Genomic DNA, 57,671 nt, shown 5'->3' with positions numbered 1-57,671 from the left:
GAAAATCAGATTTTCTAAGATATTTTCTTTGGTTTGAAACTGCAATTGAACCGAAATTTCTTCGATGGTTGCGGGCTTTTTATTTAAAACTTTAATGATTTCCAAAGAAACATTTTTTCCGAAAATCGATTGCTTGTTTTTTTCGCAGACCGTACATTGTCCACAATTCTTAGCATTTTTTTCACCAAAATAGGAGAGAATCAATTTCATTTTGCAGTATTGATTGTCTTCAATAAAGAATTTCATTTCTTCCCATTTCTGGATTTTGTTTTTTTGAATATGTTCAAAAAGGTTCCAATAAATTCCACCATTTGATCTTTCGTCACGTGGTTTTAAAAATTTTACTGAAGCTAATGCACCATCAATATATTCCAGATAATTTTTCTGTTGAAGTTCTTTCAGTCTTTCTTTGATGAGATGAATGCTTACACCAATTTTATCGCTTACTTTTTGCTCGCTGAACATCACTTTATGAGTGGTAATTCCTGAAATACTTCTAAGCATTAATTCGATAAAATAAGCATCCTTTGCTGGAAGTTGGTCAATTTCATCTGGTTTAATGAGGAGTTCAAGCGAAGACAGACTTTTATTGCTGTTGTGAAAAATAATTTCTTGGGTATGAAGAAAATTCAGAACATTTTTAATTTTTGCCGTTGAAAGTTTTGTGAAACTCTGAATTCCTGATGTATTTAACTGAAAAACCTTCTCTGGGAGCTCAAATTCTGCCACCTGAAATTTAGAATAGAGATAACTTATGATTTTTAAAAACTCTGTTTTGCTTGGAATCTGATTTCTTAAAATTTGATCAAAATTTGAAATTTCCTGTTGATTCCAAAGCATAAAAGCATAACTTTTCTTTCCATCTCTTCCAGCACGACCGATTTCCTGATAATAGTTTTCAATCGATTGGGATGGAGAGAAGTGAATCACGAAACGTACATTGTCCTTATCGATTCCCATCCCAAAAGCATTCGTTGAAATCAATACATTTTGATCACTATTGTTCCAGAAATTCTGTCTTTCGTTTTTTTCTTTAGTTGATAATCCAGCATGATAATAATCAACATTTTCAATTTTTTTTCTGTGAAGAAATTCAGTTAATAATTCAGCATCTTTTCGGGTTCTTACATAGATTATTCCAGATTCTTTAGCGTATTTAAGAATATTAAAAACCTTTTGATATTTGTCTGAAACTTCTTCTGAAAATATTTTAATGTTGTCTCTTTTAAAACTTTTCTGAAATATCTGAGGATTTTTAAGTTCAAGTTTAGATTTTATTTCATCTAAAACTTTTGGCGTTGCTGTTGCTGTTAATGCAAGACATGGAATTTCAGGATTATTTTTTCTGAAATCTTTTATGTTCTGATAACTCGGCCTGAAATCTTGTCCCCATTCTGAAATACAATGTGCTTCATCCACTGCAATAAATGATAGCTGAATTTCCTCAATTTGCTGAAGAAACAATTTATTAGTGAGTCTTTCTGGTGAAACATATAATAATTTAGTTAAACCATCTTTACATCGATTGTAGATAACTTCTGCATCAAATTCATCCAATTCAGAACTTAGATATTCTGCTTCAATTCCTCTGAATTTTAATTGATTTACCTGATCTTTCATTAAAGCCAAAAGCGGCGAAATTACAAGACAGGTTCCTTCCTGCAACAAAGATGGAAGTTGATAGCATAATGATTTTCCTGCTCCTGTAGGAAGTAAAACTAAGGTGTCTTTTCGGTTAATTACAGAATCAATAATTTGTTCCTGTGAGTCTCTAAAATGATCATAACCCCAAAAATGTTTTAGGGTTTTACTTTTCAATTCGGTAAAATCTTGCGGAGAAATCATAAAGTAAATGTAATAAAAGTATTGAGACAAAAAAAGCCACGCAATGCGTGACTTTTAAATTTATAATAAGAAATTTTATTATTTAGCTTCGAAGTAAACCCTTCTGTTTGCTCTGTTTTTCCATTCAGGACATTTAGTAGCTGGATCACACTCAGGATATTTAAGGTCTTTTTCACCTCTACCTACAGCGTTTAATTTAGAAGAATCAACACCATTTTTAATCAAATAGTTTTTCACACTGTTTGCTCTTCTTTCAGATAACTTTTGGTTATATTCGTCAGAAGCTCTTGTATCCGTTGCTCCAATTACAGTATAAGTACCTTTTGAAGAGTTGATATAATTTACAGCATTGTTAAGAATTGGTGTGTTTGTAGATAAAATTCTGTCAGAATTTAAATCAAACTCAATTCCTTCCATATTAGTCGCAGTTTCTATTACAGGTCCACTTGGTCCAACTGGTTCAGTTGGTGTCAAAGGACAACCTTGGTTTTCAACCGGTCCTGGAACTGTTACACATTTATCGTAAAGATCGATTACTCCATCTAAATCTGTATCTAAAGCTACACCAGCACCGTCAACTCTTGCACCTGCAGGAGTATCAAGTTGTCTGTCCCAATCGTCACAAACTCCATCGTTATCAGCATCTCCTTTTTTACAAACTTCAATATCTTGGTTTTTGTTAGCCAAAACATCTAGCTTGTAATAGATTTCCTGCAATGGATCGTGCCACATTAGGTGAGATTCGTGTTTTCCTAATTTTAAAGATAAACCAACTGTAGCGTTGAAGAAGTTGTCAGAAATCTGATCTTCTCTTTTGTTGATGTCGCTGTATTGAGCACCACCTCCGTCAAATTCATCATCACCTGTGTAAACATACATTAGTCTTGTTTCAAGATCTAATCTTCTGTTTACTTTAAATTTAAGACCTGCTCCAGCCTGACCGAAGAAAGAACCAAATTTAAAAGGCTTAATTTCTGTCATTAATCTTTGTCCTGTAGCATCTTTTTGATATGCTCTGTATGCTAAAGTACCAATACCAGCATAACCATGTAATGCCCATCTGTAAGTTGATTTGTTATCAACTCTTCTCAATAAATTTGAGAAATTGATGTCTCCCAAAACTGAGATTGCATCATATTGTGTTCTTGCACCAACTTGCTGATAAGTTGCATTTGCAGGCGCTGAATCTTTAGTATTAAACCAACCTTGTCTTGTTTCTCCTCTGTCGTACTGTAAATTAATACCAAAAGCATGAGTAATTGCTTTATCAATACTTACAAAAGCTGAGTAACCGAATAGGTTTTTACCGTTACCATTTTTAATAGACGTTAAATCTCCTGCTTGTATCAATGGTACTCCGGCTCCAAATGAAATCGCCCAATCGTTAAATCTTTTAGATTTTTGTGTGAAGGGAGAGATATTGGCAGAGCCAGATGAAAATGTATTTGGGTATTCATCAGTAGAAACTACGGCTATCGAATCTTGTGCATAGCTCACTGTGGGTACAGCTAATGCTAAGGCAACAATTGCTAAACTTAATTTCATAATGTATTTTTTTATTTAGTTAATTAAATGATTATTTTTTTGCGAAAGCATTAGTTGGTTGGGCAACCATTATTATTTGGTGAACCAGGTACTGTAACACACTTATCGTATAAGTCGATTACACCATCAAGATCCATATCCAATGCTACACCAGCACCGTCAACTCTTGCACCTGCAGGAGTGTTAAGTTCTCTGTCCCAATCATCACAAACTCCATCGTTATCGTTATCTCCTTTTTCGCAGACAACCAATTCATTTGTTGTATTTTCTAATAGATTTGCTCTGTAATAGACTTCCTGTAAAGGATCATGCCAAGCTAAATGTGTTTGATGTTTTCCTAATTTAAATGATAAACCTAAATTAAATGTCATCATTGCATCTGAGTAAGAATCATTAATTAAGTTATAATTAATTCTATCTCCATTGGGATTTTCTAAAGCTCTACCTTCACCACCACCATCAAATTCTTCATCAAAACTGTTGATATACATCATTCTTGCTTCAATGTCGATAAGTTTAGAAACGTTATATTTCAAACCAACTCCAGCTTGCATGAAAAATGATTCAATACCAAGTTTTTGATCAATCATAATTGGGATTCTTGGAGGATTCGTGCTCCATCTGGAAGCATCATTATCTATAAGCTCAGTTTTATAGCCCATAAAGCCAGCACCAATATATCCGTGTAATGCCCATCTGTAATGCGAATAATTATCAACTCGTCTTAAAAGATTAGAAAGATTAATATCTCCTAATAATGAAACTTGTTGATATTCAGTCCAAGCATCAGCAACACCAGCTGCAGGATTATTTGGTAATTTTCCTTGCTGGTTTGTTTTACCCATTTGGTATTGTAAACTAAGACCAAATGTATGTGTGATTTGCTTATCAACACTTGCGTAAGCATTCCATCCCCAGTTTACTTTCTTATCATAAAAAGAAGTAAGATCTGCAAAAGCCATAACCGCAGGACCACCTCCTATAGAAATAGACCAATCGTTAAATTTTCGAGCTTTGTTGTCAAATTTTTGAATGTTTGCAGAACCAGAAGAAAACGTATTGGGATATTCGTTTGTAGAGTTTACCGAAATACTGTCTTGAGCATAAGTAGCAATAGGCAAAGCTGCCAATAATAATAAACCTAATTTCATACAATATGTTTTATTTGTTGTTTTTTTTAACTAAAATTTTTCAATAATATCCGAGAAAATTCCCTTTCAAAAAGATGTTTTTTATGAGGGATTTCTAACCTTTCTGATGTGAATTTCAACTCATCATACTTCACTATATCAATGTCGATTATTCTATCGGTGTAAACTTTTGAGATTGTAGAGTCAGTAAGTCGTCCCATTTCAATCTCTATTTTTTTCACGTAATCAAGCAGTTGTATAGGCGATTGGTGAGTAGATATTATTGTTGCAATATTACAAAAAATATTAGAACTGGCAAATTCTACGGGTTCGGATGTTAAATATTCACTTTTTTTTAATATAAAACAGGTCTCGCTTATTTTGTCTAAAGCGGTATCAATATTTTTTTTTTGATCACCAATATTACTTCCGAGTAACAAAACGACTGTATGTTGCGACATATAAGAAAAATGATTGTTTATGAAGAGTTTCTTTAAAAATGTATTGGCAAATATAGTCGCTATTGTACTATTATGCTTCGTGTTTTTCTTCTTTTTTATTATAATGATTGCCGTTGGTTCGATGGGTGGAGAAAAATCTGTTTCAGTGAAAAAGAATTCTGTTTTAACTATTAATCTGAATACTACTATCATCGATAGTCCTACAGAAGAGCAACAGAGTATTTTCAATATGAAAAATAAAAACAGCAATATTCTTATTTATGATGCTGTAGAAGCTATTCACAAAGCTAAAGAAGATGATAATATCAAAGGAATTAGTATTGAAGTAGATAATTTTAATGCTGGAACTACACAAATTGATGATTTAAGAAGTGCTATTGAAGATTTCAAAAAGAGCGGAAAATTTGTTTACGCTTATGGAAATTCAGTTTCGCAGGCTTCTTATTATTTAGGTTCTGTTGCAGATCAATATTATTTAAATCCATCTGGTGGAATTGAATTGAAAGGTTTGGCTACAGAAGTTACTTTCTTCAAAGATTTTGCTGAAAAATATGGGATCGGAATCGAAGTTATCCGTCACGGAAAATTCAAATCTGCTGTTGAACCGTTTTTAAGAAATGATATTTCTCCTGAAAACCAAGAGCAGCTGAGTACTTTATTAAATGATATTTGGGGAAATACTTCTTCGAAAATGGCAGCTTCAAGAAAAATGAAAGCTGAAGAATTTAAAACTGTGGTGGATAGTTTATACGGAATGATTCCTGATTTAAGCTTAAAATATAAATTGGCAGATAAATTAATTCAAAAAACGGAGTATGACCAGATTATCAGAGCAAAATTAAACCTAAAAGCTGATGATAAATTAAACAGAGTTTCTCTTCATAAATATATTGATTCTTTTATAAATAAAGAAAAATCTGGCGATAGAGTAGCTGTTTTATACGCTTCAGGTTCTATTAATAATGGAGACGAATACAATGAAATCTATTCTGAAAAGTATATTAAATATATCAAAGATCTTCAAGAAGATGACAAAGTGAAAGCGGTGGTTTTGAGAATTAATTCTCCGGGTGGAAGTGCAAATGCTTCTGATGAGATTTTATTCGAACTTCAACAGTTGAAAAAGAAGAAGCCTTTGGTTGTTTCGTTCGGTGATTACGCTGCTTCAGGTGGATATTATATTGCAATGGGAGCAGATAAAATTTATTCTGAACCTAATACTTTAACTGGCTCAATCGGAGTTTTTGGAGTAATGCCTTACTTTAAAGATATTGCCAATAAAAACGGAGTACGTTCTGATATTGTTGCAACCAATGCTAATTCAGCATATTATTCTTCATTGCACGGTCTTACGCCTTATGGAGTGAATTTAATGACAAGAAGTGTTGAGGGAACTTACAAAAGATTCGTCCATTTTGTAACGCAAAACAGAAAGAAAACTTTCGAACAAATTGATAGTGTTGGCGGAGGTAGAGTTTGGAGCGGTGTTCGTGCAAAAGAAATCGGATTGGTTGACGAATTGGGAACTTTAAATGATGCTGTGAAATTTGCAGCACAAAAAGCAAACTTAAAATCATACAACGTTGCTTCTTATCCTAAGAAAATGACCGCTTTTGAACAGATTTTTGAAGACTTAAATGAAGATGATATTTCTGCAAGAGTGATTAAAAATAAAATTGGTAAAGCCAACTATGAGATTTTAGAGCAGCTTACCGATGAAAAATTAAAGTTTGAGGTAAAAATGGAAATGCCTTACAAGATCAAGATTAACTAAATTATTATTGTTCATAAAAAATCCCGATTTGAAAATTTCAAATCGGGATTTTTATTTTGTAAATTTTTTATTTTTTAGTTACCATTCTGTAGATTGCAAGCAAAAGAACTGAACCTCCGATTGCAACAAGGAAACTTGAAAAATTAAATCCTGTAACATCTACTCCGAATATCATTGATCCAATCCATCCTCCAAGCATACTTCCTAAAATACCGATGATGATTGTTACAATCCAACCTCCAGGGTCATTTCCTGGATGTAATGCTTTTGCGATTGCCCCTGCGATAAGACCGAAAATGATCCATGTCAAAATTCCCATAGTTTAAATTTTTAATGTTAGTAATTTGATTTATTTTCAAAAAATAAGATGAATTATCTTTTCTTGAAAAATGAATCTACAAACTCTGTACCATTAAAAAGTTGAAGATCCTGCATCTTCTCTCCAACACCTATATATTTTACCGGAATTTGAAATTGATCTGAAATACCGATAACAACACCTCCTTTTGCAGTACCGTCTAATTTTGTTACCGCTAAAGCATTCACTTCCGTTGCTGCTGTAAATTGTTTCGCCTGTTCAAAAGCATTCTGACCTGTAGAACCATCCAAAACCAATAAAATCTCGTGTGGAGCATCAGGAATTACCTTTTGCATTACTCTTTTGATTTTAGAAAGTTCATTCATCAAATTAATCTTATTGTGAAGTCTTCCTGCAGTGTCAATAATTACAACATCTGCATCTTGAGCGACTGCACTTTGTACAGTGTCGAAAGCAACAGAAGCAGGATCAGAACCCATCTCTTGTTTTACGATGGGTACGCCAACTCTTTCGCTCCAAATAACCAATTGATCTACGGCTGCAGCTCTAAATGTATCTGCTGCACCCAAAACTACTTTTTTGCCTTCAGATTTAAACTGATGAGCCAATTTTCCGATTGTTGTAGTTTTTCCGACTCCATTTACACCGACAACCATAATTACATATGGTTTTTTTGAAGTATCAATATTTCCGCTCCCTGAATGAGGGTTTTCCAAAAGAAGTCCGGAAATTTCATCACGTAGAATCTGGTCTAATTCATTTACACCTACATATTTATCTCTTGCGACACGTTCCTCAATTCTCTCAATGATTTTGATGGTTGTAGAAGCGCCTACATCGGAAGCAATAAGTATTTCTTCTAAGTTATCCAGAACTTCGTCATCTACTTTGCTTTTGCCGACTACGGCTTTAGTCATTTTTTCAAAGAAACCCTGATTAGATTTTTCTAAACCTTTGTCTAAAGTTTCTTTTTCTTCTTTTTTAAAAATATTTTTAAACCAACTCATTTTTATGAAATATGGAAATTTTGTTTATTGTTGGAAGCTGGTTGTGGGAAGTTTGATGTTTACCATTGTATGTTTTCACTTGTTGGAACATCTGACATCCAGCTTCTAACATCCAGCTCTATCAAAAGCAAAGATAACAAAAAAACTACCCAAAAAATGAGTAGTTTTTATATTGTAAATAAAGTAACTGATTATTTTTTCAAATAAGCGTCTACTTCGTCTGCATTCATTACTTTTTCTTCGAAAACGTAAGCATCTGATTTAGATGACTTCACCATTTTCACAACTTTAGTCATTTTTTTTGACTGTCCGCTTTGTAGGGTTGCTACTACTTTCTTTGCCATGGTAAATTATATTTATAAATTACTTGATTTCTTTGTGAAGGGTAGATCTCTTAAGAACCGGATTGTATTTTTTCAATTCCAATCTTTCTGTAGTGTTCTTTTTATTTTTTGTAGAAATGTATCTAGACATTCCCGGCATACCACTTTCTTTGTGCTCTGTACATTCAAGAATTACTTGAACTCTATTTCCTTTTTTTGCCATGATTTAGTTCTTTTTAATCAATCCTTCTCTGATGCCTCTTTCGATAGCTTCTTCGATTCCAATCTTGTTAATGATTCTCAATCCATGAGCTGAAACTTTAAGCGTAACGTGCTTGTCTTGCTCTGGAAGGTAAAATTTCTTTTCCAATAAGTTAATTTCAAAACGACGCTTCGTTTTGTTATTAGCGTGGGAAACGTTGTTACCAACCATTGCACGCTTTCCTGTTATCTGGCAAATTCTTGACATATCTCGATGTTCTTATTTGTATAATATTTGAGGTTGCAAAATAACAAATAATTTTTTAGATAGACAAGTCTTTAGATAAATTTTCTAATAATTATTTGTCAGTTTTAATGAGTTACAAATTTAAGAACATTGTAAAATGTCTTTTATACTTGAGCAGATGATAAATGTCAGTCTCAATAAAACCTTTAAAATAATATTTGAGGCTATCTTTGTTTTTAATTAATCTAAATAAAAATAAAATGAAAAGATTATATGTTTTTGCCTTTTTTATTCCGATGATGTTTCAGTCGCAGACATTTTCTGAGGTTTCTACCAACATCAAAAATTTCTATTATGGCTCAAGTGCCATTGGAGATTTTAATAACGACGGTAAACCAGATGTTGTTTACAATGGCGCAATAGATAATGATGCAGACGGAAATGCCGATATTACATTTAATGAAATTTATTCCAACAATAACGGTATTTTTTCAGCGTATGGAAATCTGGGAACCGATGTTACGCATTTAGGAGATATTAAATTTATAGACTATAATAATGATGGTTTGCTCGATATCGTTTCCACAGGTTTGAGCTATAATAATGTTGTTAATTATAAGCATTATCGATTTCTGAATAACGGAACAGGGTTTTCAAAAGTGGAAGATACTGCAGGGAAAATCTACGGTTCAATTGAAGTTTTTGATTTAAATCACGATGGAAAACAAGATTATGCTATTAATGGTACACAATACGTTGATGGAACTGGTTTTGTCAATGATTTGAGTCTTTATCAAAACTCCGGAAATGGTTTTCAACTAAATCAGTCGTGGCTTCCGGGAACTCAGAATGGTAGTTTTAAGGTTTTAGATTTAAATAATGATAATCTTCTGGATGTTGTGGTTTTTGGTTATGATGAAAATACAAGTCCTGTTTTTAAAACTTACTTAAATTCAAGTAACGGACTTCAGTTATCTCAAACTCTTTTACCTTTAGCAAGTGGGAAAATGACTTATGCGGACTTTAATGGCGACGGTTTTCTTGATTTGGTCGCAATTGGTCAGGATGATAATTATGATGAATATCTTGGCATTTTTATGAACGATGGAACGGGGCAGTTTGCCGAAATTGAAATACCCAATGAAGGTCTTTCGGCCTCAAGTGTTGATGTTGGAGATCTTAATAACGATGGATACTATGATTTTATCGTCATTGGTGATGATGCAAATAATGACGGAGTTGTTAATGTATTTCTATACAATCCAACTTCCAATTCTTTTACAAAAGCAACCAATACTTCTTTGTATAATTTAGGCGGAACAGGAAATGTAAGACTTTTTGATTATGATGGAAACAATCATTTAGACGTTTTAATGACTGGTTTTGATTGGGCAGATCCGGATTTGAATTCATTTACCAAATTATATAAAAATACTTCCACATCAACGAATTTAAAACCAACCGCTCCGGCAAATTTAAATTTAACAAAAACCGGAAATACGTTCAATTTCACATGGAGTGGTGCGACAGACGATAAAACTTCTGTAAATGCATTACAATATGAAATTAAAGTGGGAACAACTCCGGGAGCGCAAGATGTCGCAAAATATATTGTGACGACACCTTCTTGGTTTTTAACACTTGATCCATCGATTCAAGATGTGTACTGGAGTGTGAGATCAATTGATGCATCAAAAGTTTATTCTGATCCGTCTGTTGAACATACATTAAGTGTAAATGATTTCTCTTCGAAAACGCAACTGTCAATATATCCAAACCCAGCTTCTGAAAAAGTTTTCATTAAAGGTGAAACGGCTTCCATAGTAGAAATGTACTCAATGGATGGAAAAAAGCTAAATGTACAACTCAACAGTGATCAGTCAATCAACGTTTCTGATCTTTCGAAAGGGATGTACATCCTGAAAATTAAGATTAAAGATAATTGGGTTAACAAAAAACTAATGATCAAATAAGTAGCAGTTTGAATTTGATTTTAAACTCGAATTAAACTGAGAGAATCAATTTGTATTGGTTATGGTCGGAAGAGAAATCTTTCGACTTTTTTGTTTTAAAGATAAAGAAATAATATGTCTGTAATATTTGAGCTCCGTAGGAGCGAAACTGAAAAAAATAAAAAAGCATCCAAATTTTGGATGCTTTTCATATATGTTAGAAAATATTAAGCTAAAATTCTCTTTACCGCCTCTTTCACAGCAGCAGCATCGATTTTATATTTCTTCATTAATTCTGCAGGGGTTGCAGATTCTCCGAAAGTATCATTTACCGCAACAAATTCCTGTCTTGTAGGTCTTCTTCTTGCCAACATTCCGGCAATAGATTCTCCTAAACCTCCTAAATAGTTGTGCTCTTCAGCAGTAACGATTTTACCGGTTTTTTCAACTGATTTTAAAATGATTTCTTCGTCTAAAGGTTTAATTGTGTGAATATTGATTACTTCACAAGAAATACCTTCTTTTTCAAGCTCATCTGCAGCAACTAAAGATTCCCAAACCAGGTGACCTGTTGCAACGATTGTTACATCAGTTCCTTCCTGCAAAAGAATTCCTTTTCCGATTTCGAAAGGCATATCTTCCGGAATAAAAACAGGAACAGTTGGTCTTCCGAATCTTAAATAAACAGGACCATGATGATCTGCAATTGCTAAAGTCGCAGCTTTTGTCTGGTTGTAATCACAAGGATTGATAACCGTCATTCCCGGAAGCATTTTCATCATCCCGATATCTTCCAAAACCTGATGTGTTGCACCGTCTTCTCCTAAAGTAAGACCTGCGTGAGAAGCACAGATTTTAACGTTTTTATCTGAATATGCGATGGACTGACGAATCTGGTCATACACTCTTGAAGTAGAAAAGTTAGCAAAAGTTCCCGTAAAAGGAATTTTTCCTGTGATGCTTAAACCTGCAGCAAGACCCATCATGTTTGCTTCTGCGATACCAACCTGGTAAAATCTTTCAGGAGCTTTTTCGATGAATTTTTCCATTTTCAAAGAACCGATAAGGTCTGCACAAAGTGCAACAACATTAGGGTTTTTATCAGCCAATTCGGCTAAACCAGCCCCAAAACCTGAACGTGTATCTTTTTTTTCTGTATATGTATATTTCATGAGAATTTAAATTTTGATAATTGATAAATGATATGTGATCAATGATATTGAATCTTATCATTTATCGATGATAATTTATCATTTATAATTAATAATCAGCTGGAGCTTCTAGGTATAATTGTTTGAAAGCCGTATCCAATTGCTCATCATTAGGAGCTTTACCGTGCCAAGCGTGAGTTCCCATCATGTAATCAACGCCATTACCCATAATTGTGTGAAGAATGATTGCAACGGGTTTCCCTTTTCCTGTTTCTGTTTTCGCCAATTCTAAAATTGCAATCACAGCTTCAAGATCGTTACCGTTTTTCTCTTCCAAAACTGTCCATCCGAAAGCTTCCAATTTTGCATGAAGATTTCCTAATGAAAGTACATTTTCTGTACTTCCGTCTATTTGCTGTCCGTTATAGTCAATGGTAGAGATGATGTTATCTACTTTTTTAGCTGAAGCATACATCAAAGCTTCCCAAACCTGACCTTCCTGCAATTCTCCGTCACCATGAAGTGTATAAACCAAAGATTGATCTCCGTCTAATTTTTTCCCTTGCGCAACACCTAAAGCAACAGAAAGTCCCTGTCCTAAAGATCCTGAAGCAATTCTAATTCCTTCCAAACCTTCATGAGTTGTAGGGTGACCTTGTAATCTTGAATCAAGCTTTCTGAAAGTTCTTAATTCGTCAACCGGAAAGAAGCCAAATCTAGCTAAAGTAGAATAGAAAACCGGCGAAATGTGACCGTTTGAAAGATAGAAATGATCCTCGTTTTTACCTTCCATAGTGAATGGTAATTTGTAGTTCATTACTTTTCCATAAAGTGCTGTGAAGTACTCTGTACAGCCTAAACTTCCACCTGGATGACCTGAATTTACAGCGTGAACCATTCTTAAAATGTCTCTTCTGATCTGTGTTGTAAGAGATTTCAGCTCTTCAATACTTTTACTCATTCTTTTTGATTTATTTGCACACAAATCTACAATTTTTTGTCGGCTTACGGAAATGCAAAAATCCGGACTTTGAATCCGGATTTTATTATGCTTCACTTTGAGAAAATTTAGATTCTTCAACAAAGTTTTTATTATGACAAATTTCGCAGCCCGACTTGAGCGGAGCTCTTTTTGTGAAACAAAAAAGCGAGAGCGGAAGGCGGAAAAAGCTGCCCAAATTATTCTAAACCACCTTCAAATAATTCTTATTCTTCACCAGCCACAATCCAATGAAAGTTAACAACCCATTCAGAATAATTAGTTCTACGCCAATTCTATAATCTGTATAATTGGTGACCAACATATTAATAATGTAAGTTAATACCGGCGCCAAAAGCGTCACAGCAAGAATTGAATATTTTGTTGAAATTTTAAATTTAGTAAAGATTCCGAAAGCGAAAAGTCCGAGAAGTGGTCCATAAGTATAACCAGCGATTTCCATTATTAAATAAACAATTGACTTATCATTCATTGCTTTGAAAACCATAATTAAAATAAAGAAAACTACGGTAAACGTCAAGTGAACTTTCATTCTCAAACGTTTTTTCTCTTTTTCGGTTTTGTTTTTATCTTCATTTAAATTCAGTAAATCTACACAATAAGAACTCGTAACCGCCGTTAAAGCTCCATCTGCAGAAGGGAAAAGTGCGGAAATCAAACCAATAATAAAAATCACCGAAATAATCATAGGGAAATGCCCTTGAAGTGACAAAGAAGGAAATAAATCGTCTCCCATTACATTGATAATCTTTCCTGTAGCATCTTTAAATCCGAAAACATTTGAAACAACTTCTTTACCTTCGACAATATTCGTAATTTGAGAATATCCTGCACCATTTTGAAGCGCAAAAAGGTAAAGCAATCCGCCTAAAAACAAGAAAGCAAGGTTTACGAAAAGCAACGTTCCTGCGAAAGTCAGCATATTTTTCTTTGAATTCTGAAGATTATCAACCGAGATATTTTTCTGCATCATTTCCTGATCTAATCCAGTCATTGCAATGGTAATGAAGATTCCACCTAAAATGGTTTTTAAGAAAAATGTTTTGGAATTGGGATCGAAATTAATGAAATGCGTATAGTTTTTCTGTTCTAAAATCGTGTAAGCTTCTCCGAAAGATAAATTTAAGTTGGATAAAATATAAACAATACACGCAATTAAACTGATAATCATAAAAGAAGTCTGTAGAGTATCGGTAATCACAATTGTTTTTACGCCACCTTCAAAAGTGTACAAAAGCACCATCAATAAAAGTACTAATGCAGTTACCCAAAACGGAACTCCCAAACCTTCAAGAAGGAAAATTTGTAAAACATTCACTACCAAATATAATCTTGCAGTTGCCCCAATTGCTCTTGAAACAATGAAAAATACAGAACCAATTTTGTGTGCTTCAACGTTGAATCTTTTCCCTAAATAAGTGTAAATAGAAGTAAGGTTCATCTTATAATAAAGTGGAAGTAGAATGGCGGCAACGATAAAATATCCGATAAAAAACCCGATAACCATCATATAATATTCGAAACCTCCGAAAATATATTCGCTTCCGGTCATTTTTCCGACTGTACCAGGAACTGAAATAAAGGTAACACCACTTAAGCTGGTTCCGATCATTCCGAAAGCAACAAGCCACCATTTACTTTTTTTGTTACCGATAAAAAACGATTGATTATCGGAATTTCGGCTTGTGATATAAGAAATCACCAAAAGTCCCACGAAATAAACAAAGACAAAGATTAAAAGTGTCGTTCCCGGATTCATGCTTGAAATTAATTTCAGCAAATATAGTTTTTTTTAAGAAGTGGGAGAGAAGTTGAGTTTTGGATGATGGAAGTTTTGGGTAGATAATAACTTACAAAAAATATAGGTAGGATTTAAAACAAAAAAATCCGTAAAGAAAAAGTAAAACCAACTGATATTCTTTCTTTACGAATTGAATTTAATTTGCCACGAATGCACGAATTTTTACTTAATAAAAAATATTAACAATACAATTAGTGCATTCGTGGCTATAGTCTGCGAAAATCTGTTTTTTCTGAGCGAGTTTCCTAACCTTCGCCTCAACCTACAAAACATCTCTCAAATCCTCATTTTTCTGAAAAGTTGCTTTTGCAAACGGACAAAGAGGGATTATTTTTTTGCCTTTTTCTCTTGCAAATTCTACGGCTTTAATTAGCATTTCTTTTCCTACTCCTTTCCCGTTGTAAGCTTCTTCCACTTCGGTGTGATCAATGATCAATCGATCTTCACCTGCCCAAGTATAAGTCATTAATCCGGCTTTGTTTCCATCGATTAAAGCTTCAAAGCTTCCGTGTTTTTCGTCGTTGTTTTGTTTTACTTCTATCATATTTATGAAAATTTGGTTTGAATTTGTATTTCGTTAAGTAATATTTTGTGCACCGGACAAGCATCTGCAATGGCGTGAAGTCTTTTCAATTGATCTTCGCTTAAATCCGTTCCTTCAAAACTAATGCTTCTTTTGAAAACTGCCAATTTTGTCAGCGGAAAATTTTCTAATTCGACTTCTACGTCGATCTTTTCAACGTTCCATTCTTTTCTATCGATGTACATTCTTAGAGTTGCTGCGGTACAGCTTGCCAAAGAAGTTGCGAGAATTTCAAATGGATTAAAACCTTTATTTTGTCCGCCTTTATCAATGGGTTCATCGGTAATTAAAGTATTTTCTCCTGCGACAACTTCAGTATAATATTTTGTTGTGCCTAAGCTTGCTTTTACGATAACTGACATTATTTTTCTGTATTAAATTTATAACTTAATGCTCCGGAAGGGCACAAGTCTATTTGATTTTTAAGTTCCGATGGTGTTGCATTTTCAGGTTTTAACCATGGTCTTGCTTTTGGGTTGTACACTTTCGGAAGTGTTTTTACGCAAACTGCAGAGTGAATGCATTTCTGAGGCTGCCAAATGACAGTAATCTCTCCGTTTATATATTCATGGGTATCCATATTTTTTTGATTATTAAATTCTTCTTTTTAGAAACCGGAAGAATTAGTTTTGAATTTGATTTTTGAAATTTCCAATCTTATCATTCAAATCTTTCAGCATTTCAGGATTGATAACACCGCTTTCCAAATCAAAATTTTCGTAAAATTTAGACAATGAAAAAGTTTCTTTTACATCTGCTGCAAATTGTGGAAAGAATGTTTTAGCTGTATTCATCACATTTCCGCCGCCATAACCTCCCGGAGAGGTCGACATCAGAAACATCGGCTTATTCTGAAAAACTTTTACATTAATTCTTGAAGCCCAATCGAAAACGTTTTTAAAAGCTGCAGAATAAGAACGGTTGTGCTCTGCCAAAGAACAGATAATGACATCACATTCTTCAATCTGCTTCAAAAAATTATGAGCTTCATCAGGAAAACCTTTCTTTTCTCTGTCAACCGAGAAAACGGGCATGTCAAAATCATTTAAATCGATTAAATTAATTTCATCTTCCTGAAAACTCTTCAGAACAAATTTTACCAATTCTCTGTTGATGGACGTGGAAGAGGTACTTCCTGCAAATGCTAATATTTTCATTTTTGAATTTTTTTAATGCTTGAATTATTTTTTCACTGAATCCTCCTTCACTTTTTCCAGATAATCTTTTTCCAAATCTTTTAGTTTTTTGAAATAATTTTCTTTATCCATAAATAACTTAGGATCGTAAGAAGCTCCTGCTTTTCTCTTCTTATGAAGGTCAAACTGACTAGCGTGAGAAGCTACCCAAAGATCAAAATTCAGTTTTTTTATTGCTGAAAAAGTATAAGCGTAATCTTTTTGAATATTTTGATAGGTTTTTACTTCAGAAAATTTTTTATCAATGATGATCGAAGGCAAATTGGCAATCAAAACTTTGTAATTTTTGTTTCCTTCTTTGGTTTCAAGCATAAAACTACAAGAACCTTTTGTATGACCGGGATGATGGAGCAGCGTTAAAACAGTGCTTCCCAATTTTATTTTGTCGTTATTTTTCAATAGAAAATCAGGTTTTACAGGCTGAAAAGTAATTCCGTATTTTCCCAATTCGTAATCAGATTTCCCTCCACTTTCTAATTCTGCGGCATCCTTTTCGTCAACATACAATTTAGCTCCGGTTTCTTTTTTAATTTCAGCCATTGCTCCCATATGATCGAAATGAGCCTGCGTTAAGGATAAAATCTTGATATCATCATAGTTAAAGCCCAATTTCTTGATATTGTTTTTAATGATCGGAAGAGAGTCTTTCAATCCTGTATTAATAAGAATGTTTCCTTTATTGGTAACAATTAAATAAGAAGCTAAATCGTAAGTTCCTACATAATAAAGATTTCCAACAATTTTGAATGGCTCATAACTTTGCGACCATTCTGCAGGATTATTTTTAGGCTCAGTAACAGTTTGAGCATTACTCAAAAAAGTTGCAGTTATTAATAATAAAAAAAAGATTCTTTTCATTGAAATAGGTTTTAAATACCGATAAAGTAAGCTTAAAAATTTATTTTCTGTTTAAAATAGCTCTCGGAAGTGGAACATATTCTTTTTCGTCTCCCGGAACTAAAGGAAAAGCTTCGTGATTTTGATCATTCCAGTCAACTTTTGCTTTGTCGATTAATTCTTTGTCTGAATTAACGAAATTCCAAAATATAAAACGTTCTTCATCGAAAGGCTCGCCTCCGAAAAGATAAACTGTACCATTTTCGCTCATCTCAAATTCACATAGTTCAGTATTTTTTGCAATCATTAATTGTTTTGAACCGTAAGAATTTCCGTCTGTAGAAACGGTTCCGTCTAAAACATACATCGCAGCTTCACCATAAAGGTCTTTCCCGATGCTTATTTTTTTAGCTTCCTTAGTTTTAATTTCGATAAAAAACAATTTGCTGTGAACGGGAACTGCAGATTTTCTTCCGAATGCTTCTCCTGCAATTAATTTATACTGAATTCCGTCTTCTTCCCAAACCGGAATCTGGTCTGCTTCGATGTGATGGAAAGTTGGTTCGGTTTGCTCCAAATGTTTTGGAAGTCCTACCCAAATCTGAAACCCGTGAAGTTTTTTATCGGTTGTTCTGAGATATTCAGGAGTTCTTTCAGAATGCACAACACCTTTTCCGGCAGTCATCCAGTTTACAGCTCCAGGTTTGATTTCAAGAGCACTTCCGATGCTGTCTCGGTGAAAAATTGATCCTTCCAAAAGATAAGTTAGCGTGGAAAGACCAATGTGAGGATGTGGCGGAACATCAAGATTCTGATAATCTTTCAATTCTGAAGGTCCCATATGATCGATAAAAACGAAAGGACCGACTGCTCTTTTTTCACGGAAAGGCAATAATCTTCCCACTAAAAAATTTCCTATATCTGCAGATTTTTCTTCTATGATAAGTCCGATATTTGACATAATGATTGCGATTTTAGTTTTGTTTGTATGAAGCTAATTTAATTAAAATTTCTACTATTTACTGTACTTTAATTAAAATTAAAGCTTATCGTAAGCTTCAAATCTTTGGTCTACAATACGTTTCCAATCCTGATTTTTTTTGATGAATGCAAAAACGTATGGGCAATAAGGAAGTAACTTTTTACCGCTTTCTTCAATATACATTAATGTTTTCTCTACAACCGCTGCAGCAGCTCCGGTTCCTGCCAATTCAGGTTCGGCCTCTGTATGAATTAAAGCAATTTGCTGACTTGTTTCTTTATAATCGATAAATGCGAAATGACCGTTAAATTCTATTTCAAATCTCTTTTTATCTTCATTTTTTACTAATGGAATGTTTTCAAATTCTGGTTTCATGATGTTTATATTTAAAGTTTGATTTTGTAAGTACTTAATATGATATTTTAAACGCAATGTTCGCTAAGATTTTAGAATTGTTTTGCATATTTTCTGTTCGCAAAGGCGTTTCACTCAGCTAAGGCTTATTGCTGTCATTTGCTGAACGAAGTGCCTTTGTGATCGGAAAATATTTTCAGTAAGAGTAATAAACCTTTGCGAACATTGCGTTAAAATTATTTGTTCTCAGATTAAATTTAATCTTCCAAATACCCGAATTTTCCGGTATTGAAATCTTCAAAAGCCTGCATGATTTCTTCTCTTGAATTCATTACAAATGGACCGTGCGGAAAAATTGGTTCATTTAAAGGTTCTCCGCTAAGAATCAAAATTACGGAATCTTCGGTTGCTTCAATTGTGAAGTTTTCTCCTTTATTTTCAAACAAAACAAAATGATTGGTCGGAGCTTTTTCTTCTCCATTGACCAAAATATTTCCTTCGATGACCAAAGCAGCGGTGTTGAAATTTGCAGGAAAATTAAATTCTGCTTTTCCGCCTGATTTTAATTTCGCATTCATCAGATTAACAGAACTGAAAGTCGAAGCAGAACCTTTTACACCTTGATATTCTCCGGCAATGATTTCTACAAATCCGTTTTCAGCTAAATCAATTTTCTGGATTTCCGAATTTTTTAACGCCTGATATTTTGGAGGACTCATCTTATCTTTTGCCGGAAGATTTACCCAAAGCTGAACCATTTGGAAAATTCCGCCCTGTTTTAACCATTCTTTTTCGTGATATTCTTTGTGAAGAACTCCTTTTGCTGCAGTCATCCATTGTACATCACCTTCACCGATAATTCCACCGCCTCCTGCACTGTCGTGATGCTCTACTTTTCCTTGATAAGCAATCGTCACTGTTTCAAAACCTCGATGCGGATGAACACCAACTCCTCGTGGAATTTCCGAACCGTTGAAATGAAATTTAGAATTATAATCGAACATAATAAAAGGATCCATTCTCTTCATACTTAAATGCGAAGAGCCCGGAATAAAATTATGCACCCTAAAACCGTCTCCCACAAAATGTGCAGGTTTTGGTGGAACTATGATTTCTACTTTTTTAGTTGTCATAATATTGTTTGTTTTAATTTTTAACAAATTTAGGACAGCCGGTTTTCTCTCACATTGATGTGTGGTAATTTAGGTTGGAGGGTTTTTGAGTCGGAGAGTTTGAGAGTTGTAGTGTATTAGTGTTTGAATTTTTTTACTCTCAAACTTCAGAACTACCAAGCGCTATTTCACTTATTCTTTCGAATTCATATTTCTGCCGTCCGAAACGTGAAGTCTTCTGAAAACTAATGAAGAAATAATAGTTAAAACTCCTACTGTGAGGAAAGTGTAGCGAAAAGCATTGTGAGTTTCATGTCGGATAAGCTCTGAATTGTTTTCGTAAATTTTTAAAACGATTAACCCAAATGCAATCCCAAAACCTATTGCAAGTTGTTGATTAACTGATAGAAGGGAATTTCCACTGCTGGTCTGGAAGTTTCGTAAATCTGCAATCGAAATTGTATTCATCGAGGTAAACTGAATTGAATTGAAAAATCCTAAAATTGCAATCACAGGAATAAACCAAAAAATAGAGGTGTGAATATCCGGAATAGCCAAACAACAAATCAAAGTTCCAATCACAATGGTGTTGAGCATTAAAGTTCGTTTGTAACCGTATTTATTGAGAATTTTTATGACATACGATTTTCCAAACATCGCCGTCAAAGCCATCGGTGCAATAATCCACCCTGAAATGACTGCAGATTGACCGTAAGCAATCTGAATCATTAAGGGGAGCAACAACGGTACAGAGCTAATTCCTAATCTTGTGGCAAGATTTCCTACAATTCCTACTCTGAAAGTTCTTACCTGAAATAGGCTTAAAGGGAAAATAGGATTTTCGCCTCTTTTAGCATGATGATAATAGTAATACAGGAATAAAAATCCCAGAATAAAAACTACTAAAACCGGCGTAATATTCTGCATATCTCCAAAAAGTTCAAGCGAAACGGAAAGCAGGAGAGAAGCTGCCGCAAAAATTAAGAAACCTTTTAAATCGAAATCAGTATCTCTCGAATTGTAATTAGGCATAAATTTCAAACCCAAAACAATTCCTAAAATTCCAATCGGAATATTAATAAGAAAAATCCAGTGCCACGAAAGATAATCAACCATATATCCGCCGACTAAAGGACCTAAAACAGGACCAATCAACGCAGGAATAATCGCAAAATTCATTGCTTTTAATAATTCGTTTCTGTCGAAAGTTTTAATTAAAGCTAATTTTCCGACTGGGGTCATCAAACTTCCGCCAACTCCCTGAATGACTCTTGAAATCACCAAATGGGTCAGATTCTGAGAAATCGCACAAAACAAAGACCCTAAACTGAACAAAACCAAAGAGAATACAAAAACTCTTCTCGTCCCGAATCGATCCGCCAAAAATCCACTTGCAGGCATGAAAACTGCTAAAGTTAAAACATAACTGATAATAGCATTCTGCATATTCAACGGAGATTCGTTTAAATCTTTTGCAATTGAGGGCAAAGAAGTATTCAGAATCGTAGAATCGAGCATCTGCATAAAAATTGCTGTCGCAAGAATCAACGGCAGAACTTTTTTTACGGTTTGGCGGGGAGAAATTGTTGTGGGCATTTGTTTAGCTGGCTCTATTTGCCAAAACAATTTACAAAAATTAGTCCGAAACTGCTTTTAATTTGCTCACGAATAATCTATAAGCCCATATGAATAATAGGATACTTTTTTCCCGAACTGTCTTTCTCTGACCTTCCGATTTGCTTAAATCCCATCTTTTCATAAAATCCAATGGCTTGTGGATTTTGTTCGTTGACATCAACTTTTGTAAAATCTGTTTTATCTTTTAAAGACTGAAATAAAATTTTACCGAAACCTTTTCCACGAGAATTATTGTGAATAAAAAGCATTTCTAAAATATTTTCAGAAACAGCACCGAATCCTGTAATTTCTTCATTTTCAAAAATTATATAAACTTCAAGATTTGGAAGATAGTCTCTCGGAATGACTTCTTTAAAATATTTAAAATCAGCTTCAGATAAAAAATCATGAGTGGCTTTTACCGCCGATTCCCAGATTTCCATAATTTTAGGATAATCTTCTGAAGTTGCAATTCTGAAGGGATGGGACATAATCTAAATTTTTGATAAAAATAAAGAAAAACAATTAGTGTCTGAATTTACTAGAATTCCTAATTACACAAAAGATTAAATTGAAAAGTAAAAGATGATGTTGTTAAAAATAATATAAAATTCATTTTTCAGATAAAATCTGTGTGTCAAAATTTAAAACTTTATCCGAAATTTGTTAGACATTAAAAAAAACAAAATATTATGCATCAAAAAATATACGCAGGACAACCTGTAATTAATCTCAATAACGGAGTTGATATTCCTGCTTTAGGTTTCGGAGTTTGGCAGATGGAAAATCTTGAAGAATGTGAAAAAGCAGTTGTTAAAGCGATTGAAGTCGGTTACAGAATGATTGATACGGCTGCAATTTATCAAAATGAAACAGCGGTTGGTAATGCCATTAAAAACAGCGGAATTAATCGTGAAGATTTGTTTGTGACTTCAAAACTTTGGGTTCAGGATCATGGTTACGAAAAAGCAAAGTCGGCTTTCCAAAGAACTCTCGACAGATTACAGTTAGATTATCTTGATATGTATCTTATTCACTGGCCTTTTGGAGATTTTTTAGGAGGGTGGAAAGCGATGGAAGAATTGTACCATGAAGGGAAAATCAAAGCGATTGGTGTATGTAATTTTACGGTTGAAAAGCTGGAAGAATTAAAATCACATTCTACGGTTTCTCCAGTCATCAATCAGATTGAATTGCATCCTATTTTCCAGCAAAAAGAACTTAAGGTTTATAATAAAGAAAATAATATCGTTACTCAACCTTGGAGTCCGCTTGGAAACGGAAATGCAGAACTTTTAGATAATCCTTTACTTAAAAAAATAGCATTTAATCATAATAAATCTGTTGCTCAGGTTATTTTGAGATGGCATTTGCAGGAAGGTTTCTGTGTGATTCCGAAATCGGTAACACCTTCAAGAATTGAGCAAAATTTTGATGTTTTTGATTTTGAACTTTCTGAAGATGAAATGAATGTTGTTCGTTCTTTAGATACAGAAAAGAGATTGTTTTTTGATCCAAAAGATCCGGTTTGGGAAGAAAAAATGCTGAATGCTGTAGCGGATATTTAATAATCTCTCACAGAGTTTATTAATCATGCGGATGTCTGTATTTGCAAAATCTGCGAGATCAATTATTTTTAGCTAAATTTAATTTACATCATAACATCACACAATATAAATGAAATCACCATCACAAAATTTCGAAAAACCAATAAAGAAAAAGTCAACGGTAAGAAAAATATTTAAAATTGTTGGATTTGGATTTTTAGTTTTAATATTGGGATTAGGGATCTCAGAATATGTTTACCGAAACGAAACCGAAACGCCACTTTACAAAATTCAACAATATTTAACGTATAGTAAGGAAGATTGGGAGAATTATGAAAATAATAAAAAGATTTTGGCGAGTTTCCCGGCTGAATCCAGTAATGTAGATATTGCAACTCCAGCTCCTGAAAGCCCAATTGATACGTTGATGTGGACAAGTGCAATTAAAAATAAAGACTATATTCCGGATGAGGTTTTGGCTGAAATTAAAAGGTATAAAGCACGAGATTTTTCTAAATTAATTGTAGCGGAAACGAAACCGACTGATGAAGAAGCACAAAATGCGATTATCCGAAATTATAAAAATGAAGTTACTAAGCTTTTGGATGAATATAAAGCGCACATTCAGATCGGAACGGCTTATAATGCCCCATTGCAATCGCAAGATGAATTGGTAAGAGTTACGGCAATGGTTTCGGCATTTAATAAAGAGCGTGGAAACCTTGGAAATATTCAAATGCCACTCGATGTAATTTATGATTTTGTACAGTATAAATCTGAGCCTGATGTTTGGTATTTGGCAGATTTTAGCCAGAATATTCCTTATGATTATAAGCTTAACAAGGATCCTTGGTAAATTTTCTAAATCATTATAAAACAAAAATCGCTTTCAAGATAATCTGAAAGCGATTTTTATATTTTTTAAAACTTATTTCGTTAAATCTAAACCACCGAAATTTCCGGAACTCATCATCATATAAACTCCCTTAGTTTTGTCTAATAAATCCCAATAAGCATGAAGTTCTTCTGCATTGGTAAAGACTTTCAGGTTTTCATTTTTGAATTTCTCTTTAATTAATTCGGGAGAAATTGGCTCCATTCTTTTGATTTTTAAGGCATCTTCAGAATAGAAAACAATAGCTTCATCCAATCCGTCCATCGCGTAATCATACTGCTCAAGAAAAACAGGATTTAAACTTGAATAAGTGTGAAGTTCAAGAAAACCGTATTTCTTTTCGTTTTTAAACTGTTCGCAAAATGCTTTTACAGCAGCTTTTACTTTGCTTGGAGCGTGCGCAAAATCTTTGTAAAGAATTCCTTTATCTTCTCTTTCTACTTTTTCAAGACGTTTTGAAGCACCTTTGAAACTCATAATCGCATCGTAGAAATCTTCATCCATAATTCCCAAAGTGTGGCAAATATGTCTTGCTCCTTCAAGATTTAATAAATTGTGCGCTCCAAAAACAGAAAGCGGAATATCTCCCATTTCGGTTTTCAAAAGAACTTTTCCGTTGCTGATTTCGTATTCCGGAGTTTTGTATGGCATTTTTCTGAAATAATTTTCAGCATTTTCTATCACTTTTACCACTTCCGCATCTTCTTCATTATAAACCAAAACTCCACCCGGAGTAATACTTGCTACAAATCTTCTGAACTGCTCAATATAATCGTCAAATGTTTTGAAAACATTGATATGATCCCACGCAATTCCGCTCATTAAAGCGATATTCGGTTGATATAAGAGGAATTTTGAACGCAAATCGATAGGAGAGGAAAGGTATTCGTCACCTTCCAAAACCATAAAATCGTTATCTTCAGTAAGTTTTACCATACAGTCGAAACCTTCCAACTGCGCTCCAACCATATAATCTACATCTTTCTGATGAAAATTCAGTACGTGAAGAATCATGGAAGTAATCGTGGTTTTTCCGTGTGAACCGGCGATAACAACTCTTGTTTTTGTTTTTGACTGTTCGTAAAGAAATTCAGGATAAGAATATATTTTTAAACCTAATTCTTTTGCTTTAGCCAATTCAGGATTGTCTTGATGAGCGTGCATTCCAAGGATTACAGCATCAATATCAGATGTAATTTTTTCAGGAAACCAACCCAATTCTTCAGGAAGAATTCCTTTTTTTTCTAATCTCGATTTTGAAGGTTCAAAAATAGCATCATCCGAACCTGTAACCTGATATCCTTTATCTTTAAGAGCAATTGCAAGGTTGTGCATTGCGCTTCCGCCAATAGCAATGAAATGAGTTCTCAACTTATTTTCTTAGTTTTTTACGTTGTTATTAATGATTTCCTGAAAATTTGCCGTAATATTTTCCCAGTTGGTTTTGTAATTAGGCATGATCATGCTTCCATCGTTCTTGCTGCCTTCATTTGCGCCTTTCTTAACGTTGATGGATGTTGTTACGTTATCATACACCTTTTTGTGATCTTCCTGAATTCTTCTGAAATTATTTTTCGAAAGTGTTTCGTCTAATTTTTTCAGATCTTCATTAGATATTTTAAAGTTTTTCTTTGTTTTTTTACCTTGTCCTTCAAAAGAATAATGAGCATCATTTCCTTTAATTAAAAGGTTTTCGTAAGATGGAGCGTAACCACCGCTTCTAGAATAACTGATGTCAAAATCTGAATACATTTTCTGACTGTTACAAGAAAGCACTGTCAAAATAATTAAAAGTATTCCTAAAATCTTCTTCATTGTTGTCGTTTTAGTTTTGTGGATTGGTTTGGTCAGATTTTTTAGCCTTGATTTCTTCATCATACGTATGCAGAATGTTAAAATCTTCGGTTTGCTCAATGGCAGTCATTATTTTAAGAAGAATTTGCTGTGCATTCTCATTATCATAATCAATGTCTAAAGGCTTTTTAAATTCCATTGTTGGTTTTACTCCGGTCACTTTTACACGAAGTCCTTTTTTGTCAAACGCTCTTCTGAAGCCATTTATTTTGATTGGAATTACAATCGGCCGTTGATTTTTAACCAATTTTGCGGTTCCTTTTCTTCCTTGAGCAAAAGCTGCAGTTGTACCTTGAGGAAATGTAGCAACCCAACCGTTGTCTAAAGCTTTCATGATATTGTCGATCTCACCAAGATCTACCATTCTGTTGATATTTTTACCTTCTGCTCTCCAGGTTCTTTTTACGGTAACTGCACCTGCAATTTTAAATATTTTTGGAAGAATCCCTTTGTTCATGGTTTCTTCAGCAGCTACATAATAAAAATCTACTCTCGGATTTAAAAGGTAAATAGGGTTTTTAATAGTGTTTAAATAACCATTATTTACCGCACAAAATGCGTGATACATTGCGGCAACATCGGCAAAGTAGGTTTGATGGTTGGATACGAAAAGCACATTGGAATCCGGAAGATCTACCAAATTCTCTGTTCCTGTGATTTTCAGCTTGTTGAAGCCGTTGAATCTTCTGTAAGAAACAATTCCCAGAATAAAAATGATAAATCTTTTTAAGAAATAAGGTGTTCCGAATGAATCGGTAAAAATGTTTTTCTTCGCCATTTTTCAATTAAACATAATAGTTGCAAAGTTACATTTTTTTAATCAACTGGCTGAATTCGCTCAGGATCATGGCTGTAGCTCCCCAAATAATATATCCGTTGAAGTTAATGACAGGAACTTCGTGACCTCCGGCTCCTGGAAGTGCCATAATTTCGGGACTGTCGGGTAAATTTAGAAATGAAGTAATCGGAAATTCAATCACTTCTACTGCTTCACTTTGCTGTAAAACAAATTCCGGATTTTTCTTGGTGTAAGAAATATAGGGATAAACGTAAAAATTACTCGGCGGAATGTAAATTGGTGATAATTCACGAATAATTCTCACGTAATGTTTTTCAAGACCTATTTCCTCAGAAGTTTCTCGAATGGCGGTTTCGGCAAAGTCTCTATCTGTTTCTTCACGTTTTCCACCGGGAAGAGAGATTTGTCCGCTGTGTCTGTCTCTTTCGTTGGTACTTCTTACAATTAAAGGAAAATACCATTCATTATCTTTTAGATATAAAACGATATTCACCGCAGCGAATTTTGGATTTTTTTCTAAAACCTCATCATAAGTAAATATAGGCCGGGAAGGCGGAGAGAAAACTCCATGCGCATTTGAGCCTGCCAATCCAGCATTTTTTATTTTTTTTAAAAGATCTTTTCCAAAACTTTCCATAGCTCAAATTTACTAATATATCTTGTAGAAAGGAAGCCGGAAAATGTTAATTATCAATAATTTTAAGAGTAAAGCTTACACCGTAATTCTACGGATGTAGTTTGTAACTAATAGCCGTTAGAACGAAAAACTGAAAACAGTTACAATACAAACTGCATCCAGTGATTTTTAAAATTTACACTATTCCAGTGGTTTTTTCCTCATTTTGTGCTTCTATCTTTGTCTCACTATTAACCAACTAAATTTTAATTAAAATGAAAAAATTAGTAACAGGAGCATTTGCTCTTACAGCAATGGGTTTTACTTTTGCCCAAAACCAAAGTAATAATGCTACACAAAGCGGTAGCGATAATACACTGACGGTAACGCAGTCTTTGCAAGGTAACAAGAATGTTTATACCCAGTCACAAGATCGTAATACGGGTACAGTTACACAGTATGGTAGATTTAATGAAAATAAAACTACTCAAACGGGAGATGATAACACAGCTACAACTACACAGGGTACTAGTGCGATATTGTTTGCTAGAGATAACAAAGTTGAGCAAATTCAGACAGGGGATGATAATACAGCTACTGTTTCTCAATTAAAAACTGCGCAGTCAAATGTTTGGCAAACTCAAATAGGAGATGATAATGAGTCTTCAGCTACACAGAGCAAAAATATAGCATCTTCAAATATTACACAATATCAAGAAGGTGATGATAACAATGCAATGGCAAAGCAAGAGGGTAATAATTCTTCCGCTGCTATAGTAGGACGTATTAATTCTATTAATCAAAGACAAGAAGGCGATGATAACGAAGCAAATGCAACACAGTTGGTAAGTGCTAATTCAACGATTCTTCAAAATCAAGATGGTGATAATAACAAAGCTACAGCATTGCAAGGTGATGGAGCTTTTCTAGGAGGTAGAAATAATTTTGCAGAACAAATCCAAGATGGTGATGATAATATCGCTGAAATTGAGCAAATTGGTTTAAATAATAATTCTTATCAATTTTCAGATGGAGATCTTAACAATAGTGTTGGATATCAAAATGGTTCAAACAATGGTTTAACGATTAATCAAATTGGTGATTCTAATATAGCTGATTCAGAACAAAGAGGAAATGATAATACTGCAAATATTAGACAACAAGGAGGTGATTCAAACCGAGCTTATTCTTATCAAAGAGGTGTTAGCAATAATTCTGTAGATGTTATCCAAACAGGAACAAACAACTATTCAAACTCAAGCCAAGATGGTGCTATTAGTGGTTTATTAAGCTGGGATAATGAAATTACTCACACACAAACCGGAAATAATAACAGTAGTTCTGATGTACAATACGGATGGAATAATACATCTGTAGTTACTCAAAATGGGAATGGACATTCTCATACAGGTTCTCAAACTGGATCAAATAACAGTATCACAGTTACTCAAAACGGAAACTAGTTTTTTAACTTCATAGACAAAAAAAGGAGAAGCGCAGCTTCTCCTTTTTTTATTTTTATAACCGTATAAATACTGTACGCAATAACCGAAATCAGTGATTTTTTGTGAGTAACTGTTTAACGTGTTTTGTGAAGCACTGTATTCAAGTACCTTTAAAAAAAATAAAACATGAAAACTTTTGAGAAAATATTTATTAGTCTGGCTTTACTCTTTGCGATAGCAGGAAAGTCACAAACGACAGACTGGAATCTTATCAATAGTCAAAATGCACTCGATATGATTAGTCTTCAGAATTCGAATCCGGTTGCTTCTACATTGTACGGTTCGCAAGTGGTACAAATGGGAAATAACAATAATGCAGATTTACAGCTCAATGCAAAAACGAATATTGTTATACAGCAGCTCGGCGATCAAAACAGTATTTATTTTAATAATTCTTTTTCCACTAAAGAAAGCAGATCAGCCATTACCACCCAAGGAAATAATAATATTATAGATATAACCGGTACCAACAGTATTTCGGAAGGTTTGCATCTTAATATTAAAAGTGATAATAAGACGATTTTTATGAGAAATTATTAATAAAATCTCTATGAAAAATTTATTTTCTTTCTTGCTAAGCGCTTTCTTTATCTTTTTGTCTGTCTGTTTACATGCACAGGAAGGAGATAAAGGGATTGTTGCAAAAATTGAGAAAAACGTAATAGAGAAGCAGCTTTTAGTTAAAGCGGTTGTTACTAATAATTCTTCCATTTATAGAGAACTAAATTATCTCTTGGTTGCTATTAAAAAAGGCAGCAACGGAAATCTTTCAAACAATAAACAAAGCGGAAAGTTTTCTATAAATCCTAATGAGACCAAATCTTTATCTGAACTCAGCGTAAATCTTGATAAAAATGATGCTCTGAAAGCTTATTTATACATAAGAGACGAAGAAAATCAAAAACTTATATCGAAAGACAGCCTTGAGATTAATCAGAATTTTCTAAAAAATAAAATTGCAAAAGTAGAAAGCGATGTCGTTTTTGAATTGCGTGGTCTTACCATTGACGAAACAAAAACAAAAGTTGGCAAAGACTTTTACGATCAGTTTTATATTCAGTATAATCAGCTTCCGGAAAAGAGCAGTTCTGCAATCAAAATTACAGAGTTGCCGACAAGAGGTACAAGCGGACAGATTACTATCGAAATTGATGATAAAATTATTTACGGCTTTGTCACCAATCCGAGCGAAGAATTTATTACTGAGCAGGTTTTTAATTCCCTCAGATACATTAAAGAATTTACAGCGAGCAAAAATCTTGTGAAAAATGAATTTATTTACTAAAACTAACTACCATGAAAACCATAGCAATTTTTTTAATTTTCTTATCAGGAACTTACCTGATAAAGTCACAACAATTGGTCTATAAACCTATCAATCCGGCTTTTGGTGGAGATACCTTCAATTATCAGTGGCTATTAAGCTCAGCGAGCGCTCAAAATCAGTTTGATGATAACAAAGGCGCTAATCTGTTGGGTAACTCCAGTTCCTTAGATAGTTTTACTCAGAGTCTTAATCGGCAGGTTTTGAGTCAGCTTTCTTCAAAACTTTTTCAGGATCAGTTTGGAAGTGGAGGAGTACAGCCAGGAAACTATCTTTTTGGTTCTCTTTATCTGCAGGTTACTGCAACGTCACAGGGAACAATGATCAGTATCTTGGATACAAATACGGGAGAACAGTCTGAGATTGTGATTCCAAAATAAAAAAACTAAAAACTATAACATGAGATTTTTTTTAACTATCAGAATTATATTCTGTATGCTCTTATTGTATGCCCTACAATCGTGTGGAACCGCAATGAGTTTTACTTCTAATAAAGAGGTCTCAACGATGGGTGAGATTACGACTCATACCACAGAACTGCGAAATTTACCATTACCTAAAGAGAAAGTTGTCATAGGTGTTTATAAGTTCCGGGATCAAACCGGGCAATATAAACCCTCTGAAAACGGAGCAAACTGGAGTACCGCAGTACCACAAGGTACAACTACAATTCTTATTAAAGCTTTGGAAGACAGTAGATGGTTTAAGCCCATCGAAAGAGAAAATATTGCCAATCTTCTTAATGAAAGACAGATTATTCGATCTACAAGACAGGAATATTTAAAGGATGCAGATAAGAATAGTCAAAATTTACCGCCTTTGTTATATGCAGGAATGCTTTTGGAAGGTGGGGTGATTTCTTACGACAGCAACGTGATGACAGGCGGGATTGGCGCAAGATATTTCGGAATTGGCGCTTCGTCACAATACAGACAAGACAGGATCACGATTTATCTTCGTGCAGTTTCTACTCTAAACGGAGAAATTCTAAAAACGGTTTATGTTTCTAAAACCATCCTTTCTACAAGTGTAAACGGAAGTTTCTTTAAATATATCGATACTGAAAGATTGATGGAAGCTGAGGTTGGTTTCACTCAAAACGAGCCGATTCAGCTGGCTGTAACAGATGCAATCGAAAAAGCCGTAAAATCATTAATTATTGAAGGTATAAAAGATAATATTTGGGGAAAATCGTTAGGAAATCCCGCAGATTATCAAAAAATTGTAGATGATTATGATTTGGAAGCTCAAAAAAATACCAACAGACAGATTGGGAATATTTATGCAACTGCAGAAAGATCAAAATTTTCTTTATTTGGTCAAGTTGAGGGTAATCAGGTGAGGAATGACTATGTAAATCCTGTCGCACAGTTTGGTTTAAAAGGTGGAGTAAAATATTTTTTCGATAAAAATTTCAACGTAGAATTAAGTGCTTCAGCTTACAGATTAGAAAATCAAGGAATTCTAAGACGCACTTTCATTTCTCCGGAACTTAATTTAGAATATTTTCTTTTACCAAAATATAAATTTTCCCCATTTATTTATGCCGGAGTTGGCGGTATGTTTTCTACTGAAGATGTAAAATACAAATCGCAATTCGGAGGTGGTTTTGAATATCTGGCTTTTAAAAACCTTGGAGTGAGAATTTCTTCTCAATATGACATTGGGTTTTCAGATGATTGGGATCTTCTCAAAAACGGAAAAAGAAATGACCATGCATTGAGATTTGGTTTAGGTCTAAACCTTTATTTTGGTAATAAAAACTAATAATTATGAAAACTTTTATAAAAATATTTACCCTTTTCGTTTTTCTTTTCACGTTAGGATCGTGCAACGAAGAATTGGTAGAGCAATCGCAAACAGGGGGTCTTAAAGGTAAAGTGGTGAAAAAAGGAACCAATGAACCGATACCCAATGCGAAAGTAATCACAACGCCGAGTACACAAACCGTGTTTAGTGATAAAGACGGTTTATTCGAAATAAAAAATATTCCATTAGGAAATTATTCTGTAAAAGCTGAATTGTCGGGATATGTTGCCAATTTTCAGGCAGTAAATATTCAGGGCGAAAATCAAACCGTTACTTTAGTTTTTGAAATGAGTGATGATGATTCTCTCAATTCTCCACCTACAACGCCTGTTTTGTTGAGCCCGATTGATAATGCTTTAAATCAACCTTTAACTGTTGAATTAAAATGGAATTCTACCGATCCCGATACTTCTGATGTTTTAAAATACAGATTAATTGTTAAAAATAATATTAATACAAATGTTGTTGAGGTAAATGATCTTACGGTAAAAAATTATACACTGAATAATTTGCAATACGGAGTAAGCTATTTTTGGCAGGTTGCTGTTTCAGACGGTATTCATCCTGAAGTTTTAAGTACTGTATTTAAATTTACAACCAGTACGGTTCCTTCCAACCGCTTTCATTATGTACAAAAACAAAATGGTAATCTTACAATTATTTCTAGTGATAGCCAGGGGAATCATTTTCAGTTTACACAAACAATGTACAACAGTTGGAGGCCAAGAAAAAACAATAATGCAGGCTTAGTCGCATTTTTAAGAACTGAAGGTGGCGGAACTCATATTTACACCGCAAATCCGGATGGTTCAAATCCATTTAAAGTAACACAGATTCCGGTTTCAGGTTTTAATAATTATGAAATGGATTTTGCATGGAGTACGAATGGAAATACTTTGATTTATTCCAACTTCGATAAATTATACAGAATTAATAAAGATGGAAGCGGTCAACAATTATTGTACACAACACCCGATGGAAGCTTGATTACAGAATGTGACTGGAGCTATGATAACAGTAAAATCGCTTTAAAAACCAATAATTACAACGGATATAATGTTAAAATTTTCATCATTGATATGCTTGGGAATGTGACGAAAAATATTATAACTGGAGTTTCCGGCGCTGCAGGAGGATTGAATTTTTCTGTTGACGGACAAAAATTATTGTACACAAGAGATGTTTCAGGGTATCAGGATTCAAATTACCGACAACTCGATTCCCGAATTTTTATTTATAATTTAATTACTAATGTAATTCTGGATGTTTCTACGGAAAGCGATAAGCCTACAGGAACCAATGATCTTGATCCGAGATTTTCACCAAATGATTCGCAGATTATTCTTATGAATACTTCTAATGATAATATTTCACAGAAAAACGTCGTAGTTATAGACTTGAATACTTTAATGATTGATTTTGTTCGAACCACGCTTTTCACCAATGCTGAAATGCCGGATTACGAATAAGATAATTGACAAAATATTTCTCGCAGATTTTAAATTTATATTGGAATTAAAATCTGCTAAATCAAAAAAAATCTGCGAGAATTTTTAAAAAAGGTTAATTGTCCACAAAGTGATGTAACTGGAAAAATTTTGAACACGTTATATTAAAATTAAACTTAATCATGAATAAAGGATAATCAAAAAATAAATAAACAGTTCAAATATTCATATTAATTTTGTAAACTTTTGCCTCGAATTTTTTCTGGGATTTATGGTAAAAAGAAATCTAAACCTTTTGAGTTTAGATTTTTTTGTTTTAAAAACTTAAATATTTAGTTGAAAATGTTATTCTCCAAAGCATATTTTACAACACCTACCGAATTTTTCACATTCAGTTTTAAAAGAATTCTTTTTCTGTGAGTTTCCACAGTATTAATGCTGATAAAAAGTCCTTCGCTGATATCTTTGCTGCTCAATCCGTCGCAGATCAATTTCAAAATTTCCATTTCGCGTTTGGTTAAAGGATCTTTAATGTGAGAATTTTGTTTTTCCTGCTCATGACTGATATAGTTAATCATCATTTGTTTCGCATATTCACAAATGTATATTTCATTTAAAAGTAGCGATTGAATTGATTTCAAAAATTCATCATAAGAACTGTTTTTGTCGAGATAACTTTTAATGCCTTTATTAAAAAGCTTTCTGATTGTTGCCACATCAAAAGAATTTCCGATGATAATAATCTTGATATTTTTGTTCTCAGCGAGAATTTTTTCTACAGAAGAATACATTTCGGTAAGAACCAAAATACCGGAGCTAATCATTAAAAATTCAGGAGGATCGTTTTTGATGTGCTCAGATAGATTTTCGTACGAATTAAAAATTTCAATTGAGCTAAAAATTTTGTCTTGAACAAGTAGTTTTGATAAACCTTCTGCATATAACAGTGGCTCATCAAAGATGGTTAATTTAGGCTTCATCAGGTTTAGTTTTCAGTATATAAATATAGGAAAAAATATCGAATTTTAGACTAAATATTCTGTTTAATCGTGGTTTTAACCAAAATAATCCATGTTTTAATGAAAAAACAATAATTCTAAAATTTTTATATCACTTTTTATTGAATATTATCTTTTAGATGTGTTTTATAAATTGTTAAATGGCCTTATAATAGAGGGTTAACAAAGATTTGAAATAATTTTTCAAGAAATTTATTACGCAAGTAGGGAATTGCACTTTTCGTTTGAATATTTATAGTTTTCAAATAAAAATATTCGTATCTAAAGTTAGATACGAATAAATAAAAGAAATAAAAGTATTCTAAATTTTAACACTAAAAAGACGATTCTTTCTAAATTTTCAGATTTAAATCTTAATTATTTCTAAAATATAACCATTTTACATAAAAAAAGCCTCCAAATCTGGAGGCTGTAAAATGTTTTTTTAATTAGAATATCCACTCAATTCTTCTTTTTTAGAATTGTAGATTTTGTATTCTAAATACTTGAAAGAATCCCTTGGAATAATGGTTACCCACTTTTTATACTTCAAAAACCATTTCATCTGTATGCTTTTGATTCCTTTGGTAAGGAAAGCTTCTACGAAAGGATGTACATGCAGGTAAAGTTTTCCTTTATCACCTTTTTGCATAATGGTTCTGATGGTGTCTTCCATTTTCTCAACAACGACTATTGGAGCTACAATTTCTCCGTCTTTGTTGGGGTTTTCTTCTTTTGTGTCGATCTGTTTTTCCGGACGGTTTCTCTGTCTTGTGATTTGTATCAAACCAAATTTACTTGGTGGTAAAATCTTGTGACGGGCTTTATCTCGGCTCATTTCGGTTCTGAAATGTTCGTACAAATCTTTTCTGTGATCGGGGTTGGTCATGTCGATAAAATCTACAACAATGATTCCGCCCATATCGCGAAGACGCAATTGTCTTGCTATTTCTGTAGCTGCCATTTTGTTCACATTCAAAGCGTGTTCTTTATTGGCAGTGTTTCCGGTGGTAATGTTATTACCGGAGTTAACGTCGATTACGTGAAGTGCTTCTGTATGTTCTATCACCAGATAAGCACCTTTTGAACTTGGAATATTTACATGTTTTCCGAAGCTTTGTTTAAGCTGTTTCTCAACATTATAATATTCGAGAAGAGGAATGTGGGAGTCATAAAACTGAACAATATTTTTACGTTCCGGAGCTATAACTTCCAGATAATTTTTCATTTCGTCTACCATTTGCTCATCATCGCAAAAGACATTTACAAAATCCTGATTGAAGTTATCTCTCAAAATAGACGATGCTTTATCGTCTTCACTTAGGACTTTAGAAGGTACTTTATTTTTTTGAATATTCTTAAAAGTATTCTCCCATTTTTGAATCAACTGATTGATATCATTATGAAGATCAGCTACTTTCTTGCCTTCTGCCACTGTTCTGATGATGACGCCGAAACCTTCCGGTTTTATGCTGTCAATCAATGTGCGAAGTCTTACTTTTTCTTCAGAACTGCTTATTTTTTTTGATATGGATACTTTGTTATCGAAAGGTATCAAAACCAAAAAACGCCCTGTTAAAGAAATTTGAGTAGAAATTCTCGGTCCTTTTGTGGAGATTGGCTCCTTAGTAATTTGTAATAAAACGATATCATCTTTGACGATGATCTTATCTACGGTTCCGTTTTTGTCGATTTCAGGCTGAATTTCAAAATTTTTCAGACCTGAAGATGTTTGTTTATTGGAAACCGAATCTTTTAAAAATTTTCGGTAAGTAAGATATTGCGGTCCCAAATCCTGATAATGCAGAAAGGCATCTTTATCGTAACCGATATTTACAAATGCTGCATTAAGATTGGGAGCAAGTTTTTTTACTTTTCCTATAAACAAATCACCGACTACAAAATCATTTTTGTCTTCTTCCTCATGAAGTTCACATAGTCTACCGTCTTCCAGTAAAGCAATCTTTGTGAGATCACCTTCGTGTGAAACTATTAGTTCTTTCTTCATTTTTAAAATTAAAGATAAAAAGATTGATGATGAAATTTGAGAGTGTGATTGCTCATAATTCTCAAATTCTTACTTGTTTACATAACAAAATATAGTCGGTGAGTATTAAAAAATTTAAAAATCACCAACTATATTATATATTAAAAATCCCGAAGGAGATTATTTTTTCTTATGTCTGTTCGCTCTTCTTCTCTTCTTTCTTTTGTGTGTTGCAACCTTGTGTCTTTTTCTTTTCTTTCCGCTTGGCATAATGTTAAATTTTTAGTAACTAGTTAATATTAATTAATTTCTCTTTATTTTACTGCAACTTTAGTTTTTACTTTCTCCACAAAAGATTTTGATGGCTTGAAAGCAGGAATATTGTGTGCAGGAATTTCTATTGCAGTGTTCTTAGAGATGTTTCTTCCCGTTTTTGCTGCTCTTGTTTTTACGATGAAAGATCCAAAACCTCTTAGATAAACGTTATCTCCATTGTACATAGAAGTTCTGATCTCCTGCATAAAAGCTTCTACAACTTTCTGTGTTTCATTCTTTTCGGTCCCCAATTTATTTGAGATGGTGTTTACCAATTCTGCCTTTGTCATTTCCTTTGTAAATTTTAAATTTTAGGTGTGCAAATTTAGTAAAAAAAAAGGAATAGTAGCGAATTCACACAAAAAATATTTTGCATAAACTACTGAGAATTTTATGTTTAGTATAAAGTGCCGCTAAAATGACGTGATTTTTACATGCTGGAATTGTAATATCCGTTTTCTACACAGAACCGAATGAGATGCAGTTTTGTTTTCAAACCAAGCTTTTCGGTAAGTCTGTTGATGTACGTATCGATGGTACGTGTGCTTAGATTAAGCTTTTCTCCAATTTCCTTATTACTGAATCCTTCGTAGCAAAATTTCATCAGTTGAATCTCAGTTGGGGACAATTCTTCCTGACTTTTTTTCTGTCGGTTCATATATTCCTGAACCGCTAAAGGTTGCTGTTGCCACGATATATAATAAGAGTCGTAATCGAAATCTTTTGATGAAATCTGTCCTTTTACAATATCTTTTATGGTATTGCTGTTTTTTTGACAGTAATAAATGTTGGGGATTTTAGATAAAATCTCTGCAATATCTTCCTGATAAGTCCCGGAATAGGTAATAATAGGCGTTTCCTGATTGTTTTTACGGATAAATTTTATGGCTTCAATTCCGCTGAGAACCGGCATAAATAATTCGATAATAAAAACATCTTCCTGTCTTCTGTAAATTCGGTTGATGAGCTCATGACCGTTGTTGCAGTCATTGAGGAGCATATTGAAAGGATTTTCCAAAAGCGTTTTGATCATTATTTTTTTAAAATAAAAATCGCTGTCGGCAATAGAAAACCGTACCATATTGGTAAGTAGTTTACTCATTCTATTTTCATGATTTGGTGGTGCAGAATAAAATTCCGTTGTCTAAAATATGAAAATCTTTCGGATCTGGAAATTAAACTTTACATTAAAAAATTGTAAATAGTATTGTATGCATTGAATTTAATTTTGTGCATAATTCTTTTTTTAGTATTTTCACATTCCAAACCAAATCACGAACATGTCTTCTAACAGAGAAAAAAAACTAAACAGATCTGATGTCAGATCAGGTATTTGGAAATTTATATTTTCATTTATCATTCTGTCTGGTATTTCTTTTACCAGCGTCTACTTCTTTTTTAAGAGTTATGATACTCAGCTCAAAGGCATCGACAAAGAAGTTGCCCAATACCGCGATTTGCTGAATCGTGATAACCTTTTGCATACTCAAGTCGACAGTATTTATGCAAGAATGGAACTTTTGGATTCCGATAAAGCTTACAATGATAATTATCTGCGGACTTATATTTTGGATAACGTTCGTGAAGCTCAGCAAATTATGGGAGCAGATAGCGCCGATAATTTTAAGCATTATGCTGTATTAATGCAGAAAATCAAGCCTATGCTTAATCTTAAAAGTCAAATAATCACCGTTTCTTTTAAGCAGCAGATTGCCATTCGAAATGTTCAGGAATGTCAGGGAAAATCTAATCAGATTAATAGTAAGATGATGATAGATCCTACCAGAAAATTTACAGGACGAAGAAGATAATTCAATTTAAAGTTTAGAAATTATGCAGGGACAGATCACATTATCAAAAAAAGAAAAGCAATATCAGTTTTTTTATCTCATATTAATGCTTGTTTTCGCATTAATCTTTTTAGGAATTATTTTTCTTAAAAGTTTTGCATCTCCTTTCTCAGAAGCAGATACCAATGCATTGCAGATTTTAGAGCAGAAAGTTAAGTTTGATCAGCAACAAAAAATTGGTTTGAAATTAATTGATACAGCTGCGGCTCGAGTGAACAGATTATCTGTAGAAATACAGCAACCTGTAGAAAGAAATGACGCAGAATATGCGATACAGGATCTCGCCAATACTTTTCAGAATGTTGTGGTAAATGATCCCAGAAAATCTGCTTTTCCTCAAATCGGGAAGTTTTTCAAAATGAATATGATAGACAAAGACCGGATCATGAAAATGAACGAAAACACGAAAACCTTTGAAAAACAATATGAAGAATGTCAATTGGGATATAAAGAAAAAAGTCAGACTCTTCGTGATCGGAACAACTCTTTAAACCCGAGATAACATCAAAAAATACAAAACACATCACAAAAATTTACTATGAACTATTTTCAAAAGAACAGGAAAAACATCATCATCGGTGTAATTGCCACATTGCTTATTGCCGCACTGGTCGCATTGTGGCTTCAAAAAAAGGTCATCCATTCGGCAGATGATATTGAAGGAGTGGTTTTCCCGTCTTCGCTTTCAACTGGTGATACTTTGTCGTTTCAGGATAAAACTGAATTTGCTAAATTCAAAAAATGGGATTTTGGAGACGGACAAACTTCAGATAAAAGTAAAGGAATTCATTTTTACAGTAAGCCAGGTTATTATAATGTAACCTTGATTATTGATAATAAATATTCTAAATCTTTCCCGATTATGGTTTCCGCAAGAGGAATTCCAAAACCTAAAGACAGTGCCGCTGTAGCTACTAAAATTGATGCGCCAACTCAGGTAATGCAGTATGAAAATGTACAGTTTCGTGCACTTTCCGATGCTACCAATTTTACATGGAGATTCGGAGAAACAGGAAAAATCGATTCTAAAGACAAACTGGCGATTTATTCGTTTCAAAAACCGGGAAATTATGTGGTTACACTCTATACAGATAAAGATTTAGAGCCAATTCAGCACAATATTTTGGTGAATCCGGCATATAATTCAATGCAGGATGAAGAACCGACTTTGGATGAAATGTATGCAAAAAAGGATAACGATTTTAAATATCATTTACAAAAAATTGCAAATGGTAACAGTTTTAATGAGCATTACAACTATCTTCTGAGAACTTATTTGTGTAATAACGAAAATACAATCGTAAAAGTTGCGGACAGTAAAGTGAACAATTTTTATCTGTATTGTGCAGGTCTTCAGTTTGATAAAAATATAGTGATACAGACTGTAAAATTAAATTATGATGACGGGATGACTTGTGTAACCAAAGTCGATATCAACCAAAGCAAATAACAAAATAGTCCGTTTTTCGGGCATCACACCAATTTATAAAGAAAATTAAGATGAAAAATAAATTTCCTCTAGCGGCTTATTATGTGGGGCTTTCTGTTTTGCTGACGAGTTGTCAGGTAAAGCTGCCTTCTAAGAAAACTCCTGAGCCACAACAATATGGGCAGATTGATAATGCTTCTGTAATTAATGGTTTTCCTAAAAAATCAGCTCCTTGGATTGCTATTTCAGATCGATCAAGAAATACGGCTTATCTTGACAAAAATGACGAAAAATCTTATAAAGAAGTTAAGTTTTTAGAGCCTTTAATGGTTTTAAAACACCGCGACGGAATGGTAAAGGTTGCAGAATATATTCCTGATGCTTTAATGAAAAAAGTTTCGTCAAAACAGATAAAAACATACGGCTGGATTCCCGAATCTGATCTTCTGCTTTGGAGTAATTCTTTAAAAAGCGAAAAAACAGGTTTTCCGGTAAAAGTTGCGGTGGTTCCAAACAATCCGGATGTTATCAAAAGTGCTGAAAGGTATTATAAAAACGATTCCATTATGGTTTTTAACTCTCCAAGTCTTATTGAGGCTGCGAATGTTAAAATTCCGAATGGTCAAATGGTTTATGTCTACAAACAGGCAGAAAATAACAAACGTTTTCTAGTCGGAAAAAAACCAACCATTGATATGGACAGCATCAATACAGGTTTGTACGGATGGGTAAACTCTAATGTAATTTCAGCTTGGGGAGAACGTTCTGCCGTAAAGATGAAAAATACAACGGGTATTAAAGAAACAACTTTAGGAATCCATGAAGGTGCACCGGGTGGAGCAGATGCGGATATTCGTACTGCTGTTTTGTTGACGGATGTCAATAAACGACCGCCGCTTGAAAATATTTTCCCTGTAACGCTTCCTTTAAACGAAGAAGCAAAACCTGATACCAGAACAAAATATTTTACAAACGTTTTAGATTACAGTAAAAACTTTGTAAAAAATGTATTGGGAGAGCCTATTGTTTTTGACCGTTATAAAGAAATAATTGATAGAAATAAAAACGCAAATATTGTTTTTGTTTTGGATGTAAGTGCTTCAAATACGCCTTATATTCCAATTGTAGGTTCGCTTTTACAGGATCTTCAGTTGAAATTTGAAAAGCCATCTTACTTTAATTCAATTAAATATGGTGTGGTTCTTTATAAAAATAATTCTTGCGGAGAAAATGTTGCTCCATCACCTTTAAGTAAGGATTACAATAAAGTGATGAGTTTTATTGAGCAAAAAACCAATGAAATGAATTGTCCTAGTAATGTTGGAAATCAGCCTTTAAATGAAGGTTTAATTGCTGCCGGAAATTTACTTTCAAATGTTCCCGATGAAACCAATATTGTAATTACGATCGGAACTTCTGCCAACCGAAGCGGTAATATGTCCAGCGTTATTGGTTCGTTAACTCAAGCTCAGGCAAAGCTGATTATGTTCCAGACCAATGCCCGTTCATCCGACACTTACAACGATTTTGTTTTAATGTCTGAAAATATTGTCACCAACACGGCTAAAAATGTTGCTGAATTAAAAAAACAAAAAATTATCAAACAAAGCGATGTTTTAACAAAGAATAATTTTAATCTTATCGAAGGTGATGCAGGTTTCTTTTCACTAGATTTTCCTAAGCAGAGTATGGCTCAAGGATTTGTTATTTTTCCTAAAAAAGGAGATATCACTGCTCCCGGACTTCTTGTGAAATCTGTTGATAGTCTTATTGCTCAGGTTTCTTTCGATAATGAAATGATAGATAAATCTTTGAATGAGCGTTTCCATTCTTCGGTTGGAGCAGGAAAAACAGAAGTTGATTTTAAATATAAATATCTTTATCCGGGGTTAACAAATCCGGTTCCTGCAGGAATTGCTGCTCAATTGATTAACTACGGAAATCCGTTTTTAGCAAAAGGGTATATTCCAAAAGAATTAATGGATTATAAAACAGGAATGGAAAAAGGGATTCTTATTTCTGAAACCGAATATGATCAGTTGAAAGCTTTCTATTCTGAAGTTTATGCAAATACAGGTGCTGCAAGAACAGACTTTAAGCAGGGGAGAGCGGTAAGAGAATATATTAAATTATTAAAAAAATACAATCCGACGTTGAAGTTCTTAGACAAAGGAGAGTTATATAAGCAGCCAATGTCTTATGCGGTAGGTGTAAGTACAGGTTTTGATAATTCTGAAGAAGAGAAAATGTCTAAATTTATGCTGAAAGGCTGGACGAAATCTAATATTATCACCAACGAAGAAGCAAAAAGTTACTTTAAATATTATAAAGAACTTGCAGATAGGATGCTTACTTACAGAAATAATCCGGCTGTAAAAATTAAACATAACGGGCAAGAATTTTACTGGCTAAACGAATATTTTATGCCGACAATGCTTCCAGTGGAGGAACCGGAATATACTCAACATTAATTAGTTATGACATAATAAAAAAAACGGAAAATTAATTTCCGTTTTTTTTATGTTAAGTTACTTTTTGCTATCTTTGAGTACCAAATATCACAAAATATGTCTACTCAATCATCATCTCATGATGGGAAACACTTCGTTGTTCAAAAAGGAACATGCAAGTGTGATCAAGGAGATCAGTTTCCCAAGCATATTGTCAGTGCGCATAATAAACATTATTGGAATGATTCTGTAGGTAATGCAGATTATTTAGCTGTTACTGAAGACGATCTTCAGTTCAATCCTTCAGGTCCGAGTTTTGGAAAATGTAAATTAAAACCCAGCTCGGGTGGTTATCTTCCATGCGCTTATGCTCCTGCTGGAAAATGGCAGAAAACTTACGAAAAAGTGATGATAATGGGGAAGAAAACGGTGACTGAAGTTTCAGAACTTCAATGTACAACAGGCGGGAAAATCACAATTAAAGATCACGGACAACGTGGTGAAATGAGTAAAAAAAATGTAAAAAATGCTGATGCAAAAGTAATCAGACATATCAATCCTTTGGTGGATGTGAATGACTTTCAGGAAAGAATAATGGAAAGCGAAATCGACGCTTATTAACAATTAAATTTTCTGAAATGTCAAAAAAAGGAGTTTCAAAAATATCAGGAAATGCTTCTCCGAAAGTAGGTGAAGCAACGACTTATACTATTGATGATTGGTATCTTTCAACACCTCAAAGTCAAAGAAATCCTGCTGGAGTTACTTGGGAATTGTTTAAAAAAAGGCCGAACGGAAGATTTACAACAACAAATATTAAAAAAATAGGCGACAGTAATTTTACTTTTGGTGAAGTTTCACAAAAACATACGTATCGTCTGGAAGCTTATCTTTATGAGCCGGAAGGAAGTGGTAATTCAACAATAGAAATTACTCCTCAACCTGCTGCAATTCCAAAAATTGAAAAAGTGGAATTGCAATATGTGGATGATTCACCGGGAACCGTTTTTAGTTTTACCGAAAAAATGAGAGCTCGTGCTCAATGTGTCAATTTAAATGGTGAAAAATTAAAGTTTACGCTTTGGGAAGATGATGAAGCTGGCGAAGGTCATGATGCAAAAAATCTTTTAATAGAAACTAAAGAAGCGAGAGTAGATCAAACCGGAGTTGCAGTTGCAGAATTTATGTTGACAAGAGCGCTAATGCAAAAAGCTATGCAAGGTGAAGCTGATGCAAAACAATTAGAATTTTATGTCACTGTAGAATATTTTTCGCATACTAAACATGCAACGGATAATTACAAATTAGATAATCCTTTGTATGCTCCAACTCCTGCTGAAAGACCACAACCAAGACCGGAACAGCCGACTAATAATTCTCCGACACCATCAACACCCGCAGAAACTCCATCAAATAATACAACGCCAAGAGCGGAAAACTCTCCAGCTGCAGAAAAACCGGCATCACAAATGGAAGAAAGAGGAGTTCCTGAACAAAATAGCAATCAATCAGGAGAATTACATGATTATCAAGAAACTCAAGGTACGATTGAGGCTGAGCAACCACCAACTCCGCAAACCAATGAAGGAAAAACGGTAAGCGTAGTTCAGGATTCTTCCGTTGAAGAATTATTGGATGCTTATTTTGCCAAAAAAGAATTTAAAAAACTCACGGGAGAAGCAGATGGAAATCATGTTTATACTTTTGGAGGAAGAAAAGCTAATAATCAAACTGCAACGGCAGCTCAAAAAAATGGTGTAGCCAAAACGATTTTAGGAAAAGTACAGGAAACATTAAAAACAAATAAAAAATATACAACTCAGGAAGCAATTATTGCAGCACTTACCGCAAATGAATACGGAACCGATACGCAAAGTGATAAAACGGTAACTTTTCAAACATTCAAACTGGGAGAAGAGTTTACAAGAGTTAATAACGCTCCTTTAGATACAAAATTATATTTGGTTGCAAAAACCGCTGGTTCAGGTTTAAGTGACAAACAAGCTACAATTATCATTAAAGAAAAAGATGGCTTAATTAAAGGTTCTGCAGATGCTGTTTTACCAATTTTGGAAATTACGGAAGAACAAATGAATCAGGCTACTCCATCTACAGGAGAAGTTCCGGGAACTGAAAAATCTGAATTTACAGGAACGATTGAAAATGGAATGGTTAAAATTCCTGTTCATCTAAGACCGAAATCTAATGATGATTTAAAAATTTGGCGAGACAAAGTTTCCAAAGGTAAAGAAGACGGGGACTATACTTATAAATTCGGAGGTGAAAATAAAGTGACTGATGATGCTTCTAAAAAAACAGTTGCAGAAGCTGTTCTTAGATATGCAAAAAGCGGAAATGCAAATAATGAAAAAATTGCTGATGGTAAGAATGCGTATGTTGATGATATCATCAAAGTTTTAGAAATAAAAAATTATCAGAAAGACGACACGATAACCTTCAAGTTGTATAAAAAAATGCCTGAATTGCTTTATCTTCAGGTAAAAGCTCAAGGTGAAAAAGCCCATGACAAAAACTTTTTAAAAGCAGACGGTTCATATTTTGAAGTTGCAAAAAAATGTCCACGTTGTGGTGTTTTAACAATGGAAGAGCTTTCTGAAATATTTACTGGAGCTACAGAAGAGAAAAAGACTCAGTTGATGAATGCTTTCAACGGAGCAAATACAAAATTTGGTCTTGATACTTGCAGGCAAAAGGCTCAGTTTTTTGCTCAGGTTCTACAGGAAGTTGGTGAATCGATCAATGTGCGCAACGGGGAAAGTCTGGATTATGCAGCTGAAAAACTTCCGGAGCATTTTTCCAGATTTACGACTACAGGAAGATTGAACGGGCCACCAAACAATCTCGCTTTTCAATACGGAAGAAGTGCGCAGAATGGCTATAGATCAAACCCTGAAATGATTGCCAATATTGCTTATGCCAATAGGGAAGGAAACGGAGATGCAGCAAGTGGAGACGGCTGGAAATACAGAGGACGAGGAATTATTCAGATCACATTTAAAAATAAATATGATAAAATAAATGCACGAATAGACAGTGATTATCCTGAATTTGGAATTGATATCGATGCCAATAATATCAATAATCTTAATGAAGGTACGGTTGCGAGTATGGCATATTGGGAAGAATACGGTTGTCAGACTCATGCCAATAAAGGGGTTGAGCGACCGCATTTTGATGCCATCGTAGATATTGTAAACAGTAGTACACCTACACGTGAAAGCAGATGGCAGAATTTGCAGAAAACAGTTGTTACTTTTAAAGTAAGCGAATGTAGTGGTGAAGAATCTGCAGGATGGCATGAACCGGTAGCTAATCCAATGTCGACTTTATATATGCAAAGTGGCGGTGGCGGTATTGGTAGTATCGGAGAAAACTGGGGACTTTTCGGAACTACAAGAAATGGAGGAACGCATCAAGGGCTCGATCTTTTCTCAGAGTTAGGTGAAGATGTTTTTGCCTGTACAAATGGTGTGGTTCATAAAGCACAATGGCATGGAGGATATGGTAATACCGTGACTATAAAAATCACCGATAAAGAAGCTTTCAAAAATCATAAACGTGAATATGCACTTTTACATTCTGCCCGTGGAGAAATTTCTCAGGGACCTTCTTTTGATAAAGAGCAGGATGTATTTTTGTTTTATGCTCATCTTAATGAAGTGTTGGTTTCTGTAGGAGATGAGGTAGAATCTGGTGCCGTAATTGCAAAAACAGGGGTTTCTGGCGTTGTAGGAGGAACCTGTGCTCCGCATTTGCATTTTGAGATTTTTACGACAATTTATGCTGTCGGTCAAGGCTTAAATTACAGATGTAATCCAGGATATTATGTACATTTTAAAGGGCCTTCTGATCAGTCTGAAGCTGAAATTCAGAAACAGAAAACCAGAGCAGAAGCAGGTAGAGTTATTAATGTTCAAGGAGGATAAAATATGAAAACAAAATTTTTAATATTATTTTCGTTCATTTTCGTTTTCTTTTCATGCAAAGGAAATGATGGAAAGGCTGTAAATAAAACTGATGCAAAAAGTCAGGAAGCCGTAAAAGAAGATTACAGCAATTATAAAGAAATTCAATTTAATGTAAAATCTGATTATAAAGACAATTCTAAAAAAAATCTTGAGATTTCTTTTGCTGATTTTCTGTTCAAAATTCAGTTTGTAGATGAAAGAGCGTATTTGAAAGCGAGCTTTAAAAACAAAACGATTAAAGATTTTCAGCAGGTAGTGTATAATTTTACGTACGATTCAGATTATTTTGGTGCTGAGAAAAGAGTGAAAATCATTTACAACGGAAAAGATGGTTATCTGTTTTTACCGGGTTACACCGAAGAATTTCAAAATTTCACTGTTTATAAGTTTAATGATCAGGATTTTAAATTTAATCAGGCTTTATCTCTAAATACGCACAATTGTAAAAATGGAGAAATCTTTTTGGATAATAAAAATGAAAGTTTTTACATGGTTGACAAAGCTTCCAAAACGAAATGTGTTTTTTCTAAAGAAAATGCTTATCCGGTCGCTACAAAAGAAGTTCAGCAAGATTTGTTACAACTTAAGCAAAGTGAAAGTAAGAGTAGTGGAAGCAGTTTAAATGAATTTTTGACGGATTTAAATAAAGACGGAAAAAAAGATAAAATTTCTGTTTACAAAAATGATACGGCTAAAGATGACTTCGATAAAACTCATTTTGGGTTACCTTTGAAAGTGATGTTGTCTTCAAAAAATGGCTCAATTGAAAAATCAAATAATAATCTGGTTTTTTCTAATAATTCAAATTGCATTTCTGAAGGTTTTTCAACGGTGGCGACAAAAGATAACTACTTCACCATCGAACAGCAAACCTGTTTTGACTATAATATTTTAGTGGAGTCCTACATCACTTTTAAGGTTGAAGGAAATGAAATTTATTTGCATAAATACGGAGAAACGTATTTCGATAAAGCCAATCACGAAAGAAAAATTCCAGACAAAACCTGGACTGTAAAAGATTTTGGTAAAATTAAATTTGAAAACGTTAACGAAAATTTTTTACTAAAATTAAGAAGCAAATAATTTATTTAAAACAATAACCAAACAAAAACAATTTCGAAGAACAAAGAGAAATCTATGATGGTTCATTTCATACTTCCAGGAGATACGCTGCAAAAAATTGCCGAAGAAATTCAGCTTGAAAATCCTGTTTATCTTAAAGAATTTCACAACAATCACTGTGTAAAAGAAGATTTTATTACGGAAAATTTGGTTCCCGGAAAAAAGCTTCTGTTGCCAAATATTGTTGAGATTAAAGCATTTAATGCTAAAAATGATGCACCATTCAAAAGTCCTGATGTCAATCCGAAAATAGAGTTTAATCCAATTAATTTTAATCAGAACTTTAAAGTTGTTTTTACAGAATCAAAAAATGATGAAGGAAAAATCAGTGAAAATCGTTTTTCGTATGTCGCAAATTTGAAATGGATAAAAAATGAGTTTAATGAGCACCTTTTTCATTTCACGAAAGACAAATTTTCCAATCTTCATGATACGAAAATGGAATTTATGGCAATCGAAACGTTTAAATCTTTACTTCCAATTGAAGTGTATGTAAATTCTAAAGGAGAAATTTTACGAACAGCTTTAACGAAGCAAACTTTGAATAATTTTAATGAAATCAAAGAAAAGCTTCTTGATTTATTTCCCGACAAATATGCAGAAATCTATCTTGAAGAATTTGAATATGTTGTTTTGAATCCCGAGGTTTTCGATAAAAAAATGAAAGAAGACTGGTTTCTGAAAATGTATTTTTCTTCATTCAGAAATCCTTTTAAAAACGGAAAATCTTTTTTTGAAATCTATTTAAATCAATCTTCAGTACAGCTTCAGCAAATCGTAGAAAAATCTGAAAATTCAGATGAAATTTCACTAAATCAATTTTTGAGCGATCAAAAAGAAAAAGACTTTAGATTTAACGGAAATCTTAGCATCTCTAAAGAAAACGGAATGATAAAAAAAATGAATGCTTTTAACTCCTATAAAGAATATTCCGTTGAATATTCCACAAATTTATCTGTAAGTGAAGTTTTGTAATGGTTTGTTTAATAGGTATTTGTGGCTAATCGTAGTTTTACGACATCAAATCGTAGAATTACTACAAATTTTAAAATAATGAATCAAAAATGTGAAAAATAATTGTCTTGGTTTTATCTTTGAAGTATAAAAATTACAAAATATTAACGAATAAAATTTACAAATCATGGCAGCAAATTCAAGAGGAATTTTAAAATTCAACGGCAGCGAAGGACAGAAATTGTTAAAGCTGAATTACAGTGTTTCAAGATCTACAGACGTTTCAGGTAGAGTTGCTTCAGACCCGTCAAATGCAATTATCAAATTGACAATCGAGGCAACAGAAAAATCTGACATCCTGGAAACTCTTCTGAACGGAAAATATAAGCCGACTTCAGGCGAAGTTACCTTCAATAAATCTCATGAAGAAGGAACATTGATCACTTTAAACTGGGAAAACGGTTACGTTATTCAGCACGAAGTAGATTTCGACGCAGTAGACGAAAATTCAATGTTAATCAGTTTCGTAGTGAGTGCAGAAAAAATCAATTACGGTAATTCGGCGTACGAAGGAGTTTGGCCGGTTTAATTCAAAACATACCTTTTCAGTATTAATATATACAAAGTCAAAGACCGTCTCAAAAAGGCGGTCTTTTCTAATGATTTTTCTCGAAAATAATAAAAAACGTTCTAAAAAAATCTGTGTAATCTACTAAATCTGCGAGAGAATAAATTTATTTTTTTGGCAGACATTTCCGTCTTCCGCTCCCAATCTTTTTTGCCATAGCTTTCCCATTTCAAAAAAAGGATTTCCGCTCAAGCCGGGCTGCAATTTTCACATAAATTTAAAATTTCACATCGTAAAAAAGGCCGTCTCAAAATTTGAAACAGCCTTTTTTATTTATTCCTAAAAATTATTTCACAACAAATTTCAGACTCGATTCATCAAGTTTTAAAACATAAACACCCTGCAAAAGATTATTAATTCTAATTGATTTTCCATTTTTAAAAGGATTGTTGATAGTTTGCATTACTTTCCCTTGAAGATTTACAATTTCCGCTTTTTTAATGTTTATAATTTCACCTTTTACAAAAATTTCATGATTGGAAATTGGGTTTGGGTAAATCTGCAGTTCTTTTGGCTGAGAAACCGAATTTGTTTGAGTCTGTCTTGCAGAAGTGCCATTACAAGTCCAGCTTAGATTATCAATCGCAACTCTGTTGCTCGAAGAATTATTAACCAAAGTCACGACAACATTTCCTGAAACGTTGATGTTGTTAATCGTAGTTGTCGTTGCAGTTGTGCTGTAAGGAACAGTTCCCACTGTTACACCATTTACCTGAACATTAAAAGTACCATCACTTCCACTGAATTTGAGTTGCGTTGTTACCGTTAAAGATCCGATTCCATTCGCAGAACTGCTTGATTTTAATGATCCGTCTCTTACTGTAATCGCTTTATTTGAAATAGTCTGGTCAGTTCTGGAATCTGTTGCAGTCCAAGTAATTCCGTTGCTTGTCCATGTTTTTGTAGAGTATGATGATGAACTTGCTGATGGAACTGTTTCAAAAGTTTCATTCACGCAACCTGTAGGATTCGGATTGGTTGTTCCCGCATTTGTTGTCGCTGAAACTGTCGAACTGTTTACTGATGCATTTCCTGCTGCATCTTTTGCTTTCACATAGAAAGTGTAGGTTGTAGAAGGATTTAATCCGGTAACTGTCGTTGAAGTCGAATTTACGTTTGTTTTCAAACTTCCATTCATATAAACATCGTAAGAAGTTACTGCTACGTTGTCTGTTGCAGCATTCCAAACAAGAGAAACAGTGTTGGTTGTTTTTCCGGAAACAGTTAAATTAGTTACAATTGTCGGAGCTTGCGTATCGCTTGTTGGAGCTTGTCCACCCCAAATTTGATTCACATAACTTGGGTTGTCAATAAACGGATTTCTATTTCCCTGAAAAGTATAAGAAGCATTATTTCTGTTGATTTCAGCCTGAGAAACCGGATCTTGATTATGCCAAGCTAAAAGTACGTTCAGTTCCCAGGTTTGAAGTCCCGGAAATGCCGAACTTCCGATCATATTTCCTGTAGAAAACGTTGAAAGTTTAGTTTGATATCTCGTCACAAAATAAAAAACCATTCTCGCTACATCGCCTTTAAATTCGTCAATTGGCTCAAAAACCGTCCCCGAAAACCCTGATGAAGAAGAGCTTCCGACTTTAGAGCCATTTAAAGAAGTGAAACTTGCGTTTCCCACTTTCCCGAAAGGATAACTAGAACGCATTCCGTTTACTTTTCCGTCTGTAGCTCGGATAAAATGAATATCATTTTTCATCGGAGAAGCTTCGTTGAATAAACTTTGTGGAACAATATGTTCACGGTTGTAGCAGTTTCCTTCTTTAGAATAAGTTCCGCATTGATTGCTTCCCGGAGTAAATTTGTAAGGATCTGTAGAAGTAGGTCTTTCGGAATAAATGTCTAAAATCGAACCGTCATTTTCGTAGTTTTTATCAATATCGGTTGTTTTATAGGCAGTCCAAAGTCCATTGTAGCCCTTATCCTGATGTCCGCTTGTAATAATGTTACTTAAAGCAGTTTTAAGTGGTGCTCCGGATAATCCGTTTGCTGAATTGTAATATCCTGCAGGAGCCTGTGCAAAACCTAACTGCGAGAATATCAGGCATAAAAATAGTTTTTTCATAATAATATAATGTTTGGTAAGATTATAATAATTTGGTGAATGTAAAATTACATTATTATTAAGATTTATACTGATTTGTATTAAATTTTGTATGTTAAGTGTTGTTTTTATTGTTTCTTTTTGAATCAATTAATTATTTGATCATAATGAAAATTTATTATTGTTTACTAAGCGGAAGTTAATTTATTAATGGTTTATAATTGATAAATATCATTAAAAATTATGAAATTCTAAAAATTAGATTACTTAGTTTTGTGAAACTATTTTTATTTAGAATGATTAAAAATTTATCAATTAAAACAGGAATTGCTATCCTATGTTTTGGAAGCTTTAGCATGAGTAAAGCACAATGTAATCCGTTATCAGAATTTTCTGAAAACTTCGATACTTTGTCATGTTGTAATATGGGAGTTGTACCGTCGTGTTGGAACAGTATTTTGACTGCAGGTGGTGGAAACCAGATAATTTCAAGCACTTCTCCGGCGTCAAGTCCGAGTAATGTTTATCAGACAGGGTATAACAAAGTGTCAATTGTAATTATGCCTCCACTTACAAATATCAATGCAGGAACTCATCATTTCAAATTTAAAGCGAGAGTTAATTCTGGTCCAGGACTTTTAGATTTTGGTTATATTACGGATATAAATGATGCTTCAACTTTTGTTGTTTTGCAATCGATTACAATTATAAACGGGACTTACGATAATACTTCAGAAAGAGTTTTAGATGTTCCTACGACTGTTCCTGCAACTGCAAGATTAGCAATCAGAAATCCTGGAACAACTTGGGCTGGACATTATTGGGATGATGCAGTTTGGGAATCAAAATCTGCTTTATCAACGAACGATTTAAAATTGAAACATTTTAAAATCCATCCAAATCCTTTTGCTGATATAATTACTATTTCAGAATCTAATGAAATTCAAAGCTTAAAAATTACAGATGTTTCAGGAAGATTAATCAAAACCATAGAAAAGCCTTCTTCAAAAATCAACTTAAATTATTTGAAATCTGGGGCTTACTTTATTACCATTCAACAAAAAGACGGAAAATTACAAACCTATAAAACAATCAAAGAATAAATTATTTTTAACAGTCTTATTTTTAACGTAATCAAAAAGTCAACACAAATTTTGTGTTGACTTTGATATAATTTAAGTTAAAAATTTTATTTTTTCATTCCCGGAGGATAGTTTGCCATAATTTCGGCTACAATTTGAGGAATTTGTTTTTGTTTAGCTTTTGGTCGGTCTACAGAAATTCCGCTTCCGATTCCCTGCCAAACTAACTTTTGACTTTTCGCATCAACCATATCTACGATAATTGCGCCTTCGTTATAATTACTAGACCATGTTCTGTTCATTCCGATTCCCCATCCGAAACCGCCTCCCCATCCCCACATTCCGCCAGGATTTGAAGTGGTAATGTCGGTAACTTTTTTGTGATTTGCTTTTACGTTAACAATTAAATCAGGATTTTCACCAGATTGAAGTCCTTTCATTTGTAATTGCTTAGACAATTCATTCAAAACTCTGTCTTTATCGATGTCATTTAATTTTAAATCGTCGATTCTGATTTTATATGTTTTGTAAGAAGTGAAAGTTGCAGTTTCAGCGTAATCTGAACGTACTTTAAAAGGGCTGCAAGATGACAAACCTAAACTTGCCGCTAGCAAAATAAAAATATATTTCTTCATTTTATTTATCTTTTTTATTGGTTTTTATAAATGTGTCAGTCTTTTTATCATATCCGTAAGGACAGTGTTTGCAACCACTTTTACAGCAATGTCCACGTTTAAGATGGAATTTTTCGGTAAAAACTTTGTAACCTTGCTCATTGAAGTAAAAGTCTTCACCTTCTTTGATTTCAAAAAGAGCCATAAGTTAAATCAAAACTTTTATATTTGTTATTATGATAATTGTGTGCCAAAAGCTCCTCAAAAATACAAAAATAAACGGCATTACGCTCTATCCTTTTATTTTCATCAAAAATCCTGAAGATAAGAAGAATAGAGTCTTGATTAATCATGAAAAAATTCATATCAGACAACAATTAGAGTTACTGATAATTTTCTTTTATATTCTTTATATTGCTGAATATTATTATCATCTTTTTAAGCTGAAAAATCCTTATCAAGCCTACAAATCAATTTCTTTCGAACGAGAAGCTTATGCGATGGAACACGATTTAAATTATCTTAAAAAAAGAAAATTCTTGGCATTCCGAAATTTCATGAGATAGAAATTAAAATATTATTAAAATAATTGAAAACCTTAATTTTGCAACATATTTTCAGCCTATAATGTTAAAAATTCCATCAGAAAAAATTCCGATTCAGGAAATTCCGATTCAAAAAAATGTAAGACTCTTCATCAAAAGAGAAGATTTAGTACATCCACAAATTTCAGGAAATAAATATTGGAAACTTTTTTATAATATTAATAATTATTTAGAAACCAAACCTGAAAATCCTTTAATAATTACATTTGGCGGAGCTTTTTCTAATCATATTTCGGCAGTTTCGGCGACAGGGAATTTAGCTCAAGTGAAAACTTTAGGAATTATTCGAGGAGAAGAACTTGAAAAAAAATGGACGCATAATCCGACTTTAGTTTTTGCCAAAAGAAACGGAATGAATTTAAAATTTGTTACCCGTGAAGAATACCGTCACAAAGAGAAATTAACCGAGTTTTTACAACATGAATTTCCAGAAGCTTTGATTATTCCCGAAGGAGGAACGAATGACAATGCAGTTCAGGGTGTAAAAATGATGCTGAATAACGATACAAAAGATTTTGATTATCTTTGCACAGCAGTTGGAAGCGGAGGAACTTTAGCGGGAATTTCGGAGTTTTGTGAAGATAATCAGAAAGTTATAGGTTTTAAAGTAGTTGATGATTCTTCTTTGGAAAGAAAAATTTCAGAATTAACCTCGAAAAGAAATTTTCATCTAACCGATGCTGCTTTTGGCGGTTATGGTAAAATAAATGACGAAAATATCCGTTTTATCAATGATTTTAAAATGAAGTTTGATATTCCTTTAGAACCGATCTATACAGGAAAAATGATGCAGAAAGTTTTTGAAATGATTGAAGCCAATTATTTTCCTGAGGGAAGCAAAATATTATGTTTTCACACAGGAGGTTTGCAGGGAATAGAAGGAGCCAATATGCTTTTAGAAAAGCAGAACAGAAATTTAATACTATAAAAATAAAAAGTAAAAAACACTTACTCAAATTATTTGATGGGTGTTTACTTATTCAAAAAAATCAAAACATGAAAAGACTTTTCTTACTAATTAGCCTTTTAGTTTTATCAAAATTCTCAGCTCAGACTTGGGCTACAGAAGATCAGTACATCCAAAAATTTGCGCAATATGCTGTTGAAGAAATGGAAAAATACAAAATTCCGGCTTCAATTACGCTTGCACAAGGACTTTTGGAAACAGGTGGTGGACAAAGCCGTCTAGCTCAGGAAGGGAAAAATCATTTTGGCATAAAATGTAAAGAAGACTGGACTGGAAAAACAATGAAGCACACCGATGATGCTCCCAATGAGTGTTTCCGAGTGTATGACGATCCGAAACAATCTTACGAAGATCACTCGATATTTTTGGCAACCAGAAAATATTACACCAAACTTTTTGACCTTGATATGAAAGATTATAAAGCTTGGGCGCATGGTTTGAAAAAAGCAGGTTATGCTACAAACCCTCGTTATGCATCAATTCTTATTGGAAAAATCGAAAGATATAAATTGTATGAATTTGATGAGGTTGATTCTAAAGAAGTTCTATATGCTATTCTGAAAAAATATCCTGATTTGAAAGACGACCGTACTTTCATGGCAAGAATGGAACCGGCAAAAGCAACAAAAAAAACTACAACGCCTGTCACGGTAAAAGTTCCTTACAAAGCGACTTCTTATGCTCAGCAACAGCAGAGAGTTGAGCGAATTAAAACCAAAGCGGAAATTCTTAATTCGATTTTAATTAAAAGTCATCCGAATGGCGGTTTAAAATATATTGTTGTTCCTGAAGATACTGATGTACAATATATTGCTAAAAAATTCAAGATCAGCGAAAGCAAACTGATAAAATGGAATGAACTGGAGGGAACTGCCATTGCAAAAAATGAAGTCATCTTTCTTGAGTCTAAAAATTCCGAAGGTAATACACCAACTTACAAAGCCGAATCTGGTGAGGATATGTATGATATCGCACAGAAATTTGGCATCAAACTTCACAAATTATACGCTAAAAACAGAATGGACGAAGGTCAAAAACCTTTAGCAGGACAGCTGATTTATTTGATTGATAAAAAACCCAGAAATTAATTTGGTTGTCGGTTTTTAGTTGATGGTTGTTGGTTTTTAGCTCACAAATATACTGTCAACCAGAAACCAGAAACCATCAACTATTTAAAATAATGAAATACCAAAGAAGTTCAGCTTTATTTGATGAAGCTTACAAATATATTCCAGGAGGTGTAAATTCTCCGGTTCGTGCCTTTAAATCGGTGGGTGGAGTTCCCGTTTTTATGAAATCGGCGAAAGGAGCTTATCTTACCGATGCAGATGATAATACGTATGTAGATTACATCAATTCTTGGGGACCTGCAATTTTGGGACATACGCATCCCGAAGTTTTGGAAGAATTAAAAATTCAGGCAGAAAAAGGCTTCTCTTTTGGCGCACCAACTGAATTGGAAACTGAAATCGCAAGATTCATTACCGAAAACGTTCCGAATATCGACCAGATCAGAATGGTTTCTTCAGGAACAGAAGCGTGTATGAGTGCAATCAGATTGGCAAGAGGTTTTACGGGAAGAGATAAATTTATAAAATTTGAAGGTTGTTATCATGGCCATTCAGACTCGTTTTTGATTAAAGCGGGAAGCGGTGCTGCAACTTTTGGAAATCCAAATTCTCCTGGAGTAACTCAGGGAACGGCAAAAGATACTTTATTGGCAAGATATAATGACTTTGAGCAGGTTGAAGATTTGTTCAGACATAATCAAGGCAAAATCGCTGCCGTAATTATCGAGCCTGTTGCCGGAAATATGGGTTGCGTTCTTCCAGAAAATGAATTTCTTCAAAAACTAAGAAAAATCTGTGACGAAAACGGAGCTTTATTGATTTTCGATGAAGTGATGACCGGTTTCAGATTGGCTTTTGGTGGAGCTCAGGAATTGTATAATGTGAAAGCAGATTTGGTAACTTACGGAAAAGTAATCGGGGGCGGACTTCCGGTTGGTGCTTTTGCCGGAAGAAACGAAATTATGGATCATTTGGCTCCAAAAGGCGGAGTTTATCAGGCAGGAACGTTGAGTGGAAATCCTTTGGCAATGAGAGCGGGTTTAAAAACTTTGCAAATTATTAAAAACGACCCTGAATTTTTCAACAGATTAGCAAAAACTACAGAAACTTTAGACTTTGAAATCGGGAAAATTTTAAGTGAAAAAGGAATTGCTCACAGAATTAACAGAAAAGGATCGATGATGTCGGTTTTCTTTCACATCAATGCAGTTTCCAATTTTGATGAGGCGCAGAATGCTAATCATTCACTGTTTAATAATTTCTTTCATCAAATGCTAACAAACGGAATTTACCTTCCGCCAAGTGGGTATGAAACCTATTTCATCAGTGATGCCATTAAAGATAAAGAAATCGATATGACTTTAGAAGCGGTAAGAAAATTTCAGTATTCTTAAAGTAAACAAGAAAAATATATAGAAAAGGATGAGGTTTAGATTTCATCCTTTTTTGTTTTAAAAACTTTTTGATAATTATTTTAATTTTTGTTATCCGGAAAACGAAAAAATCTTCCGCAAGGTGCGAGAAGGTTTCTCTGCCTCCGGAAAGTCTCCTGCAATGTGCAGGGAACTTTCCCGGTTACCGGAAAGCTTCTTTCAGGGGTGCAACAACATTTCCCTGCTTCCGGAAAGTCTCCTGCATCCTGCAGCAGACTTTCCGGAAGCAGTAGAAAACTATTTACTACCTTCTGATTTGTTTTTCCAGAATTCTACCTGTTCTTTCAGTTCTTTTATGCGTTCTTCGTATTGCTCGATAAGTTTTTCAGACAGATTATTTATAGTGTTTATAGTCCCTACAAATTGGAAAGCCATTCCTCCTTTTTGATCAGTATTTTCCTGTTCTAAATTATTAGTTTCATCAGTAAGAAAATCTTCGGGCTTTACTTCAAAGATCTCACTTAGCTTTTCGATATGGGCAGCCCATGAATGGCTTTCTCCGTTTTCTATTCTTGCGTATGCAGATTGCGAAATATGCATCTTTTCTGCCATATCATCCTGAGAAAATCCTTTTGCCTTTCTCAGTCTTTTTATTTTTTCTGCTACGTTATTCGTCATTATGATTGTATTATTTTCAAGCAAATATAAAGATAAATTCGCTTACAATATCTTACCCGAAAAGCGGGTAATTTTATGCGAAAACAGGTTTTGAGCAAAATAATATTTGTCACATATTTGTAGAGTTACAAAAAAATTATATTTTTAACCTTTAAAATTCACAAATGATTTATGAAGAAAAATCTATTTCTCAGGCTTTGCCTGATCCTTTTGGTCGCCTTTACTGCTTATTCCTGCAGAACCGAAGACTTACACAACGAAGAAGCGCAA

The 57,671-nt window shown here is 33.7% G+C and carries 59 protein-coding genes (1 of these 59 running past the window's edge); 25 read left to right on the top strand and 34 right to left on the bottom strand.

The genetic code is table 11. The features are described 5' to 3' along the window. From OF897_RS19180 to folK, 4 genes are all read right to left on the bottom strand, one after another. Positions 1 to 1,845, bottom strand: the 5' portion of a protein-coding gene (locus OF897_RS19180; RefSeq protein ID WP_267267278.1) for a RecQ family ATP-dependent DNA helicase. The gene continues 57 nt to the left of window position 1, outside the view; 1,845 of the gene's 1,902 nt are visible here — the first part of the coding sequence; the start codon lies at positions 1,843 to 1,845; the stop codon falls past the left edge of the window. Positions 1,846 to 1,923: 78 nt separating this feature from the next. After that, positions 1,924 to 3,390 carry an OmpA family protein gene (locus tag OF897_RS19175; protein WP_267267277.1) on the bottom strand — a complete coding sequence of 489 codons (1,467 nt, stop codon included), beginning with the start codon at positions 3,388 to 3,390 and terminating at the stop codon, positions 1,924 to 1,926. 50 nt (positions 3,391 to 3,440) lie between these two features. After that, positions 3,441 to 4,541 (bottom strand): OmpA family protein, encoded by a 1,101-nt coding sequence (locus tag OF897_RS19170; RefSeq protein WP_267267276.1) that lies wholly within the window; start codon positions 4,539 to 4,541, stop codon positions 3,441 to 3,443. Between the two features lie 26 nt (positions 4,542 to 4,567). Beyond that, complete coding sequence (gene folK, locus OF897_RS19165; protein WP_267267275.1) at positions 4,568 to 4,981, bottom strand: 2-amino-4-hydroxy-6-hydroxymethyldihydropteridine diphosphokinase; 414 nt, start codon at positions 4,979 to 4,981, stop codon at positions 4,568 to 4,570. Positions 4,982 to 5,000: 19 nt separating this feature from the next. Here folK and sppA point away from each other — a divergent pair, with 19 nt between their 5' ends. Then, positions 5,001 to 6,755, top strand: a complete 1,755-nt coding sequence (sppA, locus tag OF897_RS19160; protein ID WP_267267274.1) for a signal peptide peptidase SppA — start codon at positions 5,001 to 5,003, stop codon at positions 6,753 to 6,755. Positions 6,756 to 6,822: 67 nt separating this feature from the next. Here sppA and OF897_RS19155 read toward each other — a convergent pair whose 3' ends face one another. The 5 genes from OF897_RS19155 to rpmB all read right to left on the bottom strand — a co-directional run bounded on the left by OF897_RS19155 (position 6,823) and on the right by rpmB (position 8,873). After that, the gene (locus OF897_RS19155; RefSeq protein WP_050377379.1) at positions 6,823 to 7,074 is read right to left on the bottom strand and encodes a GlsB/YeaQ/YmgE family stress response membrane protein; all 252 of its coding nucleotides are present in this window, start codon (positions 7,072 to 7,074) and stop codon (positions 6,823 to 6,825) included. A gap of 53 nt (positions 7,075 to 7,127) precedes the next feature. Beyond that, positions 7,128 to 8,081, bottom strand: a complete 954-nt coding sequence (gene ftsY / locus OF897_RS19150; RefSeq protein ID WP_267267273.1) for a signal recognition particle-docking protein FtsY — start codon at positions 8,079 to 8,081, stop codon at positions 7,128 to 7,130. A 191-nt stretch (positions 8,082 to 8,272) separates the two neighbouring features. Continuing rightward, complete coding sequence (locus OF897_RS19145; protein WP_066755245.1) at positions 8,273 to 8,425, bottom strand: DUF4295 family protein; 153 nt, start codon at positions 8,423 to 8,425, stop codon at positions 8,273 to 8,275. Between the two features lie 19 nt (positions 8,426 to 8,444). Continuing rightward, the gene (gene rpmG, locus OF897_RS19140) at positions 8,445 to 8,627 is read right to left on the bottom strand and encodes a 50S ribosomal protein L33 (protein WP_027373683.1); all 183 of its coding nucleotides are present in this window, start codon (positions 8,625 to 8,627) and stop codon (positions 8,445 to 8,447) included. 3 nt (positions 8,628 to 8,630) lie between these two features. After that, on the bottom strand, positions 8,631 to 8,873 hold the full coding sequence (rpmB, locus tag OF897_RS19135; protein ID WP_034760742.1) for a 50S ribosomal protein L28: 243 nt from the start codon (positions 8,871 to 8,873) through the stop codon (positions 8,631 to 8,633). Between the two features lie 239 nt (positions 8,874 to 9,112). Here rpmB and OF897_RS19130 point away from each other — a divergent pair, with 239 nt between their 5' ends. Then, on the top strand, positions 9,113 to 10,825 hold the full coding sequence (locus tag OF897_RS19130) for a T9SS type A sorting domain-containing protein (protein WP_267267272.1): 1,713 nt from the start codon (positions 9,113 to 9,115) through the stop codon (positions 10,823 to 10,825). 206 nt (positions 10,826 to 11,031) lie between these two features. Here the strand turns inward: OF897_RS19130 and OF897_RS19125 are convergent, their stop codons facing one another. The 13 genes from OF897_RS19125 to OF897_RS19065 form a co-directional block, all read right to left on the bottom strand. After that, positions 11,032 to 11,976 (bottom strand): transketolase family protein, encoded by a 945-nt coding sequence (locus OF897_RS19125; protein WP_267267271.1) that lies wholly within the window; start codon positions 11,974 to 11,976, stop codon positions 11,032 to 11,034. An 88-nt stretch (positions 11,977 to 12,064) separates the two neighbouring features. Next, entirely contained in the window at positions 12,065 to 12,916 is an 852-nt protein-coding gene (locus OF897_RS19120; protein WP_267267270.1) for a transketolase, read from the bottom strand. Positions 12,917 to 13,139: 223 nt separating this feature from the next. Continuing rightward, a complete protein-coding gene (locus OF897_RS19115) occupies positions 13,140 to 14,714 on the bottom strand; it encodes a sodium:solute symporter (RefSeq protein WP_267267324.1) in 1,575 nt (524 codons plus the stop codon). Between the two features lie 304 nt (positions 14,715 to 15,018). After that, positions 15,019 to 15,300: a GNAT family N-acetyltransferase gene (locus OF897_RS19110; RefSeq protein WP_267267269.1), complete on the bottom strand. Its 282-nt coding sequence runs from the start codon at positions 15,298 to 15,300 to the stop codon at positions 15,019 to 15,021. Positions 15,301 to 15,302: 2 nt separating this feature from the next. Continuing rightward, positions 15,303 to 15,701, bottom strand: a complete 399-nt coding sequence (locus OF897_RS19105; protein ID WP_267267268.1) for an OsmC family protein — start codon at positions 15,699 to 15,701, stop codon at positions 15,303 to 15,305. After that, positions 15,701 to 15,919 carry a (4Fe-4S)-binding protein gene (locus OF897_RS19100; protein ID WP_267267267.1) on the bottom strand — a complete coding sequence of 73 codons (219 nt, stop codon included), beginning with the start codon at positions 15,917 to 15,919 and terminating at the stop codon, positions 15,701 to 15,703. The genes OF897_RS19105 and OF897_RS19100 overlap by 1 nt, the downstream gene beginning before the upstream one ends. 43 nt (positions 15,920 to 15,962) lie before the next feature. Beyond that, the gene (locus OF897_RS19095) at positions 15,963 to 16,496 is read right to left on the bottom strand and encodes an NADPH-dependent FMN reductase (protein ID WP_267267266.1); all 534 of its coding nucleotides are present in this window, start codon (positions 16,494 to 16,496) and stop codon (positions 15,963 to 15,965) included. A gap of 24 nt (positions 16,497 to 16,520) precedes the next feature. Continuing rightward, entirely contained in the window at positions 16,521 to 17,393 is an 873-nt protein-coding gene (gene bla, locus OF897_RS19090) for a subclass B3 metallo-beta-lactamase (protein ID WP_267267265.1), read from the bottom strand. A gap of 40 nt (positions 17,394 to 17,433) precedes the next feature. Beyond that, complete coding sequence (locus tag OF897_RS19085; RefSeq protein WP_267267264.1) at positions 17,434 to 18,333, bottom strand: pirin family protein; 900 nt, start codon at positions 18,331 to 18,333, stop codon at positions 17,434 to 17,436. Positions 18,334 to 18,411: 78 nt separating this feature from the next. Next, entirely contained in the window at positions 18,412 to 18,729 is a 318-nt protein-coding gene (locus tag OF897_RS19080) for a GNAT family N-acetyltransferase (RefSeq protein ID WP_267267263.1), read from the bottom strand. 236 nt (positions 18,730 to 18,965) lie between these two features. Next, entirely contained in the window at positions 18,966 to 19,841 is an 876-nt protein-coding gene (locus OF897_RS19075) for a pirin family protein (RefSeq protein WP_267267262.1), read from the bottom strand. A 171-nt stretch (positions 19,842 to 20,012) separates the two neighbouring features. Next, positions 20,013 to 21,416: an MFS transporter gene (locus tag OF897_RS19070; RefSeq protein ID WP_267267261.1), complete on the bottom strand. Its 1,404-nt coding sequence runs from the start codon at positions 21,414 to 21,416 to the stop codon at positions 20,013 to 20,015. Between the two features lie 77 nt (positions 21,417 to 21,493). Next, a complete protein-coding gene (locus OF897_RS19065) occupies positions 21,494 to 21,928 on the bottom strand; it encodes a GNAT family N-acetyltransferase (protein ID WP_267267260.1) in 435 nt (144 codons plus the stop codon). Positions 21,929 to 22,129: 201 nt separating this feature from the next. Here OF897_RS19065 and OF897_RS19060 point away from each other — a divergent pair, with 201 nt between their 5' ends. Both OF897_RS19060 and OF897_RS19055 read left to right on the top strand, forming a co-directional pair. Then, positions 22,130 to 23,005 carry an aldo/keto reductase gene (locus OF897_RS19060; protein ID WP_267267259.1) on the top strand — a complete coding sequence of 292 codons (876 nt, stop codon included), beginning with the start codon at positions 22,130 to 22,132 and terminating at the stop codon, positions 23,003 to 23,005. 109 nt (positions 23,006 to 23,114) lie between these two features. Beyond that, positions 23,115 to 23,840 (top strand): hypothetical protein, encoded by a 726-nt coding sequence (locus OF897_RS19055; protein ID WP_267267258.1) that lies wholly within the window; start codon positions 23,115 to 23,117, stop codon positions 23,838 to 23,840. 72 nt (positions 23,841 to 23,912) lie between these two features. Here OF897_RS19055 and OF897_RS19050 read toward each other — a convergent pair whose 3' ends face one another. The 4 genes from OF897_RS19050 to OF897_RS19035 are packed head-to-tail and all read right to left on the bottom strand — an operon-like array spanning position 23,913 to position 27,169. After that, on the bottom strand, positions 23,913 to 25,250 hold the full coding sequence (locus OF897_RS19050) for a UDP-N-acetylmuramate--L-alanine ligase (RefSeq protein WP_267267257.1): 1,338 nt from the start codon (positions 25,248 to 25,250) through the stop codon (positions 23,913 to 23,915). Positions 25,251 to 25,259: 9 nt separating this feature from the next. Further along, complete coding sequence (locus tag OF897_RS19045; protein ID WP_267267256.1) at positions 25,260 to 25,694, bottom strand: hypothetical protein; 435 nt, start codon at positions 25,692 to 25,694, stop codon at positions 25,260 to 25,262. A gap of 10 nt (positions 25,695 to 25,704) precedes the next feature. Continuing rightward, positions 25,705 to 26,511 (bottom strand): lysophospholipid acyltransferase family protein, encoded by an 807-nt coding sequence (locus tag OF897_RS19040; protein WP_267267255.1) that lies wholly within the window; start codon positions 26,509 to 26,511, stop codon positions 25,705 to 25,707. A gap of 28 nt (positions 26,512 to 26,539) precedes the next feature. Beyond that, positions 26,540 to 27,169, bottom strand: a complete 630-nt coding sequence (locus tag OF897_RS19035) for an NUDIX hydrolase (protein WP_267267254.1) — start codon at positions 27,167 to 27,169, stop codon at positions 26,540 to 26,542. A 254-nt stretch (positions 27,170 to 27,423) separates the two neighbouring features. On the opposite strand from OF897_RS19035, the gene OF897_RS19030 reads away from it, so the two are divergent. The 6 genes from OF897_RS19030 (at position 27,424) to OF897_RS19005 (ending at position 33,255) form a co-directional block, all read left to right on the top strand. Beyond that, positions 27,424 to 28,611 (top strand): hypothetical protein, encoded by a 1,188-nt coding sequence (locus OF897_RS19030; RefSeq protein WP_267267253.1) that lies wholly within the window; start codon positions 27,424 to 27,426, stop codon positions 28,609 to 28,611. 168 nt (positions 28,612 to 28,779) lie between these two features. Next, the gene (locus tag OF897_RS19025; protein WP_267267252.1) at positions 28,780 to 29,193 is read left to right on the top strand and encodes a hypothetical protein; all 414 of its coding nucleotides are present in this window, start codon (positions 28,780 to 28,782) and stop codon (positions 29,191 to 29,193) included. 10 nt (positions 29,194 to 29,203) lie between these two features. Then, positions 29,204 to 29,938 (top strand): CsgE family curli-type amyloid fiber assembly protein, encoded by a 735-nt coding sequence (locus OF897_RS19020; protein ID WP_267267251.1) that lies wholly within the window; start codon positions 29,204 to 29,206, stop codon positions 29,936 to 29,938. Between the two features lie 11 nt (positions 29,939 to 29,949). Continuing rightward, on the top strand, positions 29,950 to 30,357 hold the full coding sequence (locus OF897_RS19015) for a curli assembly protein CsgF (RefSeq protein ID WP_267267250.1): 408 nt from the start codon (positions 29,950 to 29,952) through the stop codon (positions 30,355 to 30,357). A gap of 19 nt (positions 30,358 to 30,376) precedes the next feature. Then, positions 30,377 to 31,744 (top strand): CsgG/HfaB family protein, encoded by a 1,368-nt coding sequence (locus OF897_RS19010; protein ID WP_267267249.1) that lies wholly within the window; start codon positions 30,377 to 30,379, stop codon positions 31,742 to 31,744. Between the two features lie 5 nt (positions 31,745 to 31,749). Continuing rightward, positions 31,750 to 33,255, top strand: a complete 1,506-nt coding sequence (locus OF897_RS19005) for a carboxypeptidase-like regulatory domain-containing protein (RefSeq protein WP_267267248.1) — start codon at positions 31,750 to 31,752, stop codon at positions 33,253 to 33,255. Between the two features lie 311 nt (positions 33,256 to 33,566). Here the strand turns inward: OF897_RS19005 and OF897_RS19000 are convergent, their stop codons facing one another. From OF897_RS19000 to OF897_RS18985, 4 genes are all read right to left on the bottom strand, one after another. Then, entirely contained in the window at positions 33,567 to 34,214 is a 648-nt protein-coding gene (locus tag OF897_RS19000; protein WP_267267247.1) for a response regulator transcription factor, read from the bottom strand. Positions 34,215 to 34,677: 463 nt separating this feature from the next. Continuing rightward, the gene (locus OF897_RS18995) at positions 34,678 to 36,240 is read right to left on the bottom strand and encodes an Rne/Rng family ribonuclease (protein WP_267267246.1); all 1,563 of its coding nucleotides are present in this window, start codon (positions 36,238 to 36,240) and stop codon (positions 34,678 to 34,680) included. Positions 36,241 to 36,533: 293 nt separating this feature from the next. Next, complete coding sequence (locus tag OF897_RS18990) at positions 36,534 to 36,824, bottom strand: HU family DNA-binding protein (RefSeq protein WP_034674127.1); 291 nt, start codon at positions 36,822 to 36,824, stop codon at positions 36,534 to 36,536. A gap of 140 nt (positions 36,825 to 36,964) precedes the next feature. Next, positions 36,965 to 37,636 carry a response regulator transcription factor gene (locus OF897_RS18985; RefSeq protein WP_267267245.1) on the bottom strand — a complete coding sequence of 224 codons (672 nt, stop codon included), beginning with the start codon at positions 37,634 to 37,636 and terminating at the stop codon, positions 36,965 to 36,967. 178 nt (positions 37,637 to 37,814) lie between these two features. On the opposite strand from OF897_RS18985, the gene tssO (OF897_RS18980) reads away from it, so the two are divergent. From tssO (OF897_RS18980) to tssD, 9 genes are all read left to right on the top strand, one after another. Beyond that, positions 37,815 to 38,345, top strand: coding sequence for a type VI secretion system TssO (gene tssO / locus OF897_RS18980; RefSeq protein WP_267267244.1), 531 nt, complete (start codon positions 37,815 to 37,817; stop codon positions 38,343 to 38,345). 22 nt (positions 38,346 to 38,367) lie between these two features. Continuing rightward, positions 38,368 to 38,886, top strand: coding sequence for a type VI secretion system TssO (gene tssO, locus OF897_RS18975; protein ID WP_267267243.1), 519 nt, complete (start codon positions 38,368 to 38,370; stop codon positions 38,884 to 38,886). Between the two features lie 36 nt (positions 38,887 to 38,922). Further along, complete coding sequence (locus OF897_RS18970; protein WP_267267242.1) at positions 38,923 to 39,834, top strand: PKD domain-containing protein; 912 nt, start codon at positions 38,923 to 38,925, stop codon at positions 39,832 to 39,834. 50 nt (positions 39,835 to 39,884) lie between these two features. After that, positions 39,885 to 42,284, top strand: coding sequence for a type VI secretion system protein TssR domain-containing protein (tssR, locus tag OF897_RS18965; RefSeq protein WP_267267241.1), 2,400 nt, complete (start codon positions 39,885 to 39,887; stop codon positions 42,282 to 42,284). Positions 42,285 to 42,380: 96 nt separating this feature from the next. Then, complete coding sequence (locus OF897_RS18960) at positions 42,381 to 42,884, top strand: DUF4280 domain-containing protein (protein WP_267267240.1); 504 nt, start codon at positions 42,381 to 42,383, stop codon at positions 42,882 to 42,884. 17 nt (positions 42,885 to 42,901) lie between these two features. Further along, complete coding sequence (locus tag OF897_RS18955; RefSeq protein ID WP_267267239.1) at positions 42,902 to 46,210, top strand: peptidoglycan DD-metalloendopeptidase family protein; 3,309 nt, start codon at positions 42,902 to 42,904, stop codon at positions 46,208 to 46,210. A 3-nt stretch (positions 46,211 to 46,213) separates the two neighbouring features. Beyond that, positions 46,214 to 47,335 (top strand): hypothetical protein, encoded by a 1,122-nt coding sequence (locus tag OF897_RS18950; protein WP_267267238.1) that lies wholly within the window; start codon positions 46,214 to 46,216, stop codon positions 47,333 to 47,335. A 54-nt stretch (positions 47,336 to 47,389) separates the two neighbouring features. Next, on the top strand, positions 47,390 to 48,349 hold the full coding sequence (locus OF897_RS18945; protein ID WP_267267237.1) for a hypothetical protein: 960 nt from the start codon (positions 47,390 to 47,392) through the stop codon (positions 48,347 to 48,349). Between the two features lie 166 nt (positions 48,350 to 48,515). Further along, positions 48,516 to 48,917, top strand: a complete 402-nt coding sequence (gene tssD, locus OF897_RS18940; protein WP_267267236.1) for a type VI secretion system tube protein TssD — start codon at positions 48,516 to 48,518, stop codon at positions 48,915 to 48,917. Between the two features lie 325 nt (positions 48,918 to 49,242). On the opposite strand, the gene OF897_RS18935 is transcribed toward tssD, so the two are convergent. Further along, on the bottom strand, positions 49,243 to 51,033 hold the full coding sequence (locus OF897_RS18935) for an endonuclease (protein WP_267267235.1): 1,791 nt from the start codon (positions 51,031 to 51,033) through the stop codon (positions 49,243 to 49,245). A gap of 275 nt (positions 51,034 to 51,308) precedes the next feature. Between OF897_RS18935 and OF897_RS18930 the strand changes: the two genes are divergently transcribed. Then, positions 51,309 to 52,115, top strand: coding sequence for a T9SS type A sorting domain-containing protein (locus OF897_RS18930; RefSeq protein ID WP_267267234.1), 807 nt, complete (start codon positions 51,309 to 51,311; stop codon positions 52,113 to 52,115). Between the two features lie 86 nt (positions 52,116 to 52,201). Here the strand turns inward: OF897_RS18930 and OF897_RS18925 are convergent, their stop codons facing one another. Both OF897_RS18925 and OF897_RS18920 read right to left on the bottom strand, forming a co-directional pair. Next, the gene (locus tag OF897_RS18925; protein WP_267267233.1) at positions 52,202 to 52,729 is read right to left on the bottom strand and encodes a DUF4136 domain-containing protein; all 528 of its coding nucleotides are present in this window, start codon (positions 52,727 to 52,729) and stop codon (positions 52,202 to 52,204) included. Between the two features lies 1 nt (position 52,730). Further along, positions 52,731 to 52,913, bottom strand: a complete 183-nt coding sequence (locus tag OF897_RS18920; protein ID WP_267267232.1) for a DUF5522 domain-containing protein — start codon at positions 52,911 to 52,913, stop codon at positions 52,731 to 52,733. A gap of 31 nt (positions 52,914 to 52,944) precedes the next feature. On the opposite strand from OF897_RS18920, the gene OF897_RS18915 reads away from it, so the two are divergent. The 5 genes from OF897_RS18915 (at position 52,945) to OF897_RS18895 (ending at position 57,038) form a co-directional block, all read left to right on the top strand. Continuing rightward, on the top strand, positions 52,945 to 53,274 hold the full coding sequence (locus OF897_RS18915) for a hypothetical protein (protein ID WP_267267231.1): 330 nt from the start codon (positions 52,945 to 52,947) through the stop codon (positions 53,272 to 53,274). Between the two features lie 61 nt (positions 53,275 to 53,335). Then, the gene (locus OF897_RS18910) at positions 53,336 to 54,241 is read left to right on the top strand and encodes a 1-aminocyclopropane-1-carboxylate deaminase/D-cysteine desulfhydrase (protein WP_267267230.1); all 906 of its coding nucleotides are present in this window, start codon (positions 53,336 to 53,338) and stop codon (positions 54,239 to 54,241) included. A 68-nt stretch (positions 54,242 to 54,309) separates the two neighbouring features. After that, complete coding sequence (locus OF897_RS18905; RefSeq protein WP_267267229.1) at positions 54,310 to 55,368, top strand: glucosaminidase domain-containing protein; 1,059 nt, start codon at positions 54,310 to 54,312, stop codon at positions 55,366 to 55,368. Between the two features lie 92 nt (positions 55,369 to 55,460). Further along, positions 55,461 to 56,744, top strand: a complete 1,284-nt coding sequence (gene hemL, locus OF897_RS18900; protein WP_267267228.1) for a glutamate-1-semialdehyde 2,1-aminomutase — start codon at positions 55,461 to 55,463, stop codon at positions 56,742 to 56,744. A gap of 162 nt (positions 56,745 to 56,906) precedes the next feature. After that, the gene (locus OF897_RS18895) at positions 56,907 to 57,038 is read left to right on the top strand and encodes a hypothetical protein (protein WP_267267227.1); all 132 of its coding nucleotides are present in this window, start codon (positions 56,907 to 56,909) and stop codon (positions 57,036 to 57,038) included. Here the strand turns inward: OF897_RS18895 and OF897_RS18890 are convergent. Beyond that, positions 57,021 to 57,401: a helix-turn-helix domain-containing protein gene (locus tag OF897_RS18890; protein ID WP_267267226.1), complete on the bottom strand. Its 381-nt coding sequence runs from the start codon at positions 57,399 to 57,401 to the stop codon at positions 57,021 to 57,023. The genes OF897_RS18895 and OF897_RS18890 overlap by 18 nt on opposite strands. Positions 57,402 to 57,671: the final 270 nt, after the last annotated feature.

The organism is Chryseobacterium formosum, assembly GCF_026460885.1.
GTDB lineage: Bacteria > Bacteroidota > Bacteroidia > Flavobacteriales > Weeksellaceae > Chryseobacterium > Chryseobacterium formosus.
Note: the sequence above shows the minus strand (reverse complement) of the source record. Positions and strands in the feature narration are given on the sequence as shown.

Coding starts and splice junctions, on each gene's coding strand:
- OF897_RS19175 (WP_267267277.1), bottom strand. CDS start 3,390: ATGAAATTAAGTTTAGCAATTGTTGCCTTAGCATTAGCTGTACCCACA.
- OF897_RS19170 (WP_267267276.1), bottom strand. CDS start 4,541: ATGAAATTAGGTTTATTATTATTGGCAGCTTTGCCTATTGCTACTTAT.
- folK (WP_267267275.1), bottom strand. CDS start 4,981: ATGTCGCAACATACAGTCGTTTTGTTACTCGGAAGTAATATTGGTGAT.
- sppA (WP_267267274.1), top strand. CDS start 5,001: ATGAAGAGTTTCTTTAAAAATGTATTGGCAAATATAGTCGCTATTGTA.
- OF897_RS19155 (WP_050377379.1), bottom strand. CDS start 7,074: ATGGGAATTTTGACATGGATCATTTTCGGTCTTATCGCAGGGGCAATC.
- ftsY (WP_267267273.1), bottom strand. CDS start 8,081: ATGAGTTGGTTTAAAAATATTTTTAAAAAAGAAGAAAAAGAAACTTTA.
- OF897_RS19145 (WP_066755245.1), bottom strand. CDS start 8,425: ATGGCAAAGAAAGTAGTAGCAACCCTACAAAGCGGACAGTCAAAAAAA.
- rpmG (WP_027373683.1), bottom strand. CDS start 8,627: ATGGCAAAAAAAGGAAATAGAGTTCAAGTAATTCTTGAATGTACAGAG.
- rpmB (WP_034760742.1), bottom strand. CDS start 8,873: ATGTCAAGAATTTGCCAGATAACAGGAAAGCGTGCAATGGTTGGTAAC.
- OF897_RS19130 (WP_267267272.1), top strand. CDS start 9,113: ATGAAAAGATTATATGTTTTTGCCTTTTTTATTCCGATGATGTTTCAG.
- OF897_RS19125 (WP_267267271.1), bottom strand. CDS start 11,976: ATGAAATATACATATACAGAAAAAAAAGATACACGTTCAGGTTTTGGG.
- OF897_RS19120 (WP_267267270.1), bottom strand. CDS start 12,916: ATGAGTAAAAGTATTGAAGAGCTGAAATCTCTTACAACACAGATCAGA.
- OF897_RS19115 (WP_267267324.1), bottom strand. CDS start 14,714: ATGAATCCGGGAACGACACTTTTAATCTTTGTCTTTGTTTATTTCGTG.
- OF897_RS19110 (WP_267267269.1), bottom strand. CDS start 15,300: ATGATAGAAGTAAAACAAAACAACGACGAAAAACACGGAAGCTTTGAA.
- OF897_RS19105 (WP_267267268.1), bottom strand. CDS start 15,701: ATGTCAGTTATCGTAAAAGCAAGCTTAGGCACAACAAAATATTATACT.
- OF897_RS19100 (WP_267267267.1), bottom strand. CDS start 15,919: ATGGATACCCATGAATATATAAACGGAGAGATTACTGTCATTTGGCAG.
- OF897_RS19095 (WP_267267266.1), bottom strand. CDS start 16,496: ATGAAAATATTAGCATTTGCAGGAAGTACCTCTTCCACGTCCATCAAC.
- bla (WP_267267265.1), bottom strand. CDS start 17,393: ATGAAAAGAATCTTTTTTTTATTATTAATAACTGCAACTTTTTTGAGT.
- OF897_RS19085 (WP_267267264.1), bottom strand. CDS start 18,333: ATGTCAAATATCGGACTTATCATAGAAGAAAAATCTGCAGATATAGGA.
- OF897_RS19080 (WP_267267263.1), bottom strand. CDS start 18,729: ATGAAACCAGAATTTGAAAACATTCCATTAGTAAAAAATGAAGATAAA.
- OF897_RS19075 (WP_267267262.1), bottom strand. CDS start 19,841: ATGACAACTAAAAAAGTAGAAATCATAGTTCCACCAAAACCTGCACAT.
- OF897_RS19070 (WP_267267261.1), bottom strand. CDS start 21,416: ATGCCCACAACAATTTCTCCCCGCCAAACCGTAAAAAAAGTTCTGCCG.
- OF897_RS19065 (WP_267267260.1), bottom strand. CDS start 21,928: ATGTCCCATCCCTTCAGAATTGCAACTTCAGAAGATTATCCTAAAATT.
- OF897_RS19060 (WP_267267259.1), top strand. CDS start 22,130: ATGCATCAAAAAATATACGCAGGACAACCTGTAATTAATCTCAATAAC.
- OF897_RS19055 (WP_267267258.1), top strand. CDS start 23,115: ATGAAATCACCATCACAAAATTTCGAAAAACCAATAAAGAAAAAGTCA.
- OF897_RS19045 (WP_267267256.1), bottom strand. CDS start 25,694: ATGAAGAAGATTTTAGGAATACTTTTAATTATTTTGACAGTGCTTTCT.
- OF897_RS19040 (WP_267267255.1), bottom strand. CDS start 26,511: ATGGCGAAGAAAAACATTTTTACCGATTCATTCGGAACACCTTATTTC.
- OF897_RS19035 (WP_267267254.1), bottom strand. CDS start 27,169: ATGGAAAGTTTTGGAAAAGATCTTTTAAAAAAAATAAAAAATGCTGGA.
- OF897_RS19030 (WP_267267253.1), top strand. CDS start 27,424: ATGAAAAAATTAGTAACAGGAGCATTTGCTCTTACAGCAATGGGTTTT.
- OF897_RS19025 (WP_267267252.1), top strand. CDS start 28,780: ATGAAAACTTTTGAGAAAATATTTATTAGTCTGGCTTTACTCTTTGCG.
- OF897_RS19020 (WP_267267251.1), top strand. CDS start 29,204: ATGAAAAATTTATTTTCTTTCTTGCTAAGCGCTTTCTTTATCTTTTTG.
- OF897_RS19015 (WP_267267250.1), top strand. CDS start 29,950: ATGAAAACCATAGCAATTTTTTTAATTTTCTTATCAGGAACTTACCTG.
- OF897_RS19010 (WP_267267249.1), top strand. CDS start 30,377: ATGAGATTTTTTTTAACTATCAGAATTATATTCTGTATGCTCTTATTG.
- OF897_RS19005 (WP_267267248.1), top strand. CDS start 31,750: ATGAAAACTTTTATAAAAATATTTACCCTTTTCGTTTTTCTTTTCACG.
- OF897_RS19000 (WP_267267247.1), bottom strand. CDS start 34,214: ATGAAGCCTAAATTAACCATCTTTGATGAGCCACTGTTATATGCAGAA.
- OF897_RS18995 (WP_267267246.1), bottom strand. CDS start 36,240: ATGAAGAAAGAACTAATAGTTTCACACGAAGGTGATCTCACAAAGATT.
- OF897_RS18990 (WP_034674127.1), bottom strand. CDS start 36,824: ATGACAAAGGCAGAATTGGTAAACACCATCTCAAATAAATTGGGGACC.
- OF897_RS18985 (WP_267267245.1), bottom strand. CDS start 37,636: ATGAGTAAACTACTTACCAATATGGTACGGTTTTCTATTGCCGACAGC.
- tssO (WP_267267244.1), top strand. CDS start 37,815: ATGTCTTCTAACAGAGAAAAAAAACTAAACAGATCTGATGTCAGATCA.
- tssO (WP_267267243.1), top strand. CDS start 38,368: ATGCAGGGACAGATCACATTATCAAAAAAAGAAAAGCAATATCAGTTT.
- OF897_RS18970 (WP_267267242.1), top strand. CDS start 38,923: ATGAACTATTTTCAAAAGAACAGGAAAAACATCATCATCGGTGTAATT.
- tssR (WP_267267241.1), top strand. CDS start 39,885: ATGAAAAATAAATTTCCTCTAGCGGCTTATTATGTGGGGCTTTCTGTT.
- OF897_RS18960 (WP_267267240.1), top strand. CDS start 42,381: ATGTCTACTCAATCATCATCTCATGATGGGAAACACTTCGTTGTTCAA.
- OF897_RS18955 (WP_267267239.1), top strand. CDS start 42,902: ATGTCAAAAAAAGGAGTTTCAAAAATATCAGGAAATGCTTCTCCGAAA.
- OF897_RS18950 (WP_267267238.1), top strand. CDS start 46,214: ATGAAAACAAAATTTTTAATATTATTTTCGTTCATTTTCGTTTTCTTT.
- OF897_RS18945 (WP_267267237.1), top strand. CDS start 47,390: ATGATGGTTCATTTCATACTTCCAGGAGATACGCTGCAAAAAATTGCC.
- tssD (WP_267267236.1), top strand. CDS start 48,516: ATGGCAGCAAATTCAAGAGGAATTTTAAAATTCAACGGCAGCGAAGGA.
- OF897_RS18935 (WP_267267235.1), bottom strand. CDS start 51,033: ATGAAAAAACTATTTTTATGCCTGATATTCTCGCAGTTAGGTTTTGCA.
- OF897_RS18930 (WP_267267234.1), top strand. CDS start 51,309: ATGATTAAAAATTTATCAATTAAAACAGGAATTGCTATCCTATGTTTT.
- OF897_RS18925 (WP_267267233.1), bottom strand. CDS start 52,729: ATGAAGAAATATATTTTTATTTTGCTAGCGGCAAGTTTAGGTTTGTCA.
- OF897_RS18920 (WP_267267232.1), bottom strand. CDS start 52,913: ATGGCTCTTTTTGAAATCAAAGAAGGTGAAGACTTTTACTTCAATGAG.
- OF897_RS18915 (WP_267267231.1), top strand. CDS start 52,945: ATGATAATTGTGTGCCAAAAGCTCCTCAAAAATACAAAAATAAACGGC.
- OF897_RS18910 (WP_267267230.1), top strand. CDS start 53,336: ATGTTAAAAATTCCATCAGAAAAAATTCCGATTCAGGAAATTCCGATT.
- OF897_RS18905 (WP_267267229.1), top strand. CDS start 54,310: ATGAAAAGACTTTTCTTACTAATTAGCCTTTTAGTTTTATCAAAATTC.
- hemL (WP_267267228.1), top strand. CDS start 55,461: ATGAAATACCAAAGAAGTTCAGCTTTATTTGATGAAGCTTACAAATAT.
- OF897_RS18890 (WP_267267226.1), bottom strand. CDS start 57,401: ATGACGAATAACGTAGCAGAAAAAATAAAAAGACTGAGAAAGGCAAAA.